Below are 56,757 nucleotides of genomic sequence, written 5' to 3'. Positions count from 1 at the left end.
TTGAGCCGGTAGCAGTGCCCCTGCTGCTCCGTCGCCGGGGTCGTGAAGACCTCGGCGAGCCGCATGCCCAGCCGCTCCGTGACCGCGATGGACCGCGCGTTGCGGGCGTTGACCATCGCCACCACCTCCGCCACGCCCGCCGAGCGCACCCGCTCCAGGGTCTGCCGGGCCGCCGCCGTGACGTACCCCTTGCCCCAGTGCTCCCGCCCGAGCCGCCAGCCGATCTCGATCTCGCCCTTGGGGCCCCAGTCGCCCGGCCACGGCTGGGCGCCGGTGAAGCCGATGACCTGCCCGGACTCGTCCACCATGGTCCACAGGCAGAAGCCGTGTTCGGCGTCGTGCCGGCGCTGGCGGGCGGTGAGCTCCTCGTAGACGGACAGTTCCGCGGACCTCCCGCCGTGGAACTCCATGACGTCCGGGTGGTCGAAGACCCGGTGCCAGGCGACGGCGTCCTCGTCGGTGGGGACGCGCAGCCGTACGACAGGCAGAGCTCGGTTCACGGGGCAGCCCTTCAGCCGGGTGATCGGTGACGCTGAATAGACTGCCCATGTCCAGTGCCCGTCGGCACGCAGATTTTCGAAACTCTGGGGAGATCCCGCCGTGACCGAGCCCCTCTCCGACAACACCGCCGATGTGATCGTCGTGGGCGCGGGGCCAGCCGGCTCCACCACCGCGTACTACCTGGCCAAGGCCGGACTCGACGTCCTCCTGCTGGAGAAGACCGCGTTCCCGCGGGAGAAGGTCTGCGGCGACGGACTCACCCCGCGCGCGACCAAGCAGCTCGTGGCGATGGGCATCGACATCTCCGAGGAGGCCGGCTGGCTGCGCAACAAGGGCCTGCGCATCATCGGCGGCGGCTCGCGGCTCCAGCTGGACTGGCCGGATCTGGCCTCCTTCCCCGACTACGGACTCGTCCGCAAGCGCGACGACTTCGACGAGCAGCTCGCCCGGCAGGCGCAGAAGGCGGGCGCCCGCCTCTACGAGCGCTGCAACGTCGGCGCCCCGGTCGTCGACGACCGCACGGGCCGCATCACCGGCGTGCACGCGAAGCTGGGGGAGGAGAAGCGGGAGGTCACCTTCCACGCGCCGCTGGTCGTGGCCGCCGACGGCAACTCCACGCGGCTGTCCCTGGCGATGGGTCTGCACCGCCGCGAGGACCGCCCGATGGGCGTCGCGGTCCGCACGTACTTCACCTCGCCGCGCCACGACGACGACTACCTGGAGTCCTGGCTGGAGCTGTGGGACCGCCGCGGCGCCCAGGACCGCCTCCTGCCGGGCTACGGCTGGATCTTCGGCATGGGCGACGGCACGTCGAACGTCGGCCTGGGCGTGCTGAACACCTCCGCCTCCTTCAAGGAGCTGGACTGGCGGGAGGTGCTGAAGGCCTGGTGCGCGTCCATGCCGGAGGACTGGGGCTACACCCCGGACAACATGACCGGCCCGATCCGCGGCGCCGCCCTGCCCATGGCCTTCAACCGCCAGCCCCACTACACCAAGGGCCTGCTCCTGGTCGGCGACGCCGGCGGCCTGGTGAACCCCTTCAACGGCGAGGGCATCGCCTACGCCATGGAGTCCGGCCAGATCGCCGCCGACGTCATCGTCCAGGCACACGCGCGGGCCACGCCGGCCCAGCGGGAGATCGCCCTCCAGCGCTACCCGCGCGTCCTGAAGGACACCTACGGCGGCTACTACTCGCTGGGCCGCGCCTTCGTGAAGCTCATCGGCAACCCGAAGGTCATGCAGATCGCGACCCAGCGCGGCCTCACCCACCCGATCCTGATGAAGTTCACCCTGAAGATGCTCGCCAACCTGACGGACCCGACGGGCGGCGACGCGATGGACCGCATCATCAACGGACTGAGCAAGGTGGCCCCGAAGGCGTGATCACGCCCCGCTGAAGGCCGCGGCGTTGGCGGCCCGGCGCGCGAACACCTCGTCGCGCCGGTCCGCCGACTGCCGCAGCGCCCGCTTCCGGTCGCGCGCGGAGAGCCGGTCCAGGTAGACGTGCCCGTTCACGTGGTCGGTCTCGTGGGCGAGGCAGCGGGCGAAGTAGCCGGTGCCCTCGACGAGGAGCGGCTCGCCGTTCCTGTCCAGGCCCCGCACGACCGCCCGGTCGGGGCGCGGTACGGCCATGACGGCGCCCGGTACCGACAGGCAGCCCTCGCCCTCGTCGAGCAGCCGCCGCGCGCCCGGGTCGAGCGGTTCCAGCACCGGGTTGACGATGTGCCCGACATGTCGGACACCATCGTCGTCGGGGCAGTCGTACACGAACAGGCGGAGGTCCACCCCGACCTGATTGGCCGCCAGTCCCGCTCCCTCCGCCACGTACATCGTGCGGAACATGTCGTCGATGAGCGCGGCCAGGTCGGGCCCGAACTCGGTGACGTCCCGGCACGGCCTGTGCAGCACCTCTTCGCCGACCTCGGTGACGCGCCGGACCGACCCGCGCCGGGACTCCGGTGCGAGCGGCGGGTAGGAGGCGGTGTGCCGCCCCTGCACGAACACGCTGGGCATGCGTTCTCTCCTTCGGTCTCGTGAACGGCCGGTGGGGGACCGGCCCGTTGCGAGCTTCCCAGGAGCGGCCCGCGTCCGCCGGGAGTGCGCGAAAGACCGCAGCCCCCGAGCGGCTGCGGCCTTTCGTGTGGATGTGTCCGAGGTGTCCGGACGTGAGCGTCAGAGCACGCGCACCGCACCGCTCGGCGGGTCGTACGACAGGGGCTTCATCACGACGCCCGTCGACGAGTTCTGCGCGCCGACGAACATGCCGTCGCCGACGTAGACGCCCACGTGGTACGCGCTGCCCGCGCCACCCCAGTACAGGATGTCGCCCGGCTGCAGGTTGCTCAGCGACACCTGGGTGCCGGCGACCGACTGGTCCTGGGAGACGCGCGGCAGGTCGATGTTGACCTGCTTGAAGGCGGCCTGCACGAGACCGGAGCAGTCCCACGAGTTGGGGCCGGTGCCGCCGGAGACGTAGGCGTCGCCGATCTGGGCCTGGACGAAGGAGACGACGGCGGCGGCCGAACCGGTGGCCGACGAGCTGACGCTGACCGAGGCCTCACCGGACGAGGACGAGGCCGAGGACGACGAGCCGGTGTCCACGGAGGCGCTCAGGGTGGCGCGCTCGGCGGCACGGGAAGCGCGCTCGGCGGCCTCCTTGCGGGCGGCCTCCTCGGCCTTCTTCTTGGCCTCCGCGGCCTTCTTCTTGGCCTCGGCGAGGTCCGCCTTGGCCTCCTTGGCCGCGGCGGCGGCGGCCGCGTCACGCTCGGCGCGCAGCTCGTAGTTGGCTGCGGCCTGCTGCGTGGCGTCCGCGGACTGGGCGACCTGGGCGGCCAGGTCGGCCGTCAGGGTGGGCAGTTCGAGGGTCTGCGTCACCGGCTCGGCCGCGTTCGCCGAACCCGACGCCCCGGCCACTGCCAGGGTGCTGAGGACGCCACCGGCAACTCCGGCCCGCATCGCGAGTGTCGACGCGCTGCGGCGGGGCTTCCGGTGGCTGCGTATGTGAGCGGTGTGGGACATGGGTACAACCGGTATCAGGAGCTCCTCCATACCTTCAAGAAACGTGTGCTGCGCCACAGTTGTTCAATGGGGCCCCCGAATCCCGGGCGTGTCGCCCTTTTTTGACGTCCTGGCGAACATTGCGGCCCCTCCGTAACCCACCTGTGATCACGGACTTTGATCGTTTCGCCCGAATTGCCCCGCGCTTACCACTGGTTGAGGCAGTTGGCCAAGCCCGGTTCTCAGCCGCCTCTCATGAATGTGGCGGAGGTCACGGAACGGTTCCCCCGGTGGCCGCGTCCCCCGCGCGGATCGCCGTCCGCGACGCTCGTGAACGCGTGCACGCGTCCACATCGCGCCCCGCTCTCCCTCCGATGTGTGAACGAGAGCCACTATCAAGAGATCCGGTCCAGCACCAATTTGCATGCACGCGAACCATCTTGATATGGAGACGCCCGTTGCTCGTCCCCTCTGGCCAGCGGCGACGAGCGAAATTGTCACCTCTGGTGATCAGCTGAACGCTTCTTGTGTGAAGATCACCGCTCATCCGACTTCATGATCCTTCGTCAGGTGGTGGAGATCACAAAGCTTGTGCAATACCCCGTGTCGCAGATCACAGAGCGGCGGGCATAAGATGCGAGGCAGTTGGGCTTGTGACCTGCTTCACATGTTCGCGATCTTCGCCGGGACCAGCGGGGCTCGTGGGACTGCCGGGGCGGTTGTGAGTCCAGGCCAACCGCCAGCAGTCAGTGCCGACTGAGAGGAGCGAGGAGCGGTGAACGCGTATGCGCCCATCCTCGTACTGGGAGCCCTCGGGGCAGGCTTCGCGATCTTTTCCGTGGTCATGGCCACGCTGATCGGCCCGAAGCGGTACAACCGGGCCAAGCTCGAGGCCTACGAGTGCGGCATCGAGCCGACCCCCACGCCGGCCGGCGGCGGGCGCTTCCCCATCAAGTACTACCTGACGGCGATGCTCTTCATCGTCTTCGACATCGAGATCGTCTTCCTCTACCCCTGGGCCGTCACCTTCGACGCCCTGGGGATCTTCGGGCTCGTGGAGATGCTGCTCTTCGTGCTCACCGTCTTCGTCGCGTACGCGTACGTATGGCGGCGCGGCGGCCTGGAATGGGACTGAGGGGCCTTTAGTCATGGGACTCGAAGAAAAGCTGCCGAGCGGCTTCCTGCTGACCACCGTCGAGCAGGCCGCGGGCTGGGTGCGCAAGTCGTCCGTCTTCCCCGCCACGTTCGGCCTCGCGTGCTGCGCCATCGAGATGATGACCACCGGCGCCGGCCGTTACGACCTGGCGCGCTTCGGCATGGAGGTCTTCCGCGGGTCGCCGCGGCAGGCGGACCTGATGATCGTCGCGGGCCGGGTCAGCCAGAAGATGGCGCCGGTGCTGCGGCAGGTCTACGACCAGATGCCGAACCCCAAGTGGGTGATCTCCATGGGGGTCTGCGCCTCCTCGGGCGGCATGTTCAACAACTACGCGATCGTCCAGGGCGTCGACCACATCGTCCCGGTCGACATCTACCTCCCCGGCTGCCCGCCGCGGCCCGAGATGCTGATGGACGCCATCCTCAAGCTCCACCACAAGATCCAGAACTCCAAGCTCGGGGTGAACGCCGAGGAGGCGGCCCGCGAGGCGGAGGAGGCGGCGCTCAAGGCCCTGCCCACCATCGAGATGAAGGGGCTGCTGCGGTGAGCGACGCGAACAACACGTCGGGTGACGCGAACGGGGTGAACCCCGAGAAGGACCTCTCCGCGGAGAACCTTCCGGGCCAGCGCGGCCAGGGCGGCGAGGAGATCCGCGTCCAGCGCGGCATGTTCGGCGCCAACAACGGCGGCGACACCTCCGGCTACGGCGGGCTGGTCCGCTCCGTCCGGCTTCCCGGGCCGGCGAGCAGGCCCTACGGCGGCTGGTTCGACGAGGTCGCCGACGAACTCGAGGGCGCGCTGGAGGAACAGGGGCTGCTGCCCGAGAACGCCATCGAGAAGACGGTCGTCGACCGTGACGAACTGACCTTCCACATCGAGCGCGAGCACCTGGTCCGCGTCGCGAGGACCCTGCGCGACGACCCCGCGCTGCGCTTCGAGCTCTGCACCGGCGTCAGCGGCGTGCACTACCCGAACGACAAGGGCCGCGAGCTGCACGCCGTCTACCACCTGCGCTCGATCACCCACAACCGGCTGATCCGGCTCGAGGTCAGCGCCCCCGACAGCGACCCGCACATCCCGTCGCTGTTCACCGTCTACCCGACGAACGACTGGCACGAGCGCGAGACGTACGACTTCTTCGGCATCGTCTTCGACGGTCACCCGGCCCTGACGCGGATCATGATGCCGGACGACTGGCAGGGCCACCCGCAGCGCAAGGACTACCCCCTCGGCGGCATCCCCGTCGAGTACAAGGGCGCCCAGATCCCGGCTCCGGACCAGCGGAGGTCGTACTCATGAGCACGCACACCCCGTCCTCCGCATCGGCACGCGAGACCACCGAGGGCACCGTCTACACGGTCACCGGCGGCGACTGGGACGAGGTCGTCCAGACCGCGGCCCGCGCCGACGACGAGCGCATCGTCGTCAACATGGGACCGCAGCACCCGTCCACCCACGGCGTGCTCCGCCTGATCCTGGAGATCGACGGCGAGACGGTCACCGAGGCCCGCTGCGGCATCGGCTACCTGCACACCGGCATCGAGAAGAACCTCGAGTACCGGACCTGGACGCAGGGCACGACGTTCGTGACGCGCATGGACTACCTGACGCCGTTCTTCAACGAGACGGCGTACTGCCTGGGCGTCGAGAAGCTCCTCGGCATCGAGGACCAGATCCCGGACCGGGCCTCGGTCATCCGGGTCCTGCTGATGGAGCTGAACCGGCTCTCCTCGCACCTGGTGTGCATCGCCACCGGCGGCATGGAGCTCGGCGCCACCACGATCATGATCTACGGCTTCCGCGATCGTGAACTGATTCTCGACCTCTACGAGCTGATCACCGGCCTGCGGATGAACCACGCGTACATCCGCCCCGGAGGACTCGCCCAGGACCTGCCGCCGGGCGCGGTGGACCAGATGCGCGAGTTCGTGAAGAAGATGAAGAAGAACCTCCCGGAGTACGACAAGCTCGCCACCGGGAACCCCATCTTCAAGGCCCGCATGCAGGACGTCGGCTACCTCGACCTGGCCGGTTGCATGGCCCTCGGCGCCACCGGCCCGGTCCTGCGCTCCACCGGCCTGCCCCACGACCTGCGCAAGACCCAGCCGTACTGCGGTTACGAGACGTACGACTTCGACATCCCGACCGCCGACACCTGCGACTCCTACGGCCGTTTCCTGATCCGGCTGGAGGAGATGCGCCAGTCGCTGCGGATCATCGAGCAGTGCCTGGACCGACTCGAGCCCGGCCCCGTCATGGTCGCCGACAAGAAGATCGCCTGGCCCGCCCAGCTCGCGCTCGGACCGGACGGACTGGGCAACTCGCTGGACCACATCAAGAAGATCATGGGCACCTCCATGGAGGCCCTGATCCACCACTTCAAGCTGGTCACCGAGGGCTTCCGCGTGCCGCCGGGCCAGTCCTACACGGCGGTCGAGTCGCCCAAGGGCGAGCTCGGGGTGCACATCGTGTCCGACGGCGGCACCCGCCCCTACCGGGTCCACTTCCGCGACCCGTCCTTCACCAACCTGCAGGCCATGGCGGCGATGTGCGAGGGCGGCCAGGTCGCCGACGTCATCGTCGCGGTGGCGTCCATCGACCCCGTGATGGGAGGCGTCGACCGGTGACCACCTCTTCTTCGGACCGGGGCGTCAGCCTGGGCATGCCGGAACTGCCCGCGCCCGCGTACCCGGACGACGTCCGGGCCCGGCTGGAGGCCGACGCGCGCGAGGTCATCGCCCGCTACCCGGACTCCCGGTCCGCCCTCCTGCCGCTGCTGCACCTCGTGCAGTCGCAGGAAGGGCACGTCACCCGCACCGGCATGCAGTTCTGCGCGGACATGCTGGGCCTGACCACGGCCGAGGTCACGGCGGTCGCGACCTTCTACACCATGTACCGGCGCAGGCCGAGCGGCGACTACCAGGTCGGCGTCTGCACCAACACGCTGTGCGCGGTCATGGGCGGCGACGCGATCTTCGAGTCCCTCCAGGAGCACCTGGGCGTCGGCAACGGCGAGACCACCGACGACGGCAAGGTCACGCTGGAGCACATCGAGTGCAACGCGGCCTGCGACTTCGCCCCGGTCGTGATGGTCAACTGGGAGTTCTTCGACAACCAGACCCCGGCCAGCGTCCGGCGCCTCGTCGACGACCTGCGCGCGGGACGGCCGGTGACGCCCACGCGCGGTGCGCCGCTGTGCACCTTCAAGGAGACCGCCCGGATCCTGGCGGGCTTCCCCGACGAGCGGGACGGCGCCGTCGCGGCCGGCGGCAGCGCGGGGCCCGCCTCCCTGGCCGGGCTGAAGCTGGCGAAGGGCGAGGTGTCCGCCGCACGCGTGGTGCACCCGCGGGACGGCGGGCCGCACGACGCGCCGCAGGACCGGGCCGTGCACGACCCGTCGCCGACGCAGCACCTCAGCTCGCACGACGCGCCGCAGGACACATCGGCATCAGACCCGTCCCATCCGGCCGGGCCCGCAGCCGAGGAGGGGGAGTGATGACCTTGGCAGCCGAGATCAAGGACCACAGCCCGGAGAAGCTGCTCGCACCCGTGCTGTCGGCCTTCTGGGACGAGGACGAGTCCTGGACCCTGGACGTCTACCGCAGGCACGAGGGGTACGAAGGGCTCCGCAAGGCGCTGGCGATGTCGCCGGACGACCTGATCGCGTACGTCAAGGACTCCGGTCTGCGCGGCCGCGGCGGCGCCGGATTCCCGACCGGGATGAAGTGGCAGTTCATCCCCCAGGGAGACGGCAAGCCCCACTACCTCGTCGTCAACGCCGACGAGTCGGAGCCGGGGACCTGCAAGGACATCCCGCTCCTCTTCGCGAACCCGCACAGCCTCATCGAGGGCATCGTCATCGCGTGCTACGCCATCAGGTCGTCGCACGCCTTCATCTACCTGCGCGGCGAGGTCGTCCCCGTACTGCGGCGGCTGCACGAGGCCGTGCGCGAGGCCTACGCGGCGGGCTTCCTCGGCGAGAACATCCTGGGCAGCGGACTCGACCTGGAACTCACCGTGCACGCGGGCGCGGGCGCGTACATCTGCGGTGAGGAGACCGCACTGCTCGACTCGCTCGAAGGCCGCCGTGGCCAACCCCGGCTCCGTCCCCCCTTCCCCGCCGTCGCGGGCCTCTACGCGTGCCCCACTGTGGTGAACAACGTCGAGTCGATCGCGTCGGTTCCCGCCATCCTGCACAAGGGCAAGGACTGGTTCAGGTCCATGGGCAGCGAGAAGTCCCCGGGCTTCACGCTGTACTCGCTCAGCGGCCACGTCGCGAGCCCCGGCCAGTACGAGGCCCCGCTCGGCATCACCCTGCGCCAGCTCCTCGACATGAGCGGCGGGATGCGCCCCGGCCACCGGCTGAAGTTCTGGACGCCGGGCGGCTCCTCGACGCCGATGTTCACCGACGAGCACCTCGACGTGCCCCTCGACTACGAGGGAGTGGGCGCCGCCGGCTCCATGCTCGGCACCAAGGCGCTCCAGTGCTTCGACGAGACGACCTGCGTGGTGCGGGCCGTCACCCGCTGGACCGAGTTCTACGCCCACGAGTCCTGCGGCAAGTGCACGCCCTGCCGCGAAGGCACGTACTGGCTCGTGCAGTTGCTGCGCGACATCGAGGCCGGCAAGGGCTCGATGAGTGACCTCGACAAGCTGAACGACATCGCCGACAACATCAACGGCAAGTCCTTCTGTGCCCTCGGCGACGGTGCCGCCTCGCCGATCTTCTCCTCGTTGAAGTACTTCCGCGAGGAGTACGAGCAGCACATCACGGGCCGCGGCTGCCCCTTCGACCCGGCCAAGTCGACGGCCTGGGCCGACCGCACGGAGGTGAACGCATGACCGTGACCAGCAATGCTCCCTCGGGCGGAGGAGAGGCGGCCCTCCCGCCGGAGGACCTCGTCTCGCTGACGATCGACGGCATCGAGATCAGCGTGCCCAAGGGCACCCTGGTGATCCGGGCCGCCGAGCAGCTCGGCATCGAGATCCCCCGGTTCTGCGACCACCCGCTCCTCGACCCGGCCGGCGCCTGCCGCCAGTGCATCGTCGAGGTCGAGGGCCAGCGCAAGCCCGTGGCGTCCTGCACCATCACCTGCACCGACGGGATGGTGGTGAAGACCCACCTCACCTCGCCCGTCGCCGAGAAGGCCCAGCACGGGGTGATGGAGCTGCTGCTCATCAACCACCCGCTGGACTGCCCGGTCTGCGACAAGGGCGGCGAGTGCCCCCTGCAGAACCAGGCCATGTCGCACGGCCGGTCCGAGTCCCGCTTCGAGGGGAAGAAGCGGACCTACGAGAAGCCCGTGCCGATCTCGACGCAGGTGCTGCTCGACCGCGAGCGGTGCGTGCTGTGCGCCCGCTGCACCCGGTTCTCCAACCAGGTCGCGGGCGACCCGATGATCGAGCTGATCGAGCGGGGCGCGCTCCAGCAGGTCGGCACCGGCGAGGGCGACCCCTTCGAGTCGTACTTCTCCGGCAACACCATCCAGATCTGCCCGGTCGGCGCGCTCACCTCGGCGGCGTACCGGTTCCGCTCCCGCCCCTTCGACCTGATCTCCTCGCCGTCCGTGTGCGAGCACTGCTCCGGCGGCTGCGCGACCCGCACCGACCACCGGCGCGGCAAGGTCATGCGACGCCTCGCGGCCGACGACCCCGAGGTCAACGAGGAGTGGATCTGCGACAAGGGGCGGTTCGCCTTCCGGTACGCGCAGCAGCGCGACCGGCTGGAGACGCCCCTGGTGCGCAACGCGGAGGGCGAACTGGAACCGGCCTCCTGGCCGGAGGCCCTGCAGATCGCCGCCCAGGGACTGCTCGCCTCACGGGGCCGGACCGGCGTCCTGACCGGCGGCCGGCTCACCGTCGAGGACGCCTACGCGTACAGCAAGTTCGCGCGCGTGGCGCTCGACACCAACGACATCGACTTCCGCGCGCGCGTGCACAGCTCCGAGGAGGCCGACTTCCTGGCCGCCCGGATCGCCGGACGCGGCCGTGACCTCGACGGCACCGGCGTCACCTACACCGCGCTGGAGAAGGCGCCCGCCGTGCTGCTGGTCGGGTTCGAGGCCGAGGAGGAGGCCCCCGGCGTCTTCCTGCGGCTGCGCAAGGCCTGGCGCAAGCACGGGCTGAAGGTCTTCTCGCTGGCCACCCACGCCACCCGGGGTCTGGAGAAGGCCGGCGGCACGCTGCTGCCCGCCGCTCCCGGCACCGAGACCGAGTGGCTGGACGCGCTCGCGAGCGGCGTCGGCCTGGAGGACGGCGGCGCCCAGGCCGCCGAGGCCCTGCGCGCCGAGGGCGCCGTGATCGTCGTCGGCGAGCGGCTGGCCTCCGTGGCCGGCGGCCTCACCTCCGCCGTACGGACCGCCGCCGCGACCGGCGCCCGGCTGGCGTGGATCCCGCGCCGGGCCGGGGAGCGGGGCGCGATCGAGGCGGGCGCGCTGCCGTCGCTGCTGCCGGGCGGGCGCCCCGCGACCGACCCGCGCGCGCGTGAGGAGGTCGCCGCGGTCTGGGGCCTGGCCGACCTTCCGCACCGCTACGGCCGCGACACCGGCGAGATCGTCGAGGCCGCCGCGCGCGGTGAGCTCCAGGCGCTGCTGGTGGCGGGCGTGGAGGTCGCCGACCTGCCCGACCCGGCACGCGCGCGTGCGGCACTCGCCGAGGCCGGCTTCGTGGTGTCGCTGGAGCTGCGGCCCAGCGAGGTCACCCGGCACGCCGACGTGGTCCTGCCCGTCGCCGCGGTCGCCGAGAAGGCCGGGACCTTCCTCAACTGGGAGGGCAGGGTGCGCTTCTTCGAGGCCGCCCTCAAGCCCGACCAGATGACCCGCCGCCTCGCGCCCACCGACGGGCGCGTGCTCCAGATGCTCGCCGACGCCATGGACGTCCACCTGGGTCTGCCGGACCTGCGCACCACGCGCGCGGAGATCGACCGGCTCGGCGCCTGGGACGGGCCGCGGGCCGGCGAACCGCTGCACACAGCGAGCGCGCTGCCCCGGCCGGCCGCCGGGGAGGCCGTGCTCGCCGGGCACCGGCTGCTGCTCGACCAGGGCCTCCTCCAGCAGGGCGACGAGGCGCTCGCCGGCACCCGGCACGCCGCACGCGCGCGCGTGTCGGCCGCCACGGCCGCCGAGGCGGGCGTCAAGGACGGCGACCTCCTGGCCGTGACCGGCCCGCACGGAGCCGTCGAACTCCCGCTGGCGGTCACCGAGATGCCCGACCGGGTGGTGTGGCTCCCGCTGAACTCGGCCGGCCACGGCGTCGCCTCCGACGCCGGGGTGCTGCCCGGAACCCTCGTCCGCATCGGCCCGGCCACGCTCGCGGGCGAGGCCCCCAAGGAGGTGGAGGCATGAGCCCGTACCTCGCCGCTGAAGACCTCTCGATGTTCGGCACCGACCCGTGGTGGCTGGTCGTCGTCAAGGCGGTCTTCTGCTTCGCCTTCCTGATGGTGACCGTGCTCTTCTCCATCGTGTGGGAGCGCAAGGTCGTCGCCTGGATGCAGCTGCGCATCGGCCCCAACCGGCACGGCCCCTGGGGCATGCTCCAGTCGCTCGCCGACGGCATCAAGCTGATGCTCAAGGAAGACGTCATCGTCAAGCGCGCCGACAAGGCGGTGTACGTCCTGGCGCCGATCGTCGCGGCCATCCCGGCCTTCATGGCGATCGCGGTGATCCCCTTCGGGCCCGCCGGCAACGAGGTGTCGATCTTCGGTCACCGCACCGCCATGCAGCTCACCGACCTGCCGATCGCGATGCTGTTCATCCTCGCGGTAGCCTCGGTGGGCATCTACGGCATCGTGCTCGCCGGCTGGAGCTCCGGATCGACGTACCCGCTGCTCGGCGGGCTGCGGTCCTGCGCGCAGATGATCTCCTACGAGATCGCCATGGGCGCCGCGTTCGCCTCGGTGTTCCTCTACTCCGGTTCGATGTCCACCTCGGAGATCGTCGCCCAGCAGAACGACCGCTGGTACATCGTGCTGCTGCCGGTCTCCTTCATCCTCTACATCGTCACGATGGTCGGCGAGACCAACCGCGCCCCCTTCGACATGCCGGAGTCCGAGGGCGACCTGGTGGGCGGCTTCAACACCGAGTACTCGTCGATCAAGTTCGCGATGTTCATGCTCGCCGAGTACGTGAACATGGTGACGGTCTCGGCGGTCGCCACCACGCTGTTCCTCGGCGGCTGGCGGGCCCCGTGGCCCATCAGCACCTTCTGGGAGGGCGCCAACCACGGCTGGTGGCCGCTGCTCTGGTTCGTCGTCAAGGTCCAGCTGCTGCTGTTCTTCTTCATCTGGCTGCGCGGCACCCTCCCGCGCGTGCGCTACGACCAGCTGATGAAGCTCGGCTGGAAGGTCCTCATCCCGGTCTCCCTGGTCTGGCTGATGCTCGTCGCCACGGTGCGGGCCCTGAGGAACGAGAACTACGGCTTCACCGACATCGCCCTCTACATCGGCGGTGCCGTCCTGGCCCTGCTGCTGTTGTCCTTCGTCGCCGACATCTACCGCGACAAGGGCAAGGGCGACGGCGCCGAGGAGCCCGCCGGGGAACCGGCCGGCTTCGACCCGATGGCCGGCGGATTCCCCGTACCGCCGATGCCCGGACAGGAGTTGCCCCCGGTGCCGCGGCGCCGCCCGCGCCGGGACCGGGAGCTGATTGTCAGTGGCGGGACCGATACTCAGGGTGACGGACCTCTGGGCGGATCTACGGATGGAAAGGAGGCGTCCGATGGCTGAGGAACCCAAGGAGACCAACCCCGGTTTCCTGAACCCCGTGGCCGGCTTCGGCGTGACCTTCAAGGCCATGTTCAAGAAGCGGCTCACCGAGCAGTACCCGGAGCAGCACAAGACCACCGCTCCGCGCTTCCACGGACGGCACCAGCTCAACCGCCATCCGGACGGCCTGGAGAAGTGCGTCGGCTGCGAACTGTGCGCCTGGGCGTGTCCCGCCGACGCGATCTATGTGGAGGGCGCGGACAACACGGACGAGGAGCGCTACTCGCCGGGCGAGCGGTACGGCCGCGTCTACCAGATCAACTACGCCCGCTGCATCCTGTGCGGCCTGTGCATCGAGGCGTGCCCCACGCGCGCGCTGACGATGACCAACGAGTTCGAGCTGGCCGACTCCAGCCGCGCCAACCTCATCTTCACCAAGGAGCAGCTGCTCGCCGGCCTGGAGGAGGGGATGGTCGACTCGCCCCACGCCATCTACCCGGGGACGGACGAGCAGGACTACTACCGGGGCCTGGTCACCGAGGCCGCGCCCGGCACCGTGCAGCAGGTCGCCCACTCCAAGGGGGAGGTCGTCCAGGAGGGCGACTCGACCTTCGGCGGGACCGAGCCGGCGTCGGAGGAGGTGATCCGCCGATGACCGCGCAGCTCGCCGCCGCAGCGACTCTCTCCGCCGGCACCTCCACCGGAGAGGCCGTCCAGTTCTGGATCCTCGGCACGGTCGCGGTGATCGGCGCCCTGTGCACCGTCTTCATGAAGAAGGCCGTGCACAGCGCGCTCTGCCTCGCCGGGACCATGATCGTGTTGGCGGTGTTCTACCTCGCCAACGGTGCCTACTTCCTCGGCATCGTGCAGATCGTCGTCTACACCGGCGCGGTCATGATGCTGTTCCTGTTCGTGGTGATGCTCGTCGGCGTCACCGCGGCGGACTCCCTGAAGGAGACCATCAAGGGCCAGCGCTGGCTGGCCCTGGCCAGCGGGCTCGGCTTCGGCATCCTGCTGATCGCCGGCATCGGCAACGCGTCCCTCAAGGAGTTCGACGGCCTCGCCCAGGCCAACGCGAACGGCAACGTGGAGGGCATCGCGTCCCTCGTCTTCACCAAGTACGTCTTCGCCTTCGAGATCACCGGCGCGCTGCTCATCACGGCGGCCGTCGGCGCCATGGTGCTCACCCACCGCGAGCGCACCGAGCGGGCCAAGACGCAGCGCGAGCTGTCCGAGGAGCGCGTCCGCGACGGCAAGTACCTGCCGCCGCTGCCCGCGCCCGGCGTCTACGCCCGGCACAACGCGGTCGACATCGCGGGCCTGCTGCCCGACGGCACCCCGTCCGAGCTCACCGTCAGCAAGACGCTGCGCGAGCGGGGCCAGGTACGCGACGTCTCGATGGAGGCGCTGAACGACCTCAAGGCCCTGGAGCAGCGTGCCGAGGAGCGTCTGGAGCGCAAGGCGGTCGGTCCGGCCACCTTCAAGCGGTCCGAGGAGGCGTCGAAGTGAACCCCGTCAACTACCTCTACCTCGCGGCCCTGTTGTTCACGATCGGCGCCACCGGTGTGCTGATCCGGCGCAACGCGATCGTGGTCTTCATGTGCGTCGAGCTGATGCTCAACGCCTGCAACCTCGCGTTCGTCGCCTTCTCCCGGATGCACGGCAATCTCGACGGCCAGATCATCGCCTTCTTCACGATGGTCGTCGCCGCCGCGGAGGTCGTGGTCGGGCTCGCGATCATCGTGTCCCTGTTCCGTTCCCGCCACTCGGCCTCGGTCGACGACGCCAGCCTGATGAAGCTGTAAGGGGCTGAAACGTGGAGAACCTGATTGCGCTGCTGGTGGCGGCGCCTCTGCTCGGAGCGGCGGTCCTGCTCTGCGGTGGCCGTCGGCTGGACGCCGTCGGCCACTGGATCGGCACGCTGCTGGCCGCCGCGTCCTTCGTGATCGGCGTCGTCCTCTTCGCCGACATGCTCGGCAGCGGCGCCGAGGACCGCACCCTGACGCAGCACCTGTTCAGCTGGATCCCGGTGGAGGGATTCCAGGCCGACGTCGCCTTCCGGCTCGACCAGCTGTCGATGACGTTCGTCCTGCTGATCACCGGCGTCGGCTCGCTGATCCACCTGTACTCGGTCGCGTACATGGAGCACGACGAGCGGCGCCGCCGCTTCTTCGGCTATCTGAACCTGTTCCTCGCGGCGATGCTGATCCTCGTCCTCGCCGACAACTACCTGCTGCTGTACGTCGGCTGGGAGGGCGTCGGTCTCGCCTCCTACCTGCTGATCGGCTTCTGGCAGCACAAGCCCAGCGCGGCCACGGCCGCGAAGAAGGCCTTCCTGGTCAACCGCGTCGGCGACATGGGCCTGTCGATCGCGATCATGCTGATGTTCCTCTGGTTCGGCACCTTCGCCTTCGGGCCGGTGCTCGGTTCGCTGGAGGAGCCCGGCCTCGCGGGACAGGCCGGCGAGGGCAAGCTCACCGCGATCGCGCTGATGCTGCTGCTCGCCGCCTGCGGCAAGTCCGCCCAGGTGCCGCTGCAGTCCTGGCTCGGTGACGCGATGGAGGGCCCGACCCCGGTCTCCGCCCTCATCCACGCCGCGACCATGGTGACCGCGGGTGTGTATCTGATCGTCCGCTCGGCAGCCGTCTTCAACGGCGCTCCGGACGCCCAGCTGGTGGTCACGATCGTCGGCGCGGTCACGCTGCTGTTCGGTGCGATCGTCGGTTGCGCGAAGGACGACATCAAGAAGGCGCTGGCCGGCTCGACCATGTCGCAGATCGGCTACATGGTGCTGGCGGCGGGCCTCGGCCCCATCGGCTACGTCTTCGCGATCATGCACCTGGTGACGCACGGCTTCTTCAAGGCCGGGCTGTTCCTCGGCGCCGGCTCCGTCATGCACGGCATGAACGACGAGGTCGACATGCGCCGCTACGGCGGCCTGCGCACGTACATGCCGGTCACCTTCGTCACCTTCGGCCTCGGCTACCTCGCCATCATCGGCTTCCCGGGCCTGTCCGGCTTCTTCTCCAAGGACAAGATCATCGAGGCGGCGTTCGCCAAGGGCGGCACCGAGGGCTGGATCCTCGGCGCCTGCGCCCTGCTGGGCGCGGCCATCACCGCGTACTACATGACGCGCGTGATGCTGATGACGTTCTTCGGCGAGGAGCGCTGGCGCAAGGCCCCGACGCCGTCCCCGGCCGAGCCCGACGTGGAGCCGGCCGCCGAGACGCGCGGCGAGTACGAACCGCCGCACCCGCACGAGTCCCCGAAGACCATGACGATCCCGATGATCGTGCTGGCCGTCGGATCGGTGGCGGGCGGCGCCTTCTTCAGCATCGGCGACCGCTTCCTGCACTGGCTCGAGCCCATCACCGGGCACAGCCACGGTGACGCGCCGATCAGCGCCGGGGTGGTCACCGGGGCCACCGTGGCCTGCATGGTCATCGGCGTGGCGATCGCCTGGGCGCAGTACGGACGGCGTCCGGTCCCGGCCGTCGCCCCGCGAGGGTCGCTGCTCACCCGGGCCGCCCGGCGCGACCTGCTCCAGGACGACTTCAACCACGTCGTCCTGGTCCGCGGCGGCGAGCACCTCACGCGCTCGCTGGTCTACGTCGACCACACCCTGGTCGACGGAGTCGTCAACGGCACGGCGGCCTCGGTCGGCGGCCTGTCCGGGCGGATGCGCAAGCTGCAGAACGGCTTCGCGCGCTCGTACGCGGTCTCGATGTTCGGCGGTGCGGCGGTCCTCGTCGCCGCGACCCTGCTGATGAGGGCGGTCTGATACCGATGTCCTTTCCCCTGCTGACAGCGACGGCGGTGGTCCCGGCCGTCGGGGCGATCGCCACGGCCGCCGTGCCGGCCGCGAAACGCGGCTTCGCCAAGTGGCTGGCGCTGGCCTTCTCGATCGCCACCTTCGTCCTCGCCGAGCTGGTGGTCGTCCGCTTCGACCCCGACGGCGACCGCTACCAGCTCACCGAGTCGCACTCCTGGATCGCGGACTTCGGGGTGCGGTACGAACTGGGCGTGGACGGCATCGCCGTGGCGCTCATCGCGCTGACCGCCCTGCTCGTCCCCTTCATCATCCTCGCGGGCTGGCACGACGCCGACCCGCTGGAGACCGGCAGCAAGCGGTGGCGGCCGACGCAGGGCTTCTTCGCCCTGATCCTGGCCGTCGAGGCGATGGTGATCATCTCCTTCGAGGCCACCGACGTCTTCCTCTTCTACATCTTCTTCGAAGCCATGCTGATCCCGCTGTACTTCCTGATCGGCGGCTTCGGGGACCGGGCCCACGAGCACGGTGAGAAGACGGCCGCCACGCAGCGGTCGTACGCGGCGGTGAAGTTCCTCCTCTACAACCTGGCCGGCGGTCTGGTCATGCTGGCCGCGGTGATCGGGCTGTACGTGGTCGCCGGGAACTTCTCCCTCACCGAGATCGCCGAGGCGCGGGCCAACGGGTCGCTGGACATGGCGACCAACACCGAACGCTGGCTGTTCCTGGGCTTCTTCTTCGCCTTCGCGGTGAAGGCGCCGCTGTGGCCGCTGCACACCTGGCTGCCCAACGCGATGGGGGAGGCCACCGCGCCGGTCGCGGTGCTCATCACGGCCGTCGTCGACAAGGTCGGCACCTTCGCGATGCTCCGCTTCTGCCTGCAGCTGTTCCCGGAGGCGAGCAAGTGGGCGACGCCCGCGATCCTCGTCCTGGCGGTGATCAGCATCATCTACGGGGCGCTGCTCGCGGTCGGCCAGCGCGACATCAAGCGTCTGATCGCCTACGCGTCGATCTCGCACTTCGGCTTCATCATCATGGGCATCTTCGCGATGACCAGCCAGGGCCAGTCCGGCGCGACCCTGTACATGGTCAACCACGGCATCTCGACGGCCGTGCTGATGCTGATCGCCGGCTTCCTGATCTCCCGGCGCGGCTCGCGGCTCATCGCCGACTACGGCGGTGTGCAGAAGGTCGCCCCGGTGCTCGCCGGCACGTTCCTGATCGGTGGCCTGGCCACCCTGTCGCTGCCGGGTCTCGCGCCCTTCGTCAGCGAGTTCCTGGTGCTGGTGGGGACGTTCACGCGCTATCCGGTGATCGGCATCATCGCCACCTTCGGCATCGTCCTCGCCGCGCTCTACACCCTCGTCCTGTACCAGCGGACGATGACCGGGCCGGTGAAGCCCGAGGTGACGGCCATGCCCGACCTGCGGGTGCGTGAGCTGGTGGTCGTGGCACCGCTGGTGGCGCTGCTGATCTTCCTGGGCGTCTACCCGAAGCCCATCACGGACATCGTCAACCCGGCGGTGCAGCAGACCATGTCCGACGTACACAAGAAGGACCCCCAGCCCGAGGTGGAGGCGGCCAAGTGAGCGCATCAGCCGTCCACAGCCTGTGGACAACGGCGGCAACGGCGGCCGACCCGATCGCGAAGATCGACGCACCGAAGATCGAGTACGGGCAGCTCGCGCCCACGCTCATCGTCATCGGCGCGGCGATCGTCGGAATCCTGGTCGAGGCCTTCGTGCCGCGCAGGTCCCGCTACTACGCACAGATCTTCGTGTCCGTCGTCGCGCTCGTCGCCGCCTTCGCCGCGGTCGTCGCGCTCGCGGCGCGCGGATACGGCACGACCAAGGCGGGCATCGCGGCGATGGGCGCCATCGCCGTCGACGGACCGGCCCTCTTCCTGCAGGGCACGATCCTGCTGGCGGCGCTGGTCGGCGTGTTCACCTTCGCCGAGCGGCGGCTCGACCCGGAGACGCACGGCAACCGCGTCGACTCCTTCGCCGCGCAGGCCGCGTCCGTGCCGGGCAGCGAGAGCGAGCAGAAGGCGGTGAAGGCCGGGTTCACCACCACCGAGGTGTTCCCGCTGCTGCTCTTCGCCGTCGCCGGCATGCTGATCTTCCCGGCGGCCAACGACCTGCTGACGCTGTTCGTCGCCCTGGAGGTCTTCTCCCTCCCGCTGTACCTGCTGTGCGCGCTGGCCCGGCGCAAGCGGCTGCTGTCGCAGGAGGCGGCGGTCAAGTACTTCCTGCTCGGCGCGTTCGCCTCCGCGTTCACCCTGTTCGGCATCGCCCTGCTCTACGGCTACTCGGGCTCGATGTCGTACGGCACGATCGCGCAGGTCGTCGACGGCACCGTGCAGAACGTCACCCCGGCGCTCGCCGGGACCATGGGCAACGACGCGCTGCTGCTCGTCGGGTCCGCGCTGATCGTCATGGGCCTGCTGTTCAAGGTGGGCGCGGTGCCGTTCCACATGTGGACGCCGGACGTGTACCAGGGCGCGCCGACGCCGGTGACCGGCTTCATGGCGGCGGCGACCAAGGTCGCGGCCTTCGGCGCCCTGCTGCGCATCCTCTACGTCGTCCTGCCCGGCCTGCGCTGGGACTGGCGGCCGGTGATGTGGGCCGTGGCGATCGTCACCATGCTGGGCGGCGCGATCGTCGCGATCACCCAGACGGACATCAAGCGGCTGCTGGCGTACTCGTCGATCGCGCACGCGGGCTTCATCCTCGCGGGTGTCATCGCGACCACGCCGGACGGCGTCTCGTCCGTCCTCTTCTACCTGGCCGCGTACTCCTTCGTGACGATCGGCGCCTTCGCGGTGGTCACGCTGGTGCGCGACGCGGGCGGTGAGGCGACGCACCTGTCGAAGTGGGCGGGGCTCGGGCGCAGGTCGCCGCTGGTGGCGGCCGTGTTCGCGGTGTTCCTGCTGGCGTTCGCCGGCATCCCGCTGACCTCCGGTTTCTCGGGCAAGTTCGCCGTGTTCAAGGCGGCGGCGGAGGGCGGCGCGGCCCCGCTGGTCGTGATCGGTGTGATCTCGTCGGCGATCGCGGCGTTCTTCTACATCCGCGTGATCGTGCTGATGTTCTTCAGCGAGCCGCGGCCCGAGGGGCCGACCGTCGCGGTGCCGTCCCCGCTGACCATGACGGCGATCGGCGTCGGAGTGGCGGTCACGGTGGTCCTCGGCGTGGCGCCGCAGTACTTCCTGGACCTGGCCGGACAGGCGGGGGTGTTCGTGCGCTGACGCGGCGCCCGCGCCTTTCACGGCAGCGGCCCGGCACCTCTCCGTGGGTGCCGGGCCGCTGGTCCGTCCCGGGCCGGACCGGGGCAGCCTCGGCCTTCGCTCCGGCACCGGAGCCTGTGGACAACTCCGGGGCTGTCGGCGCGGGCCCCTATCGTTGAGGCAGTGGTCGGGACAGGACGGGCGCGGCAGGACGTACGGGGGACGGGACGATGGGCGTGATCGGCGAGATGACAGAGACGGCAGAGGCCGGACGGCTGGACAGCGAGACGCTGGCCACGCTGCACCGGGTCTTCGGGTACGAGGCCTTCCGCGGTGAGCAGGAGGCGGTCGTCGACCACGTGGTGGCGGGCGGCGACGCCGTCGTGCTCATGCCCACCGGCGGCGGCAAGTCGCTGTGCTACCAGATCCCGGCCCTGGTCAGGCCCGGCACGGGCATCGTGGTCTCGCCGCTCATCGCCCTGATGCAGGACCAGGTGGACGCGCTGCGCGCCCTCGGGGTGCAGGCCGGGTTCATGAACTCCACGCAGGACTTCGACGAGCGGCGGGTGGTGGAGGCCGAGTTCCTCGCCGGTGAGCTGGACCTGCTGTACCTGGCGCCCGAGCGGCTGCGGCTGGAGAGCACCCTCGACCTGCTCTCCCGCGGCAAGATCTCCCTCTTCGCGATCGACGAGGCGCACTGCGTCTCCCAGTGGGGCCACGACTTCCGGCCCGACTACCTGGCCCTGTCCCTGCTCGGCGAGCGCTGGCCGGACGTGCCCCGGCTCGCGCTCACGGCGACGGCCACGCACGCCACCCACCGCGAGATCACCGAGCGGCTGAACATGCCGGCGGCGCGGCACTTCGTGGCCAGCTTCGACCGGCCCAACATCCAGTACCGGATCGTGCCGAAGACCGACCCCAGGAAGCAGCTGCTGAACTTCCTGCGCGAGGAGCACGCCGGGGACGCGGGCATCGTCTACTGCCTCTCGCGCAATTCCGTCGACAAGACCGCCGAGTTCCTGTCGCGCAACGGCATCGAGGCCGTGCCGTACCACGCGGGCCTGGACGCGGGCACCCGCGCGGCGCACCAGTCGAGGTTCCTGCGCGAGGAGGGCCTGGTGGTCGTGGCGACCATCGCCTTCGGCATGGGCATCGACAAGCCGGACGTCCGCTTCGTCGCGCACCTCGACCTGCCCAAGTCGGTCGAGGGCTACTACCAGGAGACCGGCCGCGCCGGCCGGGACGGGCTGCCGTCGACGGCCTGGATGGCGTACGGGCTCAACGACGTCGTACAGCAGCGCAAGCTGATCCAGTCCGGTGAGGGCGACGAGGCGTTCCGCCGCCGGGCCCAGTCCCACCTGGACGCGATGCTCGCCCTGTGCGAGACCGTCCGGTGCCGCCGCGGGCAGCTCCTCGCCTACTTCGGACAGGACCCGGACCCGGCCGGCTGCGGCAACTGCGACACCTGCCTCTCCCCGCCCGAGACCTGGGACGGCACGGTGGCGGCGCAGAAGGTCCTGTCGACCGTGGTGCGGCTGAAGCGGGAGCGCGGGCAGAAGTTCGGCGCCGGCCAGATCATCGACATCCTGCTGGGCAAGCGCACGGCCAAGGTGATCCAGTTCGACCACGACCAGCTCTCCGTCTTCGGCATCGGCGAGGAGCTGACCGAGGGCGAGTGGCGGGGCGTCACCCGGCAGCTGCTGGCCCAGGGGCTGCTCGCGGTCGAGGGCGAGTACGGCACGCTGGTGCTGACCGAGGACAGCGGGGCGGTGCTGCGGCGCGAGCGGGAGGTGCCGCTGCGCAAGGAACCCAAGAAGCCGGCCACCGCCAAGTCGGCGGGCGGCGGACGCGGCGACCGCAAGGCCAAGGCCGCCGCGGTCGAACTGCCCCCGGAGCTGCAGCCCGCCTTCGAGGCGCTGCGTGCCTGGCGCGCGGAGCAGGCCCGGGAGCAGGGCGTCCCGGCGTACGTCATCTTCCACGACGCCACCCTGAGGGAGATCGCCACCGTCTGGCCCACCTCGGTCGGGCAGCTCGGGGGCATCAGCGGAGTCGGCGAGAAGAAGCTGGCGACGTACGGGGAGGGTGTGGTCGAGGTGCTGGCGGGTCTGGGCGGACCGGCCGCTGCCACGGCGCCCGCGCCGGCTCCGTCGGCCGGCCCGGGCACAGGTTCCTCCGGCCCGGGCACAGGTTCCTCCTCGGGAACCGGCGCGGACGACTGGCCCGAGCACGAGCACGAGCACGAGCCCGAGCCGGAGCCTGAGGACTGGATATAGGGACTCGCCGGCAGGGCCGCCGCGTCCGCGGCGTCACAACGCCCGGGTCGCGTATGCCCTGACGTCGGCGTCCGTGTCGCTCGTGACGGTCGCGAGCGCCGTCCGGGCGTCCTCGGTGGTGGCCGTGTGCCGGGTCAGGGCCAGGACGGCCGCCTTGCGGACGTCGGCGTTCGGATCGGCGAGGACCTCGGCGAGGACGGGGACCGCGGCGCCGGACGCGGCGGCGGACAGCGCGGTGGCCGCGCCCGCCCGCACCTGCCAGGCCGGGTCGGACAGCGCGGCGACCGCCCGTGCCGCCAGGGGGGCCGGGCAGCCCGTCTCCGCCAGCGCCGCGAAGGCCGCGCCCCGGACCAGGGCGTCGGAGTCCTCGGTGAGCCGGTCGTGAGCGCCGCCCGCGAGGGGGGCCGCCCGCAGTGTGCCCAGCGCCTTGGCGACGGCCACCCGGACCTCGCGGGACGGGTCCCCGGCAGCCGGTGAGAGCGACTCCGCGGCGTCCAGGGAGACCAGCCCGCGCACGGCCTCGATACGCACGGAGGTGTCCGGATCGCCGAGGGCCCCGGCGAACGTGCCGGGGTCGCCCAGCCGCAGGACGCGCAGCAGGTCGAGCGCGGTGGCCCGGACCACGGGGTCGGACCGGTCCAGCGCCCGGACGAGGGGCTCGCCCAGCGCCGGTTCGGGTGCCAGCGTCTCGGCCAGCTCGCGCAGCGAGGCCGCGGCGGCGGCGCGTACCTCGCCGTCCGGGTCGGACAGGGCGGTGGCGAGCGCCGGACCGGTGCCGGCGGGCACGGTCTCGGTCAGCACGGTGACCGCCGTGCGCCGGACGGCGGGGTCGGGGTCGGACAGGTACGGGCGGAGGGCGGCGAGTTCGGGCTCGTTCTCCGCCAGGGCCAGCAGTTCCAGCAGCCGGGGGGAGGACGTCGCGGCCGACTCGGCGGTCCCGTGGCCGCCGGCGCCCGGGGCCACCGTGGGCAGCGTGCCCGTGGCGCGGGGCGCGGCGTCGCGTGCGCCGGCCGTCGCCACCTGCTCCGGGTGCACCTCGCCGAGGTGCCGGGAGAGGCCGCCGACCGGCGTGAACTCGTCGACCGGCACCAGATAGGGAGCCACGGGACGGGCCGTGAACTCCATCGCACCGGAGGGGGACTTGTGCAGATCGAGGTGGTGGAACCAGGAGACGTCGTCGCGCTCGGGGATGTCGACGCGCTCGTGGTAGAGGCCCCAGCGGGACTCCGTGCGGGCCAGGGAGGCCCGGGCGGCCATCTCCGCGCAGTCGCGGATGAAGTCGACCTCGGCGCAGCGCATCAGCTCGTGCGGGGTGCGGGCGCCCATAGCCGCGATGTCCGCGCGCATCCGCTCGAAGGACTCCAGGGCCAGCGACAGCCGCGCCCCGGACTTCGGCGGGGCCACGTAGTCGTTCACGAAGCGGCGCAGTTTGTACTCGACCTGGGGCTGCGGCGGGCCGTCGGGGTTGCGCAGCGGGCGGTAGACCAGTTCGTGCGCGGCGTGCAGCTGGTCGGCCGGCAACTCGCCCTCGTACGGCCGGTACCGGGCGGCGTCGGCGCCCGCCAGGTCGCCGAAGACGAACGCTCCGATCATGTAGTTGTGCGGCACGCAGGCCAGGTCTCCGGCGGCGTAGAGGCGGGGGACGGTGGTGCGGGCGTGGTCGTCGACGCGGACGCCGGAGGCGGAGTGGCCGCCGCACAGGCCGATCTCGGAGATGTGCATCTCGACGTCGTGGGTGCGGTAGTCGTGGCCGCGGCCCGCGTGGAAGGTTCCGCGGGTAGGGCGTTCGGTGGAGTGCAGGATCGACTCCAGGGCGGAGACCGACTCCTCCGGCAGGTGGCTGAGCTTCAGGTACACCGGGCCGCGGTCGCTGGCGACCTCCGCCGCGAACTCGGCCATCATCTGGCCCGACCAGTAGTCGGAGTCGACGAAGCGCTCGCCGTGCCGGTTGACCTGGTAGCCGCCGAAGGGGTTGGCGACGTAGGCGCAGGCCGGACCGTTGTAGTCCTTGATCAGCGGGTTGATCTGGAAGCACTCGATGCCGGTCAGTTCGGCGCCCGCGTGGTAGGCCATGGCGTAGCCGTCGCCCGCGTTGGTGGGGTTCTCGTAGGTGCCGTAGAGGTAGCCGGAGGCGGGCAGGCCGAGCCGGCCGGCGGCGCCGGTCGCCAGGATCACGGCGCCCGCGCGGACGGTCACGAACCGCCCCGTGCGGGTGTTGAAGCCGGCCGCGCCCACCGCCCGGCCCTCCGCCGTCAGGACCCGTACCGGCATCACGCGGTTCTCGATGCGGATCCGCTCCCGCATCTCGCGCCGCCGGAGCTGCCGGTAGAGGACCTTCTTGACGTCCTTGCCCTCCGGCATCGGCAGCACGTAGGAGCCGGACCGGTGCACCTGGCGGACCGCGTAGTCGCCGTGCTCGTCCTTCTCGAACTTGACCCCGTACGACTCCAGCCGCTGGACCATGGCGAAGCCGCGGGTGGCGGTCTGGCGGACGGTGGACTGGTCGACGATGCCGTCGTTGGCGCGGGTGATCTCGGCGACGTAGTCGTCGGGTTCGGCACGGCCGGGGATGACGGCGTTGTTCACGCCGTCCATGCCCATGGCGAGGGCGCCGGAGTGGCGGACGTGGGCCTTCTCCAGCAGCAGTACGTCCGCGCCCTGCTCGGCGGCGGTCAGCGCGGCCATGGTGCCGGCGGTGCCGCCGCCGATGACGAGGACGTCGCAGGTGAGTTCTTCGGCGTCGGTGAGGGCGGGGATCTCCACCAGAGGGCCTTTCAGGTGCCGAGGGATGTCAGGACGTCGCGCCGCAGCGCCACGCGGGCCGGGTCGTCGTGCGCGGTGCGGTCCCGGGGGCGGGGCACGTCGCGTACGGCGGTGAGCCGGCCGGAACCGAGCAGGGCGACCCGGTCGCCGAGGAACAGGGCCTCGTCCACGTCGTGGGTGACGAAGACGACGGTCGCACCCGTGCCGCGCAGCACCTCGACCAGCAGGTCCTGCATGCCGGCGCGGGTCTGGGCGTCGAGGGCGCCGAAGGGCTCGTCCATCAGGACGGCCCGGGGGCGCGCGGCGAGGGCCCTGGCGAGCTGGGCGCGCTGGCGCTGGCCCCCGGAGACGCGGTGCGGCAACTGCCGGGCGTGCGCGGTGAGTCCGACCCGTTCCAGCCAGGTGGCCGCCTGTGCCCGGCGCTCGGCGCGGGGCAGGCCCTGGATGGCGAGGGGGAGTTCGACGTTGGCGCGCAGCGAGCGCCAGGGCAGGAGGGCGTCCTCCTGGAAGACCAGCGCGCGGTCCGCCCCCGGTCCGTCGATCCGCAGGCCGTCCTGTTCGGCGGACCCGGCCAGCGGGGGCAGCAGCCCGGCCAGGGTGCGCAGCAGCGTCGACTTGCCGCAGCCCGACGGGCCGACCACGGTGAGGATCCCGCCCGGGGAGACGTCGACGTCCACACCGGTCAGCGCGGGGGCGTCCGGGCGGCCGAGGACGGCGCCGCGCAGGGCGAGGCGGGTGCCGCGCGAGGGGCTCCGGGGGCCGGCGGCCGCACGGGTCTCAGTCTCGGACGAGGTGCTCATCGCGTGCCTCCTCGGGCTCGGTGCCCTTGCGTACGGCGGGCACGGCGGGTGCGTCGGCGCGGGCGGAGGGTGCGGCCGTGCCGGCCCGCGCGGACCGGGAGCGGGCGGCGCCGGGCACGTACGACGCGCGCGGCAGCCAGCGGGTCAGGCGGCGGCCCAGCAGCTCCACGGCCGTGGAGGTCAGCCAGCCCAGGACCCCGATGGTGACCATGCCGACGAACACGCCCGGATAGTCGACGACGGTGTAGTCCTGCCAGGTGCGGTACCCGACGCCGTACTGGCCGGAGATCATCTCGGCGGAGATCACGCAGATCCACGACACGCCGATCCCGACCGACAGCCCGCCGAAGACGCCGGGCAGCGCGCCCGGCAGGACGACCGAGGCGAGCACCCGCCACCGGCCGCCGCCCATTGTGCGCACCGCCTCCTCCCACACGGGGGTCAGCGCGCGGACCGCGTGCCGGGTGGAGACCAGGACGGGGAAGAAGGCGGCGGTGCAGGTGATGAAGACGATGCCCTGCTCGTTGGAGGGGAAGAGGAGGATCGCGACGGGGACCAGGGCGATGGCCGGGATGGGGCGGATCACTTCCAGCACCGGGCCGAGGAGGTCCTCGGCGAGCCGCGAGCGGGCCACGAGCACGCCGGTGGCCACGCCCAGGACGGCGGCGAGCAGGAAGCCGGTGAGGATGCGGGTGAGGCTGTCGGTGAGGTCCGTCCAGTAGTCGGGGCCGGCCAGCCGGTCGGCGAAGGTGCGGGCCACGTCGGTGACGGTGGGGAACTGCGAGAAGCGCAGCCAGAGGTCGATGTCCCGGCTGGTCAGCAGCTGCCAGAGACCGAGGGCGGCGGCGAGCGAGGCGACGCGCAGCGCGTACCGGGTCACGACGCGCGCTCCAGTGCCTCGGCGTACGAGACGACGCGTGCTCCGCCGTGTCCGGCACGGTACGCCTCGGCGGTCGCCGGTGTGACGAACGGCAGCAGTTCGTCGCCGTCGGCCACCCACACCGACCGGTCGGCGAACCACAGGGTGCCGGTGGTGGTGTCGGGGACGTAGGCGGCCCGGACGTCGTCGCGGTGGGCGGCGACGTGCCGCAGCAGGGCGGTGGGGGAGGTGAAGGGGAGCGTCTTGCGCGCGCCCTTCGGCCAGACCTCGCCGGCCGGCTTCGGGGGTGCGGAGGCGAGCCGTTCGGCGTACGCGGTGGGGCCGAGTGCCTTCTTCACGTACCGGTCGTCGACGAAGGCGTCCACGTCCACGTCGCCGGTCAGCTTCGCGTCCTCGAGGACCGACACGTCCTCCTTCAGGGCGGCGACGAGCTGGGGCTTGATCGCCGGATCGAAGGTGGCGATGCCCTGGGCGCCGTTGTAGAGGTAGACGGCCTCGGCGGGGAGGCCGGTGGCCTTCGCGACCGTCTCGGCGGCGTCCACCGGGTGCGCGTCCAGGTAGTCGGTCGCCTGGGTCTGGGCCTTCAGGAAGGCGTCCAGCACGGCCGGGCGCTTCTTCGCGAAGTCCTCGCGGGCGGTGACCCCGTGGAAGGTGGGCAGGTTCAGCTGCGCACCGTCGTACAGGGCCTTCGCCTTGCCCTGCTGGGCGAGCAGGCCCGGCCAGGCGACGAACTGCGACAGGGCGTCCGCGCTGCCCGAGGACAGGGCGGACGCGCCCACGGCCGGTTGCTGGTTGAGCTTTTCGATGTCCTCGTCCGGGTCGAGGCCGGCCCGCTGGAGCGCCCGTACGAGGGTGCCGTCGGCGGCCGAGCCGACGCTGGTCGAGACCCTCTTGCCCTTGAGGTCCTTGAGCGAGGTGAGCGACGAGTCGGGTGCGGTGACGATGGTGTTGAGGCCGCCGCGGAGGTTGTAGCCGGTGACCGAGACCAGGCGGGTCGGCTTGCCGAGCTGCTTGCCGCGGGCCGCGTTGATGAGCAGCGGGAAGTCGCCCATCGAGCCGATGTCGATCTTCCCGGCGGTCATCTGCGCGGTGATGGGCGCGCCGGTCGCGTAGTCCTGCCAGTTCACCTTGTAGGTGACGCCGTCTCCGAGGGCGTTGAGCTGCTTCTCGAAGTAGCCGAGGGAGCGCAGGAGGGTGCCGGCCGTGACCGTGTTGATCGTCCGGGACTGGTAGCCGACGGTCACGGTGACCGTCGAGCCGTCGGCGGACGCGTCGCCGCCGCAGGCGGTGAGGGGGAGGAGCAGTGTGGCGACGGCCGTGGTGGCCAGGACGGCGGAACGTTCGGGTTTCATGGGAGTCGGCCTCTCACCGGAGCAGGTAGGGCATGTTGACCGTGACGGCCCCGGTGGGGCAGCGGGCGGCGCACGGGCCGCAGTACCAGCACTCGTCGACGTGCATGTACGCCTTGCCGTTGCTCTCGTCGATGGCGAGGGAGTCCAGCGGGCACATGTCCACGCAGAGGGTGCAGCCGTCGATGCACTTCGACTCGTCGATGGTCACGGGCACGTCGGCCCGCTGGGGCGCCAAGGGCATGGCTGTCTCCAGGGATGTGCGCGAAGGAGGGTGGTTACCGGGACCGGTGCAGGAGGCCGCTCATCGCGATGCGGTCACCGCGGAAGCGGATGAACTCCAGGTCGACGGGGCGGCCGTCCGCGAGGTGGGTGAGGCGTTCCAGCATGAGGACCGCCGTGCCGCGCGGTGCCTCGAGCACGGCGGAGCAGTGCGCGTCCGCGGTGACCGCCTCCAGGGTGATCTCGGCGTGGCCGAGGGGCCGGCCGGTGACGGACTCCAGGAGGCGGAAGACGTCGGTGTTCTCCAGATCGGTGCCGAGCAGGGCGGTGCCGATGTCGAGGGGCAGGTAGGTGAGGTCGAGGGAGAGCGGGATGCCGTTCAGGCGGCGCAGGCGCTCGATGTAGAGGACGTCGGTGCCGGGTGGCACGTGGAGGCGTTCGGCGACCGGGGCGGGTGCCCGGACCGGGACCGTCGTGCGGACCTCGTTGGTGACCCGGCCGTGTTCGTGCAGGGTTTCGGCCAGGCCCATCAGACGGTCCAGGCCGTGGGCGTACTTGCGGGCCACGACCACGGTGCCGACGCCGGGCTGGCGGGCGACGAGGCCCTCGGCGCGGAGCAGGTCCAGTGCCTCGCGGACGGTGTTGCGGGAGGCGCCGTACTCGGTGGCGAGGGCGTCCTCGTGGGGGAGCGTGGCGTCGGGGAAGGCCTCCGTGAGGATCTGGCGGCGGAGCAGGTCGGCGAGTTGGCGGGCCCGGTCGGCGCGCAGCCGGCGCCGCGCGCGGTGGGCGGCGACGGTGGTCGCGCCCTGGCCGGCGTGGTCTCGGATGCGGTCGGTGGGGGGCATGGCTGGAACCATACCTATCCGGTGGGGTTTGCGGTGTTGCTGGATTGTTGCGCCACCGGGGGCTCCGCCGGGGGTGGGGATGAGCTGGGGTTTCCTGGTGGCTGGGGGGAGATGCGCCACCGGGGCCGGGGTGTCCGGTGGGGTCGGTTGCGGGGGTCCGGCGTTTGGCGGTGCGGAGCGCCGGCGCCGGGCGGGGGTGGGGTGTGTGGCCCGCGCAGCGGGGTGCCGCCACGCCCGCCCGTGCCGCCCCTGGGAGTACCTCCCAGCCCAGTTGAGGCACTGGGGAGGCACGATGTCCTACGGCTACGGCTACGGCTACGGCTACGGCTACGGCGGCGCGGCGGCTCCCGCGGCACGGCTACTGTCCGCGGCTCCCGCCGCCAGGGCGGCCAGGGCGGCGCGGCACCGTCGTGGCCGCCCGGGGGCGACCGCACGCGCGCGGGCGGCACAGGGCTGTCGAGGCTGCCCGTCGCACCGGTTGAGCAGTGGTTACGTCAGAGCCGTCAGGCCCGGGGCGAAGGTGATCAGGAGGGGGAGGAGGGGGACCAGCGCGGCCGTCGCCGTGGTCAGGGCCCGGTCGCGGGGGGTCAGGCGGGGCGGGGGTTCCAGGAGACGGTCGACCCGTTCGCCGAGGAGGCGGTGGCTGGAGGCGCAGGACAGGACGCCCCGGTGCTGGTTCAGCTCGATCAGGGCCAGGGCCGTGGTCAGGTGGCCGCAGCGCCGGGAGGCGGTGTCGTCGGCGGCGAGTTCGACCAGGCGGTGCGTCTGGTCGCAGAAGTGGGAGAAGAGCGGGACCCGCGGGAAGCCGGTGGCCAGGGCGGTGGACAGGTGCAGCAGCCAGTCGTGGCGGGCCCGGGCGTGACCGCGTTCATGGGTGAGCACGGCGTCGAGCTGATGGTCGGTGAGGCGGTGCAGGGCGCCCGTGGTGACGATCAGCTGGGGCGGGCTGCCGGGCATCCACCAGGCGTCCGGGTACTCGTCCTCCAGGACGAGGAGGGGACCGCGGGCCCGGGGGAGGCCGGCGGGCAGGTCGGGGGCGCGTTCGCGCAGGTGCGCACGGGACCGGGCGCGGCGCCGGCGGGCCTCGACGAGCTCGCGGACGAGCATCGCGGTCGTCCAGGCGGCGCCCCCGGCCAGCAGCAGGGTGAAGGCGGCCGCCCAGGGCGGGCCGGCGGAGAGGTTGTAGGCGGCGGTCACCGCGGGCGGCGCCGGTGCGAACAACTGGGCGCGCACCGTGCCGAAGACGGCGGTGGCGCCGAGGACGAGGGACGTCAGGCAGCACAGCAGGACGGTGGCGACCAGGCACTGCCACACCCACAGCGCGACGACGGGATCCCGCTCGGGCCACGCGGACCGGGTCAGCGCGCGCGGCACCGGCACGGCGGCGGTCACGGCGACGACGAACAGCAGGAGCAGGCAGACGGTCATGCCACGGGCTCCGGATCCTGGTCGGAAAGGCGGCTCTGGCTGTGGTGCTGTGGTGCTGCGCGGCGATGTGCACCGCCCGACGCCAGTATGACGGGGACGGGCGGTGCGAGTCAGGTGCCGACGGGCATCGGATTCCTGTACGGGGGGCCAGGGGCGTGGCCCGCGCCCGGCACGTGCCTACCGTCCGACCACCCGCCCGGTCACCTCCCCGAGTCCCACCCGCAGGCCGCCCGGCCCCGGTGCCCACGCGGACAGGGTCACCACGTCCCCGTCCTCCAGGAACGTCCGCTTGCCGTCGGGGAGTTCCAGCGGATCGCGGCCGTTCCAGGTCAGCTCCAGCAGCGACCCGCGTTCCCGCTCGGTGGGCCCGCTCACCGTGCCCGAGCCGTAGAGGTCGCCGGTGCGCAGGGAGGCGCCGTTGACGGTCATGTGGGCCAGCTGCTGGGCGGCGGTCCAGTACATGGTGGAGAAGGGCGGCTCGGAGATCACGTGCCCGTTGACCGCGACCGAGATCCGCAGGTCGTAGCCGCCCGGTTCCTCCTCGGCGTCGTCCAGGTAGGGCAGCAGCCCGTGGGTGCGCTCGGGCGGGGCCACCCGCGCCTCGTCCAGCGCGTCCAGCGGCGTGATCCAGGCCGACACCGAGGTGGCGAAGGACTTGCCGAGGAACGGGCCGAGGGGGACGTACTCCCAGGCCTGGACGTCCCGCGCGGACCAGTCGTTGAGCAGGCACAGCCCGAAGACGTGCTCGCGGAAGTCGCCGAGCGGCACCGGACGGCCCAGCTCGGACGGTGTGCCCACCACGAAGCCGACCTCGGCCTCGATGTCGAGGCGGACGGACGGGCCGAAGACGGGAGCGGCGTCGGCCGGGGCCTTGCGCTGCCCGTAGGGCCGTACGACGTCCGTGCCCGACACGACGACCGTGCCGGAACGGCCGTGGTAGCCGATCGGCAGGTGCTTCCAGTTCGGGGTGAGGGAGTCCTCGGCGTCGGGGCGGAAGATCTGGCCGACGTTCCGGGCGTGGTTCTCGGAGGCGTAGAAGTCGACGTAGTCCGCCACCTCGAAGGGCAGGTGCAGGGTCACCGACGACAGCGGGTGGAACAGCGGCTCCAGGGCCTCCCGGTGGGACGGGACCGTCACCCAGGCCGTCAGCGCGCGCCGCACGTCCGACCAGGCGGTGCGGCCGGCCGCCAGCAGCGGGTTCAGCGTCGGCCGCGCCAGCAGTGAGGCGTACGGCGATCCGAGCGCGTGGGCCGCCGCGCCCGCGTCCAGGACGTGGTCGCCGAGTCGGACGCCCACCGTCCGCTCCTGCGCGCCCCGGATCGAGAACACGCCGTACGGAAGGTTGTGCGGGCCGAAGGGATCGCCCTCGGGGACATCGAAGGGGGGCATCGGGTGCTGCCTCGCTTTCGTGCTCGCCGTGCGCCACGTGATCCGTGGCCGCGCCACACGTTACGGGTGGCACCCGGGTCTTGGGCAGTGCCCGAAGAGGTGGCGGCGACCGGCGCGGCATGGCGGGGACAGGCGGGCTGACGTGCGGCGAGTGGCCCGGCGCCGGGGCGGACGGTGAGAAGAGTGACCCGTGGGGCGGCCCGCTCCGCCCGCGGGAGCGGGCCGGACGGTGGCGCTGCGCCACCGTCCGTGTGCGGGAAGTTGTCCACAGGCCGGGACGCAATCTTGACGGAGCGGTGCGAACGGGGCGACTCTGGGCGGGTGCCGGAAGGCCTCGGGGAGGGGGCGTTCCGATGGCACATCAGGGGGACGGATGGCCACAGGGGAGGCCGGTCCGGGTCCGGCGCGGTCTGGTTCGCAGCCGAGAGAGCGGCTCGAAGAGACCATGCGCAGCCGACTCGGCCGGGAATGCGTCTACGTACCGTCGTGCCGTTTCGGGCTGTACGCGGCACTGCGTCACTGGTGCCCGCCGGGCGGCCGGGTGCTGATGTCGCCGGTCAACGACGACGTCATCTTCTTCGTCGTCCTCGCCGCCGGGCTGCGGCCGGTGCAGGCGCCGCTGAATCCGCTGGACGCGTCCATCGACGTCGATGCCGTGCCCGAGGAGGTGTGGGGTTCCCTGTCCGCCGTACTGACGACCAATCTGTACGGCAACCCGGACCCGGCACCCCGGCTGCGGGAGCGCTGCGACGCGCTCGGCATCCCGCTGTTCGAGGACGCGGCGCACGCCATCGGCAGCGAGGTGGGCGGGCGGCCCGTCGGCACGTGGGGCGACGCGTCCGTGTTCAGCCTGTCCAAGCACGTCGGCGCCAAGGCCGGCGGGATCCTCTCGGTCGCCGACCCGGGGCTGCGGGAGGCCCTGGCGAAGTCCTGCGACGACCTGCTGCTGCCGCGCCGGACCACGGCCGAGGTCGCCTACGCGGTACGGCCGTACGCGGAGGCGGCCGTGCGCGGTCTGCGGCTGAGACGGGCGGCCTGGGCCACGCTGCGGCTCCTGGGGAAGATGGAGCGCGAGGAGATCCGGATGCCGCTCAGGCCCGGCGAGCTGGCCCGGGCGGTCGCCTCGGCACCGGATCTGGAGGCGCACGACCCGTGGGTCCGCGTCGACATGCACGACTACCGCCTGCGGTCCGGCCGGTTCCGGCTCGGGCGCGTCGGGCGCGGACTCGACCGGCTGGACGACGTGCTCGCGGGCTGCCGGGCGGGCACGGACCTGCTGCTGTCGACCCGCTGGGCGCACCCGGCCGGCGGCCGGCGGCCGGACGGGGCGCAGCCGTTGTTCCGCGTACCGCTGTTCGTGGCGGACCGGGACGCGGCGATCGGGGCGCTGGCCCGCCGGGGCATCGTCGTCGGCTACCTCTACGATCCGCCGCTGGACGACTACGCGGGCGCGGAGTTCACCGACCTCTCCCCCAGCCCCGAGGGGGCGCGCTGGTTCGCGCGGCACGCGCTGCCCGTCGACCCGCTGCGCGCCCGCGCGGTCGTCCGGGTGCTGGAGGAGTGCGGGGCGCGGCCTGCCGAGGCGCCGGAGGGGGCGGGACCGTCCCGTGGCTGAGACGCGGGTGCACGAGGCCGCCGCGGCACCCGCCGGCGGCGACCCGGAACGGCCGGAGGGCGGGCACGGCTCCGACTCGCTGTTCAAGAACGCCTACTTCCTCATGCTCAGCACCGGCGTCTCCGCCGTGCTCGGCCTCGGCTTCTGGCTCGTGGCCGCCCGCTACTACTCGGAGGAGGCCGTCGGCCAGGGCTCGGCCGCCATCGCCGCCATGCGGCTGCTCGCCAGCATCACGGCGACCACGATGATCGGCGCCGTCGTCCGCTTCGTGCCGCGCGCCGGACGGGCGACCGGGCCCCTGGTGCGGCGTGCGTACGTGGCCAGTTCGGTGGTCGTGGTCGTGGCCGCCGTGGTCTTCCTGCTCACCCTCGACCTGTGGGGCGCCTCGTACGCGCCGCTCGGCACCCCCGCGGCGGGTGCCCTGTTCGTCGCCGCGTGCGTGGCCTGGGCGCTGCTCACCCTCCAGGACGGGGTGCTGACCGGACTGCGCAAGGCCGAATGGGTGCCGGCCGGGAACGCGGTGTTCTCGGTCGGCAAGCTGATCCTCCTGGCCGTCTTCGCCTCCGCGCTGCCGGTGCTCGGCATCTTCGTGTCCTGGGCCGTGGCCATCGCCTTCTCCACCCTGCCGCTCGGCTGGCTGATCTTCCGCAGGCTCATCCCGCGCCAGGCCGCCGCCGACCACGACGTGGAGCCGCCGAAGGCCCGAGAGATGGGCCGCTTCCTGGCGGGGGACTCGCTGGGCGCGCTGTTCAGCCTGGCGATGATCAACCTGCTGCCGGTGATGGTCGCGGTCCGCTTCAGCGCCGCGGAGAACGGCTTCTTCTACGTGGCGTACACGGTCGGCGGCACGATGGAGTTCATGGCCATCAACATGGCCTCCTCGCTCACCGCGCACGCCTCGCACGACCCCCGCCACCTCGCCGACGGCGTCCGCGGGGCGCTGCGCCGCATGACGCTGCTGCTGGTGCCGGTCGTGCTGGTCCTGGTCGTCTTCGCCCCGCAGATCCTCGCCCCCTTCGACGCGGACTACGCCGAGCACGGCTCCACGGTGCTGCGGCTGCTCGCCATCGGCGCGCTGCCGAGGATCGTCGTCGAGCTGTACATCGGCGTGCTGCGCGTCCAGGGACGCACCGGCGTGCTCGCCGCCGTGCAGGGCACCATGTGCACCCTCGTCCTGGGCAGCGCGGCCGCGCTGTTCACCCCGGCCGGGATCGCGGGCGCCGGCTGGGCGGTGCTGCTGAGCATGACGCTGGTCGCCGTGGGCTGCGCGCCCGGTCTGCGGTCCGCCCTGCGCGGCGGCGCCGGCACCGGCGGCAGGAGACCGCGCGGCGGCCGGGACTCCGACGGCCCCGACTACGGCACCAGCTGGGCCCGTCTGAACGCGGCCGCCGGGTACGGCACCACGTGGGCGCGCCGGGCCGCCTACGAGCAGAAGGACGCCGACGGCGACACGGCCACCCTGTTCATCGGCCGTCCCGGCTACGAACGCGAGGCGCTGCAGGCGGACACGCTGGCCCTGATCGTGCGGCCTCACGACTCCGGCCCCGGGGCCGGGACCGGCGGCCACGACGGACCGGCGCAGCCCGCGGAGGCCGGGCCGGCCGAGCGCGCGGAGCGGTGGCTGAGGGGCGCCCTGTGGTCCCTGCTCGCCGTCGCCACGGTGGTCTTCTGGGCGGCGCTGCGCGATCTGCCCCGGCTCGGCGGCGCGTCCGCGGCCGGCGGGACCGGGCTGACCGGGCGCCGCCTGCTGGAGGGCCTGCCGTCCCCGGCGCTCGTAGCGGGAGGCGTGCTGCTGGTGGTGTTCGTGGCGTCGGTGACGCTGTGCGCCGCGCGCGAGGTGTGGCTGCCCGGGGCCGCGCTGGGATCGGCGCTGATCGCACTGCACGCGGCGCCCGCGGCCCTCGGCTGGGAACCGGGGCCGGTCGGTGGGGCGTTGTACGACGGACCGGCGGGGTTCCTGGCGGAGGCGCTGGGCCTCGACGGGCCCGGGCCGCTGCTGCGGTGGGGGCCGCCGGCCCTTTGGCTGCTGTGTCTCGTGCCGCTGTGGCTGCTGCTCGCCCGCGTGGGCGGACGGCTGGGCTGGGCGCTGCGCTGGGGCGTGCTGTATCTCGTCGCGGTGGGCGGCTGGGTGTGGCGGGAGACGCTCGCACCGGCCGCGCTGCCGGCGCTCGCCGTGCTCACGGTGCTCGTCCTGCTGGTGCCGCTCGGCCGTGCCGCGGCGGCGAGGAGACTCCCGCGCCCCGGCGGCACGGAAGGCCGTCCGGGGCACTGAGCCGGGCCCCGGCCGGACCGGGCCGGGGCCCGGTCAGCGGGTCGGCACCGGCTGGTGGAAGTACCCGTTCTCCCCGGCCTCCCGGTAACCCTCCAGTCCCGGCCCCTCGTTGACGGTGAGGTCGCACACCGCCTTGTCCGAGGTCGGCCGGTTCCAGTGGACCAGCGCCTTCACCTGCGGCAGCTTCTTCACGTCGGCGGGGATCCGGGTGTACCAGTCGCGCTGGCGCACGGGGTTGGCGGCGTCGGGCGCGGTGGCGAACTCGGCGAGCATCACGGGCTTGTCGTCGGTGATGTGCGCGCGCAGCCACGTGTAGCTGGGCTGCTGGCTGCGCAGGAAGTCCTTCCAGTCCGTGGTGTCGTGGCACTGGTAGTAGTTGTACTGGTCCATGGCGATCCAGTCGACGTACGCGTCCCCGGGGTAGAGCGCCTTCATCTCGTCCGCGCTGCCGAGGTAGCCGGAGACGGTCCACACCCACACGACGTTGTCGGCCCCCAGTTCCCGGAACCGGTCGTGCAGGTGCCGGTACGCCGCGACGAACTCCTCCGGGGTGCCCGCGCCTTCCTTGATGCGGGCGTCGGTCTCCTGGTCGAAGGAGAGGAAGACGCGCTTGCCGTAGGCCTTGATGCGCCGTATCTGCGGATCGAGGATCTCCTCGTCGTACTTCCCGGAGGCGATGTTCTTCCAGCCGAGCTGGGTCTCCGTCCAGTTCTCGTGGTGCGGCTCGGTCCAGACGGTGGACTCCCAGGCCAGCATGAGCAGCCTGTCCCTGCCGAGTTCCTGCTCGTCCGGCGTGAGCAGTTGCCCGTCGAGTTCGGAGCCCGACATGTCGTGGTAGTTGTAGACGAGGTCGAGCTTGCGGCCGATCCGCTTCTCGAAGCCGAGCACGGCGTCCTTGAGCGAGCCGTTCCCGGCGTACGGCACGTAGGCGCCCCACCAGGCCCCGCAGGGCGGGACCAGTGTGTCGGTGGGGGCGCAGGGGCCGGTGGGCAGCTCGCCCGAGGCGGCGTTGCCGGGCACGGCGTCCGCGGCGGCCGGCTCCGGGTCCTCGGAGCGGCTGGCCCAGATGCCGAGTCCGGCGAGCAGTGCGGCCACCACCACCAGGACGACGGCCGTGTAGGTGCGCTTCGCGGCGCCCTCCATGTCGATCACCCCGCGGGTTACGGACGGTGTGTGCGGTCCGCCCGACCGGTGGCGGCCCGTCATGCGCTGCCACCGCCGGCCGGCCTGCGTTTGGCGCGTTCGACCGCGCCGCGCCGGGCGGCGGGCAGCGGCAGCCCGGGCAGGGCCGCGGTGACCGTGGTGAAGACGGCGAGCGAGACGAGGAACGCGGTGGCCGAGAAGCCCTCCACCAGGAACAGCGAGGTGGCGGTCAGGACGCCGAGCGAGAGGCTGACCGGCGCGACGAGCGCGACGGCCTCCAGCCGGGCACCGGCGGCCAGCCCGCCGGGCTGCGGATACAGCGCCGCGCAGCCCGGTCCGAACAGGGTGAAGAGCAGCACCGGTATCCAGCGCAGCGGCGAGGGGCCGGGCAGGGCCGTGGTGGCCAGGGCGAGCCAGCCCGAGGCGGCGACGAAGACCCTGAGGTGTGCCGGGGTGACTCTGAGGCCCTTCGCCGCCTCGGCGCTGCTGTCGATGTCCGCGGAGTCCGGGATGGTGTTCATGGACTGACCTGACTGCCCTTCGTCGTCACTGCGATCACCTTGTGGTCGTTCAGCGGGTGGCCGGCCGGTACTCCAGGACGACGCCGTACGGATGGGCCTCGACGGTCTCGAAGAGCGGCGAGGCGGTCAGCTTCGTCCGCAGCGTCTCGAAGCCGCCGGCCGGCAGCAGGCCCTCTCCGGCGGTGTAGATGTCCTGGGTGCGGGTGAGGACGACGTACGTCCTGGTCCCCGGCGGGATCCCTTCGGCGAGGTAGCCGGCCGGGTCCTTCAGCATCCTCTCGTTCTCGGGCAGCTCCTGCTCGGCGAAGTACCAGTGCTCCAGACGGTCGTAGCGGTGCAGCGCCTGCGGGAAGGAGCCGGTGGTGGCGAGGATCAGCGAGCCGTCGGGCGCGCTGTCGAGGGCGCGGGTGACCAGCGCGGTCTCCTCGGGCGGCGTGTAGTACATCTTCTCCTTGCCGTAGTACGACGGCAGGAAGCCGGCCAGCAGCACCAGCAGTACGGCGGGCAGGGCGACGGCCGCGGCCCTGCCGCGCCAGACCTTCGCCCGGCCGGGGCGGGCTCCCGCGGCGGCCGGGACGAGTGCCGCGGCGGCGAAGAAGGCGGCGCCGGGCAGGCCGAACAGGTAGACGCGGAAGAGCATCTCGCCGCCGTAGTCGTTGACCGCGAACAGCGGTACGGGGGCGACGGAGACCAGCAGCAGCGGCAGCGCGCTGCGGGTCAGCCGGCGCCGCAGCACGACGGCCAGGCCGGCGAGGACGACGATCGCGAGGACCATCAGCACGTTGGCCCTGCCCGCGAGTTCGGGTCCGGGTCCGGTGAGCTGTCCCGCGTAGCCCGCGCGGGAGTTCTGGGTCAGCTCGCCGATCGACTCCTTCAGGGTGGACAGCGTCTCCACGAACAGGGGTCGCCCCATGGTGAGGTCCCAGGTCAGCATCAGCAGCCCGGCGACTGCCAGCAGTCCGGCGTTGCGGTAGCGGCGGGTCAGGTTGAGCGCGAGCAGGCAGACGCAGAGCATCACGGGGGTCAGCTGGTGCGTCGCGTTGACCGCGGCGATCAGCGGGGCGAGGACCACGACGCAGACGGCGCGCTGCCGGTGGTTCGTGGGCGGCGGCACGGCGGCGGCCGCCGGGTCGAGGGCGCTGCGGTCGCGCAGCCGCCCGGCGGATCCGGGGCGCACGAAGTGCCGCAGCACCACGGCGATGACCGTCAGGTGCAGCAGGTAGGCGAGCCCCTGGGGGGCGAAGTAGTCCTGGCCCACCCAGTTGGCGAGCTGGAAGATCCACACGGCGGTCCACACCAGCCGCCAGTCGCGGCAGAAGGTGCGGTAGATCAGGATCAGCACCGGGATCATCAGCAGACCGAAGACGATCGGCGCCCAGTTGAGGTACGCGGCGGCGCTCTCCACGCCCAGGGCGCGGGTGAGGCCGGCGTTGAGGGTGAAGAAGCCGGGCCACTGGTCGTACGCGGACATGTTGCCCGACAGCGCCGCCTCCGGGCGCAGCTCGCCGTTGGCCAGCAGGGTGTTGACGACGGCGTCGTGCTTGGAGGCCCACGGGTAGCGCACCGCGTCGTACAGCACCGCCGGGGGTGCCTTGAGGGCGAACAGCAGCGCGGCGCAGTGCGCGGCCGGCCACCAGGGTGCGGCGGCGGCGCGCCGCAGGCTGAGGACGAAGCCCGCGGTGAGGACGAGCAGGGAGAGGTAGTAGGCCACGGGCAGCCGGTCCAGCAGGCCGTAGTCGCCCATCTCCCGGAAGCCGATGCGGGGCAGTGCGTAGATCCACAGGCAGCCCGCGAGCAGCAGGGTCAGCAGGCCGGTGGCGGGAAGGCGGGCCGGTACCCGGCCGGCGCGCCCCGGCCCGGTGACGGGGTCGGGGGCAGGCAGCGCGCTGCTCTCGGCGGTCGGTACGGGCACATGGTGCTGCACGTTGAGACTCCCCTCCCCAGGTCAACTATAGGAATTTTCTCGGCTTTTCACACCAAAATCGGCGGACTGGGCCCGCTGGGCGACGGCCGCCCGCACGGCAGTGGTTCAGCCTGCGAAGACGGGACCCCGCACGACGGCGCGGGCCCGGCGGTACCACCGCCAGCCGACCGTCCTCGGCCCGTCCCGGTACGGCGCGACCCGGGCACCGCCACCCGCCAGCCAGGCCCGGACGTCGGCGACGGTGTGGCCGCGGCGCACGATGAGGCGGGCGATGCGGTACCGCTCGTCGCGGTCGGAGCTGAGCGCGTGCCGCACCGCGGTGGCCGTCTCGTAGCCGGCGCGGGCCGACATGGCCCTGACCCGCGGGCTGTTGTAGCCGTGCGGGTAGGCGAGGTGGCGGACCGGGTGGCCGAGGGCGTCCTCCAGCACGTCCTTCGACGTGCGCAGTTCGTACGCCAGGTCCTTGCCGGACAGGGTGTCCAGCTGGGCGTGGGTGACGGTGTGGCTGCCGATCTCCATACCGGCACGCTCCAGCTCCGCGGCCCCGCCCAAGGTCATCATCGGGGCGGGCGGCAGCAGGCTGCGGCCGCCCGGGGTGACGGCCCCGGTGGTGAGGTAGGCGGTGGCGGGCAGCGCGCGGTCGGCCAGCGCCTCGGCGGTCGGGCCCGGCAGGTCGGCGAAGCCGTCGTCGAAGGTCAGCAGCACGGGCCGGGGCGGCAGGGGCGCCCGCCCGGCGAAGTGGTCGGCGACCGCGCTGATGGTGACGGGTGTGCGCCCGCTGTCGACGATGGCGTCGAGGTGGGCGGTGAACTCCTTCGGCGTGACGGTGAACTCGGCGATCCAGTCGGGCGGATCCGCCATCACCGCGTGGTAGAGGAAGACGGGAATGCAGTCGTCGCCCGCCCGTCCTCTGCCGTCCGCTGTGTCGTCGCCGCGGTAGCCCCTCGTCCTCATCTCGTCCCCCTGGGAGCGGACCGGAGGGCGTGCCGCGCACGCAGGTAGCCCACCGGCCCGTAGACCATCCCCCGCCGCTGCAACCGCGACAGACGCCGTGGCCACGGGTGGGTCCATTCGTCGTGGCCGCCCGGAGCGCCGCCGCCGTCCGTGTCGCGGACGGCGGTCAGCGAACGCGCGTGGGCCAGCCCGCGCGGCAGCCGGGCCAGGAACGCCGGCAGCAGCGCCGGCCGGTTCACCAGGATCGCCGTGAGGTACGCGGTGAGTCCCGCGCCGTAGCCGTACGCCTGGGTCTCCAGGTCCCGCCAGGTCTCCCGGTGGTGGTGCCACACCAGGGCCGTCGGGGTGTAGTGCAGCCGCCCGCCCTGGGCGAGGACGCGCACGAAGCCGTAGAGGTCGTCGCCGCCCCGCGCGTGTGTGCCCGCGCCGGTCGCCGGGTCGAAACCGCCGGCCGCGCGCAGCGCCGCCGTACGGAAGGCCATGTTGGCGCCGGAGCCGAAGCGCCCCGCGGTGAACGGGAACAGCGGTTCGTCGGCGGGCGGGTGCTCCGGGTCGTACGTGCGCGGGGTGAAGCCCTTCGCGAAGCCGCCGTGGCTCTCCAGCAGCACCTGGGCCGGGGTGCGCAGCCGTGCGGGCAGGATCAGCCCCGTGGCACAGCCCAGGCGAGGGTCGGCGGCGAAGGGCGAGGACAGCTCGGTGAGCCAGCGCGGGTCGGCGACCACGTCGTCGTCGGTGAAGGCGACGACCTCGCCCCGCACGGCGGCCAGGCCCCGGTTGTGGGCGATCGCGAGTCCGGGGACCGGCTCGCACACGTACCGCACGCGCTCGGCGTACTTCCGCTCGACCAGCTCCCGCGTCTCGTGGGTCACCGGGGCGTTGTCGACGACGACGATCTCGGCGTCCGGATGGTCCTGCGCGAGCAGGGAGTCGAGCGCGCGGGCGAGCTGCCCGGCCCGCTCCCGGGTGGCGACGACGACGCTGACGGACGGCGGTCCGGGCAGCGGGGCGGACGCGGGCCCGGGCACCGGCCCGGGTGGCGCCGCGGGGTGCAGTCGCCGGGCGAGCCCGGCCAGCGTCCGCGCCGGGTCCTCCCCCTCCGCCACCCGCCCGAGCAGCGTGCCCACGGGCCGGCCCCTCCTGCGGACCAGGACGAACACCGCGCCGGACGTCACCGGCGGACACCCCGGCCCCGGTCTGAGGCCGGCCTCCTCCCCGTCCCCGAGATCCAGCTCGGCGACCTGCACCGGCTCGGTGCTCAGGAACCTCTCGATCTCCTGCCGTGTCTCCTGCCGCGCACGCCGTGCTCCGGCCATGCGCCCCACCCCCTTGTGGTTGCCCCTCCGTCACGACCGGCGCAGCCGGGCCGCCCCCTTCAGCGTGCGTGCCGCCAGCGACGCCAGCCGCGGCCGGTCGCGCACGAAGCTGTGCGCGCGGCGGGCCGGCTCGCGGCCGAGCCAATGCAGTGCGGCGCCCGCCCCCGGACGCGTCGCCGTTCCCTCGTACACGGGCAGTTCGCCGGTCTTCAGCGAGTCCTTGTACTCCGCCGCGCCCCGCCCCATGTCGAGCAGGCCGATGCCCTCGGCGGCGGCGGCCTCGGCCATCCGCAGATGCAGCACCAGCCCCGGCGAGTACTTCGCGAAGTCCGGGTCGTACGCCGGGAACCAGCAGGCCAGGACCGACGCCGAGCGCAGCCCGAAGTGGGCGGCGACGGGCCGGTCGCCGGCGTAGAGCACGGACAGCGTCCCCTTGCACTGGGGCGCCCGGGTCTCGGCGAGCCGTCCGACGAGCCGGGTGATCCACTCCTGCGCGAAGCGGTCCCGGCGTCCCGTCCTGCGGTACTGCGCAGACTTCCACTCCATGAGCGTGCGCAGCGCGGCCGGTTCACGCTCGTCGAAGACGAAGCGCACGTCCCCGACCTGCCGGCCCAGCCTGCGCTCCTTGGCGAGGGTGGTCTTCAGGAACTTCGGGGACTGGGCGCGCAGCACGCTCTCGTACGCCTCGTACCCCTTCTCCACATCGATGACGTAGGAGGTGTGCTCCTCGGCGGCGTACGGCACGAACAGGCCCTGCTCGGCCTCCAGATTGTCGAAGGCGAGGCTCGACAGGGAGCAGGCCCGCAGCAGTTGACGGGTGTCCGTGGCGAGGCCCGGCCGCAGCACCGCGCCCTGGCAGTCCGAGACCCCGAGCCCGATCGCCCGGCCCTGGCCCAGCGGCCCGCGCTCGTGCGGCAGGAAACCGGCGGCCTCCCCGCCCTCGTACAGCACCGCCACCCGCGCCCCGGCCCGTACCCGGCCCACGACCTCGGTGAACTCCGGCTCCATGAACGGATTGCGGGGCGACCTCGATGCGGCGCGCAGCGCGCGCCAGCGCTCCCGTTCCCCCTCGCTCAGCTCCTCCGGCCTGAGCACACGTACACGTCCGCCGTTCAACCCGACCCCCCGATCAAGTCCCCCCTGGACAAAAGGACGGTACCCCCGGGGCAGCCCGGAGGGTAGAAGGCAGAGCATGTTGTTGCCAACTGGTGCACAGGCCTTTAACTGCCTTTAGACGATGTTGTGTCAGGTTTCGGACACCTGCGAACGTCCTCGTGCGCATCCGGTCGTGCGTGAGTCGGACAGGTGCGGTGTCCGTATTCTCTGATCATGGACCGCACCGCATATGCCCTCGTCGCCACCGACCTCGACGGAACGCTGCTGCGCGGCGACGACACCGTCTCCGACCGGTCGCTGGCCGCGCTGGCGCGGGCGGCCCGGGCCGGGGCGCGGCACCTGGTGGTGACGGGGCGCCCGGCACCGAGGGTCCGCTCCCTGCTCGACGGTCTCGGCTGCACGGGGCTCGCGGTGTGCGGACAGGGCGCGCAGGTGTACGACGCCGGCGCGCACCGGATGCTGTGGTCGGTCACCCTGGACCGGGAACTGGCGGAGACCGCGCTCGGCAAGATCGAGGCGGAGGTGGGGGAGGTGTACGCCGCGGTCGACCAGGACGGTGTCGACGGGCTGACGCTCATCGAGCCGGGCTATCTGATGCCCCACCCGACGCTGCCCGCGGTGCGGGTCGAGCGGCGCGACGAGCTGTGGAGCGCGCCGATCAGCAAGGTGCTGCTGCGCCACCCGGACCTGTCCGACGACGAGCTGGCGGCCACGGCGCGTGCGGTGGTCGGTTCGCTCGCGACGGTCACGATGTCGGGGCCGGGGACGGTGGAGCTCCAGCCGTGCGGTGTCACCAAGGCGACCGGTCTGGCACTCGCCGCCGAACACCTGGGGCTGAGCCGGCGGCGGACGATCGCCTTCGGGGACATGCCCAACGACATCCCCATGTTCCACTGGGCGGCCCGCGGGGTCGCCATGGCGGGCGCCCACCCCGAACTCAAGGCGGTCGCGGACGAGGTCACCACGACGAACGAGGACGACGGCGTGGCCGTCGTCCTCGAGCGGATCTTCGGGGCCTCCTGACACGCTCGGCGCGTGTCAGGAGGCCCCGGTTCTCCGTTGTGCCGCTGTGCGGGGGGTGGCTCAGTACGCGCCGAAGACGTTGTCGATCGAGCCGTACCGGTCGGCCGCGTAGTTGCAGGCGGCGGTGATGTTGGCGACCGGGTCGTACGAGTCCCAGGAGGTGCCGGCGACGTGGTACGCCTGGAAGGTCGGGTCGATCACCTGGAGCAGGCCCTTGGACGGGGTGCCGTTGATGGCGTTGATGTCCCAGTTGTTGATGGCCAGCGGGTTGCCGGACGACTCCCGCATGATGTTGCGGTAGATGCCGTCGTAGGACCCGGGAATCCCGTGCTGGGCCATGATGTCCAGCGACTCGCGGATCCAGCCGTCGAGGTTGTCCGGGTACGCCGTCGTCGCCGTGGTGGCGGCGGTGGTCGTGGCGGCCGGGGTGGCGGCGGACGCGGTGGCGGCGCCGATGAGCGGCAGGGCGAGCACGGCGGCGCCGGTGCCGGCGACGGCGAGCTTGCGGGCGAGGCGGCTGGTTCGAGCGTGACGGTTCTGACCGTTGGCAGGCATGTGTGTGTCCCTCTCCAACGCCTGCGAGGTGAGCTGTCGGGTTCGGGCGGGGAGGTGCCCGGCCACGCCCTGACGGGCACGGCTTCACCCCGAGCCGCTCCGGTGGTTTCCGGCGCGGCGACTTACCTGGGTCCCCCGCTCCTGCCTGCGAGTGTCTCGTGTGGATGACTGTGTGTCGGGCGGTGGCAGGATTCGGCGTCCGCCTGACAGGCCGGGAACGTATGCGAGAGCACATGTCCGGAACAAGTGCAGGAATCACCCGACGCGCCTGTTGACCTTGGTCTGGGTGGTTTGGGGTGCTTGATCCTTTGCGACTGCCAAGACTCAACTCGCCTACGGGGCAAAGGGACGGCGAGGGTCGCGGCGGGGGTGCGGCGAGGGGGCCGGCGGGCGCGGTGGCGTGAGCCAACTCACGGGCCTCAACAAGGGCGGCAAATCGGGCATTAGGGCCAACTGGTGGCCAACCGGCCGCAGGTGGCGGGTTGTTTGGGCGGGGAGCCGGGGCGGGGCTGTCGGCCGGCTGTGCGGGTCCTGTGTCGCGCCCGGCGGTCGACGGCTGTCGCGCCCGGTCGTCGACGGCCCGGCCCGGTGTTCCGTCGTGCCGCGCGGGCACCCGTTCGGAGCGGGGGTGCGGATGCCGAATGGGTGACGTTCTCGGGGTGCGGTCCGTTGGGAGGAGTGGTGGGATCTTCGGTGGCGGCTTCCGGCGTGCCGTGCCCTGTTTCGCGCCTCTCTGGCGATGTCGACCGATATCTGCTCATATCACCTGATCAAAAACATACCGTGCATGATCCGATACCGACCGGCCTGTAACGGTGGGCGCTAGCGGTGATCGAAACGTGACCGGATACGCTGACTTGAGTGGTGGCAGCGACCTATCGACAAACCAGGTAATCGCCAGTAGACACCAGCAGACAGGAGACCCCTCGTGACCGTCGTCGGGCCGTTCGGGCTGAGCGTGCGGGACCAGGCTCTGGAAGCCGATGTCCAGACCGGATTGGCGGCCGTCGAGGAAGGGTTGCTTGAGGCAACCAAAAGTGAGGTGCCGTTCATCACGGAGGCCGCCCAGCACCTGGTGCGGGCCGGCGGCAAGCGGTTCCGGCCGCTGCTGGTGATGCTCGCTTCCCGGTTCGGCGACCCCTACGCGCCCGGCATCGTGCCCTCGGCCGTGGTCGTGGAGCTGACCCACCTCGCCACGCTGTACCACGACGACGTGATGGACGAGGCCGCCGTGCGCCGCGGGGTGCCCAGCGCGAACACCCGCTGGGGCAACTCGGTCGCGGTCCTCACCGGCGACTTCCTGTTCGCCCGCGCCTCCCAGATCCTCGCCGACCTCGGCCCCGAGGCCGTCCGGGTGCAGGCCCTGGCGTTCGAGCGGCTCGTCACCGGCCAGATCCTGGAGACAGCCGGACCGCAGGACGGACGGGACCCGGTCGACCACTACCTCGACGTGCTCGGCGGCAAGACGGGATCGCTGGTCGCGGTCTCCTGCCGGTTCGGCGCGATGATGTCCGGCGCCGACGAGACGGTCGTCGACGTGCTCACCCAGTACGGCGAGCGGCTGGGCGTCGCCTTCCAGCTCGCGGACGACGTCCTGGACATCGCCTCCGACTCCCACGAGTCGGGCAAGACGCCCGGCACGGACCTGCGCGAGGGCATCCCGACCCTCCCGGTGCTGCGGCTGCGCGAACGGGCGGCCCGGCTGGGACTCGCCGAGGACCTCGCCCTGTGCGAGCTGCTGGACTCCGACCTCAGCGACGACGCCCGGCACGCCGAGGCGCTGCGCCTGCTGCGCGCCCACCCCGCGCTCGAACAGGCGCGGCGGGACACCGTCCGGTACGCGAAGGACGCCCGGGCGGCGCTGGCCCCGCTGCGGGAGTGCGACGCGAAGGCCGCGCTGGTCGAGCTGTGCGACGCGGTGGTGCACCGGGCCGGCTGACCCTCCGCCCGGCTCCGCGCCCTCCCGGCGCGCCCCCCTCCCCCTACTGGCCGGGGGAGGTTTCCCGCCTCCGTGTCATCCCGCAGGAGTACCCGGAGTTGAGCCCGCGGTCTGACGCTTCTCCCTGGCCGATTTGGTCAGATGGACACCACGGAAAACACCACTCCTCACCGATTCGGGTGAGAATGGCGGCTCACGGGTGAACACGTGCGAGGTCGCGAGACAGCCGCCGCCGACGACGGAGGTAGGGCACACATGGCACCGATCGGTTCCGACGACAACACGACCACCGGGGAGGGCGAGGAGCTGCGCGCCGGACGGCGCAGGGCCGCGCGGTACGTCGTCCCGGTCGCGGTGATGGGCGTGGCGGCCGCCACGATCGGGCTCGTCCCCGCGCTCGCCGACTCCGGTGACCCGGACCTGCCGGAGGTGACGGCCCAGCAGCTCATCGAGAAGATCGCCCGGTCGGACGTCCAGCAGCTGTCCGGCACCGTCAGGATCAGCACCGACCTGGGACTGCCGGACCTCGGCGGCCTGGAGAGCGGCCTGATGTCCGGGATGTCCGGCGGCCCCGGCGCGGGCGGCGGCGACGAGGGCTCCTCCGCGGACCCCTCCGCCAAGCTCACCGAGCTGGTGACCGGCACCCACACGCTTCGCGTCGCGGCAGACGGCCCCGACCGGCAGAAGCTCTCGCTGCTGGAGAACGCCGCCGAGTACAGCCTGATCCACGACGGCAAGGACGTCTGGGGCTACGACAGCAAGTCCAACGAGGTCTACCACTCCACCGCGGAGGCAGGCGCCGAGCGGCCCGCCGAGAAGGCGCCGGCCACCCCGAAGGACTTCACCGAGCAGGCGCTCAAGGCGGTCGACGACACCACGTCCGTGACCGTCGACGGCACCGCGCACGTCGCCGGCCGGGACGCGTACCGGCTGGTGATCAAGCCCCGGCAGTCCGGTTCCACGGTCGGTGCGATCAGCGTGGCCGTGGACGCGAAGACCGGCATGCCGCTGAAGTTCACGCTGACCCCGTCGAGCGGCGGCGCCGCCGTCGTGGACGCGGGCTTCACCCAGGTCAGCTTCGCGAAGCCGGACGCGTCGACGTTCGACTTCACCCCGCCCAAGGGCGCGAAGGTCACCGAGGGCGACGAGATGCCCAAGGCGCCGGAGCGGAACCGGAAGGCCGGCGGCGACCTCGCCAAGGACCTGGACGGCCTCCGGGTCATCGGCGAGGGCTGGAACGCGATCGCCACCTTCGACACCGGCGGCCAGGGCCTGCCCACGGCCTCCGCGGGCGGTGACCTGGGCGGCTTCCTGGGCTCCCTCGGCGACCAGGTCAAGGGCGACTTCGGGTCGGGCACGGTCTTCAGGACCCGCCTGGTCAACGCCCTGATCACGGACGACGGCAAGGTCTACGCCGGCGCGGTCACCAAGGACGCGCTGGTGAAGGCGGCCGACGCCGCGAAGTAGGACCGGACAAAGGGCCGTGTCCGTACGACGAGGAGAGGGAGCCGATGGGTGAGCCGTCCGCCGCGGAGCCGGAGGGCCCGGGCCCGGGGGGCGCGGGTGACGCCGTCATCGCCACCCGCGCGCTCACCAAGCGCTATCGCGGCGGGCAACCCGCCGTCGACGGTCTGGACCTGACCGTCCCGGCGGGCAGCGTCTTCGGCTTCCTCGGCCCCAACGGCTCCGGCAAGACCACCACCATCCGCATGCTGATGGGCCTGATCGAGCCGACCTCGGGCACGGCACGGGTGCTGGGCCGGCCCGTGCCGCGTGCCGCCCGCGCCGTACTGCCTCAGGTCGGCGCCCTCATCGAGGGCCCCGCCCTGTACGGCTTCCTCTCCGGCCGCGACAACCTCCTGCGCTACGACGCCGCCGACCCGACCGCCGACCCGCGCACCCGGCGCGAGCGCGTCGGGGCGGCGCTGGAGCGGGTGGGCCTCGCGGCGGCCGCGGGCAAGAAGGCGAAGGCGTACTCGCTCGGCATGAAGCAGCGCCTCGGCCTGGCGGCGGCGCTGCTCCAGCCGCGCCGCCTGCTGGTCCTGGACGAGCCCACCAACGGGCTCGACCCCCAGGGCATGCGCGAGATCCGCGCCCTCGTGCGCGAGCTGGCCTCCGACGGCACGACCGTCTTCCTCTCCTCCCACCTGCTGGACGAGATCGAGCAGGTGTGCACGCACGCGGCCGTGATGGCGCGGGGCCGGCTGATCACCCAGGGGGCGGTCGCCGACCTGGCGGCCGGGGCGCGGGGCCGGCTGGTGGTGACCACGCCGGACGCGGGGGAGACGGCACGGGTGCTGAAGGAACGGGGTGCCGGGGACGTGGTCGTCGCCGAGGACCGGGTGACGGCGGAGCCGCCGGGCGGCGACCTCGCCGACCTGAACGCCGCGCTGGTCGCGGCCGGCGTGCGCGTCCGCGGCTTCGGAGTGGAACGGGCCTCGCTGGAGGACGCGTTCGTGGCGCTGACGGGGGAGGGCTTCGATGTCGCGGGCTGAGGCGTCGCCGGCCGGGGCGGCACGGGCCGGGAAAGCGGTGAACGGGGACGCGGACGCGGGCGTCGTGCGCGCGCCGAGCCGCCTGTGGTCCTTCGGGCTGCTCCGCAGCGAGCTGCTGATCACCTTCCGGCGCTGGCGCACCCTCGCCCTGCTGGGCGTGCTGGCCGCGGTGCCGGTCCTGGTGGGGATCGCCGTGAAGATCGAGACGGGTGACGGCTCGTCCTTCGGCGGCGGGGGCCGGGGCGGCGGGGGCGAGGGGCCGGCGTTCATCTCGCAGATCAGCAACAACGGACTGTTCCTGGTCTTCACCGCGCTGGCCGCGACGCTCCCGTTCTTCCTGCCCATGGCCATCGGTGTCATCGCCGGTGACGCCATCGCGGGCGAGGCGAGCGCGGGCACGCTGCGCTACCTCCTGGTCGCCCCCGCCGGGCGCACCCGCCTGCTGCTCACCAAGTACGCGACGGTGCTCGCCTTCTGCCTGGCGGCCACCCTCGTGGTCGCCGTCTCGGCACTGGCGGTCGGGGCGCTGCTGTTCCCGCTCGGGGACCTGACCACCATCTCCGGCACCCACATCACGTACGCCGAGGGCCTGGGGCGGGCCCTGCTGATCGCCCTCGTCGTCGCCGCCTCGCTGGTCGGCGTGGCGGCGCTCGGCCTGTTCGTGTCGACGCTCACGGGCAGCGGCATCGCGGCGATGGCGACCACGGTCGGGCTGCTGATCACGGTCCAGATCCTCGACCAGATCCCCCAGTTGCACGCCCTCCAGCCGTACTTCTTCTCGCACTACTGGCTGTCCTTCGCCGACCTGATGCGCGAGCCCGTCTACTGGGACGACCTGGTGAAGAACCTCGGCCTCCAGGCCCTGTACGCGGCGGTGTTCGGCTCGGCGGCCTGGGCGCGGTTCACCGCGAAGGACATCACCTCGTAGCCGGCGCGGCCGTTCGCTCGTACGGGAAACGGGCGAGCGGCGGCTCCTGCGCGAAGAAGGTCTTGGCGCGGGTCAGCGCGTCGGTGTCGCGCAGGACGTCGCCGGGCTTGCTGCCGTTGCCGAGCAGGACCCCGCCGAAGCGCATGCCCATGTACGCCGCCGAGTTGTTCAGGCTGCCGATCAGCGGGTCGGCGACCTCCTGCTCCTCGTGCGCGAGCGCGGTGACGCCCCACAGGGTGCGGCCGGCCAGGGTCGCCTTGAAGTCGAGGCCGGGGGTGCGCAGCCAGCCGGACCAGTGGTCGAGGTAGCGCTTGACGGGGGCGGACAGCGAGTACCAGTACAGCGGCGAGGCGATCACGAGGTCCGTCGCGGCGAGCGTGGCGTCGAGCAGCAGCGCCTCGGCGCCCTCGGTGGGGCGGGTGTGGTCGCTGTCGTGCCGCAGGTCCTCGAACTCGGGCAACGGGTGCTCGGTCAGGCTGATCCATCGCTGTTCGACGGCCGCGGGCAGCTGTTCGGCGGCGCGGCGGGCCAGCAGTTCGGTGTTGCCGTCGGGACGGCTGCTGCCCAGCAGGAAGAGGAAGCGGCGGCTCATGGGTCCCCCAGAGGTGTGTGGCGTGCGCAAAATACCAGCACTTGCAGTATATGCGTGCGCATGTTTCTGTCCAGCGTGGTGCGCGGAGCGCCGCTCGGGCAGGGTGCCGGCGGCGCCCGGAGCGGCCCACCGCACGTCCGTGACCTCCTGGAACGAGCCTGTGACACCGTGGTGACGTGAGAATCGCGGGCGAGCGGCGAGACTCGACGGTAGGTGAACGACAGGCATGACAGGCTCTGGACGGCAGGGAAGCGAAACCGCCGACGGAAGCCGCCTATGAGTGGGGGGACGATGTCTCGACTCGGCCGCGACAGGCAGCGGGACCAGCGAAGCGCCGAGCGCCCGCCCGCCCCCGCGGACACGCCGATCGACGTCCGCGTACCGGAGGCCGGTGGTGACGCGCGCGGCGCTTCGGTCGACGGCGTCCTGGTCGTCGCCGCCCCCGGCGAGGAGATCCGGCATGCCGTCCTGAACCGCCTCCACCGCTTCGCCCTCACCGCGGGCCGGCCCGTCCTCGCCACGATCCACGACGAGCGCATCGGCTGCGTCGTCCAACTCCGGGTGGACCCGGACGGCTCCAGCCACCTGGCCGGGAAGCCGGTCCCGGCACCCCGCGGGGCGAAGCCCGCGGAGAGCACCTCGCCGGCCTCGGGGATCCCGGCGACCCCGAAAGCCCCGCCCGCCGCGGCAGCCCCGGAGACGCCTGCTGCCCCGAAGACCCCGCTGGACCCGGCAACCCCCGCCGCTTCGGCAGCCCCGCCCGCCGCGGCAGCTTCGGCGGCTTCGGCGCCCCCGGCAGCTTCGGCAGTCCGGTTGGCCCGGGCGGTCGCGGCGGCCACCGCAGACTCCGCAGCCCTCGGGGCCTCCGCAGCCCCGGCAAACCTCGCCGCCCCCGAAGCCTCCGCAGCCCCGACAGCTCCGGCGACCCCGGCAGGTCCGGCAGCCCCGGGAGTCCGGTTGGCTCGGTCGGTCCCGGCGGCCACCACAGCCCCGACAGCCTCTGCAGTCCCCGCAGCCCCGGCGACAGCTCCACTTTCCGCGACAACTCCGGAGGGGACTGCTGCCTCGAAGACCCCGCTGGACTCGGCAACACCCGCCGCTTCGCCCGCCTCGCCAGTCCGGCCGGCTCGGGCGGTCCCGGCTACCACCGCAGGTTCGGCAACCTCGGCAGTCCCCGCAGCCCCGGCGACAGCTCCGGTCGCCTCGGGCACCTCGGCAGTGCAATCGGCCCGGGCGGTCCAGGCGACCCCCGAAGCCCCGGCCACTTCCGCAACCCCGGCCACTCGCGCCGTCCGGCCGGCGTGGGCGGTCCCGGATGACGCCGCCGACTCTCCGGCCCCGGCCGCCCGCGTGGCGGCGGTGCCCGAGTCGTCGCGGGTGGCGTCCGGCGAGTCCGCGCCCACGTTCGTGCTGCGCGCCCTCCCGGAGCCCGCCCGGAGCGCGGCGCCGGGTACGGTGGCGCCCCCGACGGGGGTGTTCGGCCCGCCGCCGCGGATGGACGCGCCGCCCGCGGGCGGCGTCGCGGCGGACGAAGCCGCGCCCGGCGCATCCGCGCCCGGCGTCCCCGCGCCCCCCGTCGCCATGCCCGGCGCCTCCGAGAGCACGGCGCCCAAGCCGGCCTCCGTCCCCGCCTCCGCAGGTCGCCCCAGGCCGATCCCGGCCCTCGTCGTGGACCCCGACCCGGCGCCCAAGCCCACCCCCACCCCCGCCCGCGGCTTCGACGCCGTGGCCGAGACCGTGCTCGGGGACGCGCCGCTCACCGCGCCCGGCGACGCCACCGCGCCCGCCCTCCTCGCCGAACCCACGGCGCGGATCAACGAGGCGGTCAGGGAAGGACGTACGCAGGACGCGGCGCGACTCGCGGAGCGGTCCGTGGCCGAGGCCTCGGACACGCTGGGGCCGGAGCACCCGGAGGTACTCCGGCTCCGTGAACTCACCGCCTACATCGCCTACCTGTCCGGCGACCCCGGCCGCGCCTTCCGGCTCTCGCTGGACCTGGCCAGGATCCACCGCGCGGCCGGCGACCCGGAGGCCGCCTACGGCAACGTCCAGAGCGCGGCCACCGCCTGGCGGGCGGTGCGCGACCCCGAACAGGGGCTGGAGCTGGGGCACGACCTGGTCGGCCTGTGGAGCGAACTCGCCGCCGAGGCGGGACCGGCCGCCGACGACGCCGAGCAGCTCGAGTCGGCCCGCACCCGCATGGGCCGCCTCACCGCCCGCGCCCGCGCCCGGGCCGACTGACCGGGTGGCCGGGCCGGGCCGGGCCGGGCCGGTCCTACTGCGACAGCTGCCAGACCGCGTACGCGACGGCGTCGCTGTTGCGGTTCAAGGCCGTGTCGTTGATGTTGGCGGTCGTGTCGCAGGACGAGTGGTAGCACCGGTCGAACGCCTGGCCCGCGGTGCCGCCCCACTTGGCCGCCTGCGCGGACGTCTTGCGGTAGTCGGCGCCGCTGAAGAGACCGCCGACGGGGACGCCCGCGTTCTTGAAGGGCGCGTGGTCGGAGCGGCCGTCGCCCTCGGTCTCGATCTCGGTGGAGACACCGAGGCCCGCGAAGTAGTCCTTGAAGGTCTTCTCGATCACGGGGTCGTCGTCGTAGACGAAGTAACCGGGGTTGGGCGAGCCGATCATGTCGAAGTTCAGATAGCCGCTGATCTTCGCGCGGCCGGTGGACCCGAGGCTGTTGACGTAGTAGCGGGAGCCGACCAGCCCCAGTTCCTCGGCGCCCCACCAGGCGAAGCGCAGGTGCTTGGTGGGCTGGTACCCGGAGCGGGCCACGGCGAGCGCGGTCTCCAGGACGGCGGCCGAGCCGGAGCCGTTGTCGTTGATGCCGGGGCCGGAGGTGACGCTGTCCAGATGTGACCCTGACATGACAACCTGATTCGTGTCGCCGCCGGGCCAGTCCGCGATCAGGTTGTAGCCGGTGCGGCCGGAGGACGTGAACTGCTGGACCGTGGTGGTGAACCCGGCGGCGTCCAGCTTGGCCTTCACGTAGTTGATGGACGCCTGGTAGCCGGGGCGGCCGTGGGCGCGGTTGCCGCCGTTCGCCGTGGCGATCGACTGGAGCTGCGCCAGGTGGGCCTTGACGTTGGCCACCGGTATGTCGGGTGCGGCGGCCGCGGCGGTGGTCTCGGGGGCGGATGCCGCGCCGGCCACGGAACCGCCGGTCAGCAGGGTGGCGACCGCGACGGCACCGGCCGCCAGGGCACGCCCGGAAACGGAGAGCTTCATGTGGGGGGCTCCGAATTCCTGGGGAGTCCCTGGGGAGGACTCCCGGTGAATGGGGTGCCTGGATGGTGTGGCCCTGGCTGACGTCGCGTCAAGACCGCTATTCGGCCACCGCGTTGCGCATATCGGGCTACGGCTTCCCGGTCGGGGCGTCGAGCCGCGCGGGCGCGGGCGCGGGGTCCGCGGAAGCGGAATCCGGGGACGGCCCTCCGCAGGCCACGATGTCCGAGTCCCGCGCGGCGCCCTCCTTCTCCGCCGGTACGCCGCCACCGGCCCTGTCCAGCTGCGCCCGCAGCGCCCGGGAGGTCCGGTGGGCGGTGCGCAGCGCGTCCCAGGTGAGCAGCGTGAGCGCCAGCCAGACGAGCGCGAAGCCGGCCCAGCGCTCGGGCGGCATGGCCTCGCCGAAGTAGAGGATGCCGAGCAGGAACTGGAAGACCGGGGCCAGGTACTGCAGCAGCCCCAGCGTGGACAGCGGCACGCGGATCGCCGCCGCGCCGAAGCAGACCAGGGGGATCGCGGTGACCACGCCGGTCGCGGCGAGCAGGGCACCGTGCCCCACGCCCTCGGTGGTGAAGGTGGAGTCGCCGTGCGCTCCCCGCCACAGCAGGAAGCCGAGCGCGGGCAGGAACTGGATCGCCGTCTCGGCGGCCAGTGACTCGACGCCCCCGAGGTTGACCTTCTTCTTCACCAGCCCGTAGGTGGCGAAGGAGAAGGCGAGGCAGAGGGAGATCCACGGCGGCCGGCCGTAGCCGACGGTGAGGACGAGCACGGCCGCGAAGCCGGTCGCGACCGCCGCCCACTGCACGGGCCGCAGCCGCTCCTTCAGCAGCAGTACGCCCATCGCTATGGTGACCAGCGGGTTGATGAAGTACCCGAGCGAGGCCTCGACGACGTGGCCACTGTTCACGGCCCAGATGTAGACGCCCCAGTTCACGGTGATGACCGCGGCGGCCACGGTGATCAGGCCCAGTTTGCGTGGCTGCCGCAGCAGCTCACCGGCCCAGGCCCAGCGCCGTACGACGAGCAGGGCGACGGCGACGAAGGCGAGGGACCACACCATCCGGTGGGCGAGGATCTCCCCGGCCCCGGCCGGCTTGAGCAGTGGCCAGAACAGCGGGACGAGCCCCCACATCCCGTACGCCGCGAAGCCGTTCAGCAGGCCTATGCGCTGTTCATTCCTGGACGACCCGGCCACGGGCACCTCCTCCTCGCCTTTCGGCACGCCGGGGACGGAGGCATGCCAGGACGACGGTAGCGCCGCACCCGGCCGCCTGTCATGCCCGTATCGTCATACGGTCATGACAGGCGGCCGGACCGCCGGAGGCGTCGGTGCTCACTGGCGCAGCGCGGCCTCGATCGCCTCGGTGACCGGGGTGGTCGGGCGGCCGATGAGCCGGGACAGGTCGCCGGTGGTCACGACCAGCTCGCCCTTCTCGGTGGACGCCTCCACGCCGCCGAGGATCTCGGCCATGGGCTCGGGCACCCCGGCGCCGACGAGGGCGCGGACGTACTCCTCGACGGACACGGGGCGGTAGGCGATCTCGCGGCCCGCGCGCCGGCTCACCTCGGCGGCGTACTCGGCGAAGCTCCACGACTCGTCGCCGCCCAGCTCGTAGCGCTTGTTCTCGTGGCCCTCGCCGGTCAGTACGGCGACGGCGGCGGCCGCGTAGTCGGCGCGCGAGGCGGAGGAGATGCGGCCCTCGCGGGCGGCCTGGACGACTGCGCCGTGCTCCAGCACCTGGGCGAGGTTCTCCGTGTGGTTCTCGTGGTACCAGCCGTTGCCCAGGATCACCCACGGCAGACCGGAAGCGAGCAGGACCTTCTCGGTGGCGCGGTGGTCGTCGGCGAGGGCGGCGGTCAGGCTGCTGGGGGCGCTGGTGTACGCCAGCAGTGCCACGCCGGCCGCCGCGGCGGCGTCGATGACCGTCCGGTGCTGCCCGGGGCGGTCCTTGGTGACCTCGTTGCCGGAGATCAGCAGCACCTTGTCGCCCGCCGCGAACAGCCCCTCGAAGGTCTCGGGCGCGTTGTAGTCGGCCACGGCGAGCCGCACGCCGCGTTCCGCCAGGTCGGCGGCCCTCGCCTTGTCCCGCACGACGGCGGTGACCTGGTCGGCCGGGACCTTCTCCAGCAACTGCTCCACGACGTGGCGGCCGAGGTGTCCGGTGGCTCCGGTGACGACGATGCTCATGGCTTCGGAACTCCTTGTGGGGGTCGGGGTGCGATGTCATCGACGCTAAAGGAGGCGCTAACCAAAAGAAAGTACCCACTTTGAAGTAAGGTACTGGCATGACCGTAAGCGACCCCCGGGCCGGCGAGGCGATGTGCCCGTACCGGCTCGTCCTCGAGCACATGACCAGCCGTTGGGGCGTCCTCGTCCTGATCGAGCTCCTGGACCGGCCGCACCGGTTCAGTGAGCTGCGCCGGGCGGTCGGCCGGGTCGGCCGGAGCGTCAGCGAGAAGATGCTCACCCAGACCCTCCAGACCCTGGAGCGCGACGGCCTGGTCCACCGCGACGCGAAGCCCGTCATCCCGCCCCGCGTCGACTACTCCCTGACCCCGCTCGGCCGCGAGGCGGCGGAGCGGGTCCGGGGCCTGGCCGAGTGGACGCGCGAGCGGATGACGGACGTCGAGCGGGCCCGCCGGGCGTACGACGAGACCCGGGCGGCACAGCAGGAAACCCGGGCGGCACAGCAAGAGGCCCGGGCGCTTTCGTCCCGGGCCTCGTGATGCGGTACGGCTCTCAGCCGACGACGGTCCAGGTGTCGCCGCCGGCGAGCAGTGCGGCGAGGTCGCCCTTGCCGTTCTGCTCGACGGCGGTGTCGAGCTGGTCCGACATCAGCGTGTC

47 protein-coding genes and 1 riboswitch (1 of these 48 only partly in view) are annotated in these 56,757 nt (G+C 72.2%); of the genes, 25 read left to right on the top strand and 22 right to left on the bottom strand.

Features of this window, described 5'->3' with window-relative positions:
• A protein-coding gene (locus IEZ05_RS31990; protein WP_189233799.1) for a GNAT family N-acetyltransferase crosses the window boundary here: on the bottom strand, positions 1 to 500 show its 5' portion. The gene continues 7 nt to the left of window position 1, outside the view; only the first 500 of its 507 coding nucleotides appear in the window; the start codon lies at positions 498 to 500; the stop codon falls past the left edge of the window.
• A gap of 100 nt (positions 501 to 600) precedes the next feature.
• Here IEZ05_RS31990 and IEZ05_RS31985 point away from each other — a divergent pair, with 100 nt between their 5' ends.
• Positions 601 to 1,884 carry a geranylgeranyl reductase family protein gene (locus tag IEZ05_RS31985; RefSeq protein WP_189233798.1) on the top strand — a complete coding sequence of 428 codons (1,284 nt, stop codon included), beginning with the start codon at positions 601 to 603 and terminating at the stop codon, positions 1,882 to 1,884.
• Here the strand turns inward: IEZ05_RS31985 and def are convergent, their stop codons facing one another.
• Positions 1,885 to 2,514, bottom strand: a complete 630-nt coding sequence (gene def / locus IEZ05_RS31980) for a peptide deformylase (protein ID WP_189233797.1) — start codon at positions 2,512 to 2,514, stop codon at positions 1,885 to 1,887. It lies immediately after the preceding gene.
• A gap of 159 nt (positions 2,515 to 2,673) precedes the next feature.
• Positions 2,674 to 3,519 (bottom strand): C40 family peptidase, encoded by an 846-nt coding sequence (locus IEZ05_RS31975; protein ID WP_189233796.1) that lies wholly within the window; start codon positions 3,517 to 3,519, stop codon positions 2,674 to 2,676.
• Between the two features lie 754 nt (positions 3,520 to 4,273).
• On the opposite strand from IEZ05_RS31975, the gene IEZ05_RS31970 reads away from it, so the two are divergent.
• From IEZ05_RS31970 to recQ, 15 genes are all read left to right on the top strand, one after another.
• Complete coding sequence (locus tag IEZ05_RS31970; protein WP_003992243.1) at positions 4,274 to 4,633, top strand: NADH-quinone oxidoreductase subunit A; 360 nt, start codon at positions 4,274 to 4,276, stop codon at positions 4,631 to 4,633.
• A gap of 13 nt (positions 4,634 to 4,646) precedes the next feature.
• Complete coding sequence (locus IEZ05_RS31965; protein WP_029381065.1) at positions 4,647 to 5,201, top strand: NuoB/complex I 20 kDa subunit family protein; 555 nt, start codon at positions 4,647 to 4,649, stop codon at positions 5,199 to 5,201.
• Positions 5,198 to 5,953 carry an NADH-quinone oxidoreductase subunit C gene (locus tag IEZ05_RS31960; protein WP_189233795.1) on the top strand — a complete coding sequence of 252 codons (756 nt, stop codon included), beginning with the start codon at positions 5,198 to 5,200 and terminating at the stop codon, positions 5,951 to 5,953. The genes IEZ05_RS31965 and IEZ05_RS31960 overlap by 4 nt, the downstream gene beginning before the upstream one ends.
• Positions 5,950 to 7,281: an NADH-quinone oxidoreductase subunit D gene (locus IEZ05_RS31955; RefSeq protein WP_189233794.1), complete on the top strand. Its 1,332-nt coding sequence runs from the start codon at positions 5,950 to 5,952 to the stop codon at positions 7,279 to 7,281. Before IEZ05_RS31960 ends, IEZ05_RS31955 begins: the two co-directional genes overlap by 4 nt.
• The gene (nuoE, locus tag IEZ05_RS31950; protein ID WP_189233793.1) at positions 7,278 to 8,150 is read left to right on the top strand and encodes an NADH-quinone oxidoreductase subunit NuoE; all 873 of its coding nucleotides are present in this window, start codon (positions 7,278 to 7,280) and stop codon (positions 8,148 to 8,150) included. The genes IEZ05_RS31955 and nuoE overlap by 4 nt, the downstream gene beginning before the upstream one ends.
• Positions 8,147 to 9,496, top strand: a complete 1,350-nt coding sequence (nuoF, locus tag IEZ05_RS31945; RefSeq protein ID WP_189233792.1) for an NADH-quinone oxidoreductase subunit NuoF — start codon at positions 8,147 to 8,149, stop codon at positions 9,494 to 9,496. Before nuoE ends, nuoF begins: the two co-directional genes overlap by 4 nt.
• Positions 9,493 to 11,997, top strand: coding sequence for an NADH-quinone oxidoreductase subunit G (locus IEZ05_RS31940; RefSeq protein WP_189233791.1), 2,505 nt, complete (start codon positions 9,493 to 9,495; stop codon positions 11,995 to 11,997). The genes nuoF and IEZ05_RS31940 overlap by 4 nt, the downstream gene beginning before the upstream one ends.
• Complete coding sequence (nuoH, locus tag IEZ05_RS31935; RefSeq protein ID WP_189233790.1) at positions 11,994 to 13,376, top strand: NADH-quinone oxidoreductase subunit NuoH; 1,383 nt, start codon at positions 11,994 to 11,996, stop codon at positions 13,374 to 13,376. The genes IEZ05_RS31940 and nuoH overlap by 4 nt, the downstream gene beginning before the upstream one ends.
• Complete coding sequence (gene nuoI, locus IEZ05_RS31930; RefSeq protein WP_161164992.1) at positions 13,369 to 14,010, top strand: NADH-quinone oxidoreductase subunit NuoI; 642 nt, start codon at positions 13,369 to 13,371, stop codon at positions 14,008 to 14,010. Before nuoH ends, nuoI begins: the two co-directional genes overlap by 8 nt.
• Positions 14,007 to 14,864, top strand: a complete 858-nt coding sequence (locus tag IEZ05_RS31925; protein ID WP_189233789.1) for an NADH-quinone oxidoreductase subunit J — start codon at positions 14,007 to 14,009, stop codon at positions 14,862 to 14,864. Before nuoI ends, IEZ05_RS31925 begins: the two co-directional genes overlap by 4 nt.
• Positions 14,861 to 15,160 (top strand): NADH-quinone oxidoreductase subunit NuoK, encoded by a 300-nt coding sequence (gene nuoK / locus IEZ05_RS31920; protein ID WP_004927567.1) that lies wholly within the window; start codon positions 14,861 to 14,863, stop codon positions 15,158 to 15,160. Before IEZ05_RS31925 ends, nuoK begins: the two co-directional genes overlap by 4 nt.
• Positions 15,161 to 15,171: 11 nt before the next feature.
• Positions 15,172 to 17,136: an NADH-quinone oxidoreductase subunit L gene (gene nuoL / locus IEZ05_RS31915; RefSeq protein ID WP_189233788.1), complete on the top strand. Its 1,965-nt coding sequence runs from the start codon at positions 15,172 to 15,174 to the stop codon at positions 17,134 to 17,136.
• A gap of 5 nt (positions 17,137 to 17,141) precedes the next feature.
• Positions 17,142 to 18,713, top strand: a complete 1,572-nt coding sequence (locus tag IEZ05_RS31910) for an NADH-quinone oxidoreductase subunit M (RefSeq protein ID WP_189233787.1) — start codon at positions 17,142 to 17,144, stop codon at positions 18,711 to 18,713.
• On the top strand, positions 18,710 to 20,368 hold the full coding sequence (gene nuoN / locus IEZ05_RS31905; protein ID WP_189233786.1) for an NADH-quinone oxidoreductase subunit NuoN: 1,659 nt from the start codon (positions 18,710 to 18,712) through the stop codon (positions 20,366 to 20,368). Before IEZ05_RS31910 ends, nuoN begins: the two co-directional genes overlap by 4 nt.
• 227 nt (positions 20,369 to 20,595) lie before the next feature.
• A complete protein-coding gene (recQ, locus tag IEZ05_RS31900) occupies positions 20,596 to 22,620 on the top strand; it encodes a DNA helicase RecQ (protein WP_189233785.1) in 2,025 nt (674 codons plus the stop codon).
• A 33-nt stretch (positions 22,621 to 22,653) separates the two neighbouring features.
• Here recQ and IEZ05_RS31895 read toward each other — a convergent pair whose 3' ends face one another.
• The 8 genes from IEZ05_RS31895 to fahA all read right to left on the bottom strand — a co-directional run bounded on the left by IEZ05_RS31895 (position 22,654) and on the right by fahA (position 32,296).
• Positions 22,654 to 25,383 carry a fumarate reductase/succinate dehydrogenase flavoprotein subunit gene (locus tag IEZ05_RS31895; RefSeq protein WP_189233784.1) on the bottom strand — a complete coding sequence of 910 codons (2,730 nt, stop codon included), beginning with the start codon at positions 25,381 to 25,383 and terminating at the stop codon, positions 22,654 to 22,656.
• A gap of 11 nt (positions 25,384 to 25,394) precedes the next feature.
• Entirely contained in the window at positions 25,395 to 26,183 is a 789-nt protein-coding gene (locus IEZ05_RS31890) for an ABC transporter ATP-binding protein (RefSeq protein WP_189233783.1), read from the bottom strand.
• The gene (locus tag IEZ05_RS31885; protein ID WP_189233782.1) at positions 26,161 to 27,063 is read right to left on the bottom strand and encodes an ABC transporter permease; all 903 of its coding nucleotides are present in this window, start codon (positions 27,061 to 27,063) and stop codon (positions 26,161 to 26,163) included. Before IEZ05_RS31885 ends, IEZ05_RS31890 begins: the two co-directional genes overlap by 23 nt.
• The gene (locus tag IEZ05_RS31880; protein ID WP_189233781.1) at positions 27,060 to 28,415 is read right to left on the bottom strand and encodes an ABC transporter substrate-binding protein; all 1,356 of its coding nucleotides are present in this window, start codon (positions 28,413 to 28,415) and stop codon (positions 27,060 to 27,062) included. The genes IEZ05_RS31885 and IEZ05_RS31880 overlap by 4 nt, the downstream gene beginning before the upstream one ends.
• Before the next feature lie 13 nt (positions 28,416 to 28,428).
• The gene (locus IEZ05_RS31875) at positions 28,429 to 28,656 is read right to left on the bottom strand and encodes a 4Fe-4S dicluster domain-containing protein (RefSeq protein ID WP_010986276.1); all 228 of its coding nucleotides are present in this window, start codon (positions 28,654 to 28,656) and stop codon (positions 28,429 to 28,431) included.
• A gap of 34 nt (positions 28,657 to 28,690) precedes the next feature.
• Complete coding sequence (locus tag IEZ05_RS31870; RefSeq protein WP_189233780.1) at positions 28,691 to 29,479, bottom strand: GntR family transcriptional regulator; 789 nt, start codon at positions 29,477 to 29,479, stop codon at positions 28,691 to 28,693.
• A gap of 489 nt (positions 29,480 to 29,968) precedes the next feature.
• Positions 29,969 to 30,907 carry a M56 family metallopeptidase gene (locus IEZ05_RS31865; RefSeq protein ID WP_189233779.1) on the bottom strand — a complete coding sequence of 313 codons (939 nt, stop codon included), beginning with the start codon at positions 30,905 to 30,907 and terminating at the stop codon, positions 29,969 to 29,971.
• 177 nt (positions 30,908 to 31,084) lie between these two features.
• A complete protein-coding gene (fahA, locus tag IEZ05_RS31860; protein WP_189233778.1) occupies positions 31,085 to 32,296 on the bottom strand; it encodes a fumarylacetoacetase in 1,212 nt (403 codons plus the stop codon).
• 373 nt (positions 32,297 to 32,669) lie between these two features.
• Between fahA and IEZ05_RS31855 the strand changes: the two genes are divergently transcribed.
• Together IEZ05_RS31855 and IEZ05_RS31850 are read left to right on the top strand one after the other, a co-directional pair.
• Positions 32,670 to 33,911 carry a DegT/DnrJ/EryC1/StrS family aminotransferase gene (locus IEZ05_RS31855; protein WP_189233777.1) on the top strand — a complete coding sequence of 414 codons (1,242 nt, stop codon included), beginning with the start codon at positions 32,670 to 32,672 and terminating at the stop codon, positions 33,909 to 33,911.
• A complete protein-coding gene (locus tag IEZ05_RS31850) occupies positions 33,904 to 36,183 on the top strand; it encodes a lipopolysaccharide biosynthesis protein (protein ID WP_189233776.1) in 2,280 nt (759 codons plus the stop codon). The genes IEZ05_RS31855 and IEZ05_RS31850 overlap by 8 nt, the downstream gene beginning before the upstream one ends.
• A 33-nt stretch (positions 36,184 to 36,216) precedes the next feature.
• On the opposite strand, the gene IEZ05_RS31845 is transcribed toward IEZ05_RS31850, so the two are convergent.
• The 6 genes from IEZ05_RS31845 to IEZ05_RS31820 all read right to left on the bottom strand — a co-directional run bounded on the left by IEZ05_RS31845 (position 36,217) and on the right by IEZ05_RS31820 (position 43,133).
• Positions 36,217 to 37,326, bottom strand: coding sequence for a glycoside hydrolase family 26 protein (locus tag IEZ05_RS31845; RefSeq protein WP_189233775.1), 1,110 nt, complete (start codon positions 37,324 to 37,326; stop codon positions 36,217 to 36,219).
• 59 nt (positions 37,327 to 37,385) lie between these two features.
• Positions 37,386 to 37,847 carry a hypothetical protein gene (locus IEZ05_RS31840; RefSeq protein WP_229869956.1) on the bottom strand — a complete coding sequence of 154 codons (462 nt, stop codon included), beginning with the start codon at positions 37,845 to 37,847 and terminating at the stop codon, positions 37,386 to 37,388.
• Positions 37,848 to 37,896: 49 nt separating this feature from the next.
• A complete protein-coding gene (locus IEZ05_RS31835) occupies positions 37,897 to 39,771 on the bottom strand; it encodes a hypothetical protein (protein ID WP_229869955.1) in 1,875 nt (624 codons plus the stop codon).
• A gap of 105 nt (positions 39,772 to 39,876) precedes the next feature.
• Complete coding sequence (locus tag IEZ05_RS31830; protein ID WP_189233856.1) at positions 39,877 to 40,632, bottom strand: polysaccharide deacetylase family protein; 756 nt, start codon at positions 40,630 to 40,632, stop codon at positions 39,877 to 39,879.
• 89 nt (positions 40,633 to 40,721) lie between these two features.
• The gene (locus IEZ05_RS31825) at positions 40,722 to 42,038 is read right to left on the bottom strand and encodes a glycosyltransferase family 2 protein (protein WP_189233774.1); all 1,317 of its coding nucleotides are present in this window, start codon (positions 42,036 to 42,038) and stop codon (positions 40,722 to 40,724) included.
• Between the two features lie 30 nt (positions 42,039 to 42,068).
• Complete coding sequence (locus IEZ05_RS31820; RefSeq protein ID WP_229869954.1) at positions 42,069 to 43,133, bottom strand: GNAT family N-acetyltransferase; 1,065 nt, start codon at positions 43,131 to 43,133, stop codon at positions 42,069 to 42,071.
• Between the two features lie 234 nt (positions 43,134 to 43,367).
• Here IEZ05_RS31820 and IEZ05_RS31815 point away from each other — a divergent pair, with 234 nt between their 5' ends.
• Positions 43,368 to 44,177: an HAD family hydrolase gene (locus IEZ05_RS31815; RefSeq protein ID WP_189233772.1), complete on the top strand. Its 810-nt coding sequence runs from the start codon at positions 43,368 to 43,370 to the stop codon at positions 44,175 to 44,177.
• Positions 44,178 to 44,237: 60 nt separating this feature from the next.
• Here IEZ05_RS31815 and IEZ05_RS31810 read toward each other — a convergent pair whose 3' ends face one another.
• Positions 44,238 to 44,732 carry a transglycosylase SLT domain-containing protein gene (locus IEZ05_RS31810; RefSeq protein ID WP_189233771.1) on the bottom strand — a complete coding sequence of 165 codons (495 nt, stop codon included), beginning with the start codon at positions 44,730 to 44,732 and terminating at the stop codon, positions 44,238 to 44,240.
• A gap of 3 nt (positions 44,733 to 44,735) precedes the next feature.
• A riboswitch (cyclic di-AMP (ydaO/yuaA leader) is annotated at positions 44,736 to 44,892 on the bottom strand.
• Positions 44,893 to 45,660: 768 nt separating this feature from the next.
• Here IEZ05_RS31810 and IEZ05_RS31805 point away from each other — a divergent pair.
• The 4 genes from IEZ05_RS31805 to IEZ05_RS31790 all read left to right on the top strand — a co-directional run bounded on the left by IEZ05_RS31805 (position 45,661) and on the right by IEZ05_RS31790 (position 50,094).
• On the top strand, positions 45,661 to 46,671 hold the full coding sequence (locus IEZ05_RS31805; RefSeq protein WP_189233770.1) for a polyprenyl synthetase family protein: 1,011 nt from the start codon (positions 45,661 to 45,663) through the stop codon (positions 46,669 to 46,671).
• 255 nt (positions 46,672 to 46,926) lie between these two features.
• Positions 46,927 to 48,138 (top strand): LolA family protein, encoded by a 1,212-nt coding sequence (locus IEZ05_RS31800; protein ID WP_189233769.1) that lies wholly within the window; start codon positions 46,927 to 46,929, stop codon positions 48,136 to 48,138.
• A 44-nt stretch (positions 48,139 to 48,182) separates the two neighbouring features.
• Positions 48,183 to 49,166: an ABC transporter ATP-binding protein gene (locus IEZ05_RS31795; protein WP_189233768.1), complete on the top strand. Its 984-nt coding sequence runs from the start codon at positions 48,183 to 48,185 to the stop codon at positions 49,164 to 49,166.
• The gene (locus tag IEZ05_RS31790; protein WP_229869953.1) at positions 49,153 to 50,094 is read left to right on the top strand and encodes an ABC transporter permease; all 942 of its coding nucleotides are present in this window, start codon (positions 49,153 to 49,155) and stop codon (positions 50,092 to 50,094) included. The genes IEZ05_RS31795 and IEZ05_RS31790 overlap by 14 nt, the downstream gene beginning before the upstream one ends.
• On the opposite strand, the gene IEZ05_RS31785 is transcribed toward IEZ05_RS31790, so the two are convergent.
• Positions 50,084 to 50,686: a flavodoxin family protein gene (locus tag IEZ05_RS31785; protein WP_189233767.1), complete on the bottom strand. Its 603-nt coding sequence runs from the start codon at positions 50,684 to 50,686 to the stop codon at positions 50,084 to 50,086. The two genes, IEZ05_RS31790 and IEZ05_RS31785, sit on opposite strands and share 11 nt — an antisense overlap.
• 1,359 nt (positions 50,687 to 52,045) lie before the next feature.
• On the opposite strand from IEZ05_RS31785, the gene IEZ05_RS36995 reads away from it, so the two are divergent.
• A complete protein-coding gene (locus IEZ05_RS36995; protein ID WP_308426973.1) occupies positions 52,046 to 52,927 on the top strand; it encodes a tetratricopeptide repeat protein in 882 nt (293 codons plus the stop codon).
• A gap of 34 nt (positions 52,928 to 52,961) precedes the next feature.
• Here IEZ05_RS36995 and IEZ05_RS31775 read toward each other — a convergent pair whose 3' ends face one another.
• The 3 genes from IEZ05_RS31775 to IEZ05_RS31765 all read right to left on the bottom strand — a co-directional run bounded on the left by IEZ05_RS31775 (position 52,962) and on the right by IEZ05_RS31765 (position 56,100).
• Complete coding sequence (locus IEZ05_RS31775) at positions 52,962 to 53,915, bottom strand: M28 family metallopeptidase (RefSeq protein ID WP_189233765.1); 954 nt, start codon at positions 53,913 to 53,915, stop codon at positions 52,962 to 52,964.
• A gap of 127 nt (positions 53,916 to 54,042) precedes the next feature.
• Positions 54,043 to 55,107 (bottom strand): EamA family transporter RarD, encoded by a 1,065-nt coding sequence (gene rarD / locus IEZ05_RS31770; protein WP_189233764.1) that lies wholly within the window; start codon positions 55,105 to 55,107, stop codon positions 54,043 to 54,045.
• Between the two features lie 138 nt (positions 55,108 to 55,245).
• Positions 55,246 to 56,100, bottom strand: a complete 855-nt coding sequence (locus tag IEZ05_RS31765; protein ID WP_189233763.1) for an NAD(P)H-binding protein — start codon at positions 56,098 to 56,100, stop codon at positions 55,246 to 55,248.
• A 98-nt stretch (positions 56,101 to 56,198) separates the two neighbouring features.
• On the opposite strand from IEZ05_RS31765, the gene IEZ05_RS31760 reads away from it, so the two are divergent.
• Positions 56,199 to 56,639, top strand: coding sequence for a winged helix-turn-helix transcriptional regulator (locus IEZ05_RS31760; RefSeq protein WP_189233762.1), 441 nt, complete (start codon positions 56,199 to 56,201; stop codon positions 56,637 to 56,639).
• The last annotated feature ends 118 nt before the right edge of the window (positions 56,640 to 56,757 follow it).

It is taken from the genome of Streptomyces flaveolus (genome assembly GCF_014648815.1).
GTDB classification, from domain to species: domain Bacteria; phylum Actinomycetota; class Actinomycetes; order Streptomycetales; family Streptomycetaceae; genus Streptomyces; species Streptomyces flaveolus.
The sequence above is the reverse complement of the archived record's forward strand: the minus strand, read 5'-3'. Positions and strand labels throughout refer to the sequence as shown.

Excerpts from the sequence above, each read along its gene's own strand:
- def (WP_189233797.1), bottom strand. The coding sequence starts at position 2,514 with ATGCCCAGCGTGTTCGTGCAGGGGCGGCACACCGCCTCCTACCCGCCG.
- IEZ05_RS31975 (WP_189233796.1), bottom strand. The coding sequence starts at position 3,519 with ATGTCCCACACCGCTCACATACGCAGCCACCGGAAGCCCCGCCGCAGC.
- IEZ05_RS31965 (WP_029381065.1), top strand. The coding sequence starts at position 4,647 with ATGGGACTCGAAGAAAAGCTGCCGAGCGGCTTCCTGCTGACCACCGTC.
- IEZ05_RS31955 (WP_189233794.1), top strand. The coding sequence starts at position 5,950 with ATGAGCACGCACACCCCGTCCTCCGCATCGGCACGCGAGACCACCGAG.
- IEZ05_RS31940 (WP_189233791.1), top strand. The coding sequence starts at position 9,493 with ATGACCGTGACCAGCAATGCTCCCTCGGGCGGAGGAGAGGCGGCCCTC.
- nuoH (WP_189233790.1), top strand. The coding sequence starts at position 11,994 with ATGAGCCCGTACCTCGCCGCTGAAGACCTCTCGATGTTCGGCACCGAC.
- nuoI (WP_161164992.1), top strand. The coding sequence starts at position 13,369 with ATGGCTGAGGAACCCAAGGAGACCAACCCCGGTTTCCTGAACCCCGTG.
- IEZ05_RS31925 (WP_189233789.1), top strand. The coding sequence starts at position 14,007 with ATGACCGCGCAGCTCGCCGCCGCAGCGACTCTCTCCGCCGGCACCTCC.
- IEZ05_RS31910 (WP_189233787.1), top strand. The coding sequence starts at position 17,142 with ATGTCCTTTCCCCTGCTGACAGCGACGGCGGTGGTCCCGGCCGTCGGG.
- recQ (WP_189233785.1), top strand. The coding sequence starts at position 20,596 with ATGACAGAGACGGCAGAGGCCGGACGGCTGGACAGCGAGACGCTGGCC.
- IEZ05_RS31890 (WP_189233783.1), bottom strand. The coding sequence starts at position 26,183 with ATGAGCACCTCGTCCGAGACTGAGACCCGTGCGGCCGCCGGCCCCCGG.
- IEZ05_RS31880 (WP_189233781.1), bottom strand. The coding sequence starts at position 28,415 with ATGAAACCCGAACGTTCCGCCGTCCTGGCCACCACGGCCGTCGCCACA.
- IEZ05_RS31875 (WP_010986276.1), bottom strand. The coding sequence starts at position 28,656 with ATGCCCTTGGCGCCCCAGCGGGCCGACGTGCCCGTGACCATCGACGAG.
- IEZ05_RS31870 (WP_189233780.1), bottom strand. The coding sequence starts at position 29,479 with ATGCCCCCCACCGACCGCATCCGAGACCACGCCGGCCAGGGCGCGACC.
- IEZ05_RS31865 (WP_189233779.1), bottom strand. The coding sequence starts at position 30,907 with ATGACCGTCTGCCTGCTCCTGCTGTTCGTCGTCGCCGTGACCGCCGCC.
- fahA (WP_189233778.1), bottom strand. The coding sequence starts at position 32,296 with ATGCCCCCCTTCGATGTCCCCGAGGGCGATCCCTTCGGCCCGCACAAC.
- IEZ05_RS31855 (WP_189233777.1), top strand. The coding sequence starts at position 32,670 with ATGGCCACAGGGGAGGCCGGTCCGGGTCCGGCGCGGTCTGGTTCGCAG.
- IEZ05_RS31845 (WP_189233775.1), bottom strand. The coding sequence starts at position 37,326 with ATGGAGGGCGCCGCGAAGCGCACCTACACGGCCGTCGTCCTGGTGGTG.
- IEZ05_RS31840 (WP_229869956.1), bottom strand. The coding sequence starts at position 37,847 with ATGAACACCATCCCGGACTCCGCGGACATCGACAGCAGCGCCGAGGCG.
- IEZ05_RS31830 (WP_189233856.1), bottom strand. The coding sequence starts at position 40,632 with ATGGCGGATCCGCCCGACTGGATCGCCGAGTTCACCGTCACGCCGAAG.
- IEZ05_RS31825 (WP_189233774.1), bottom strand. The coding sequence starts at position 42,038 with ATGGCCGGAGCACGGCGTGCGCGGCAGGAGACACGGCAGGAGATCGAG.
- IEZ05_RS31815 (WP_189233772.1), top strand. The coding sequence starts at position 43,368 with ATGGACCGCACCGCATATGCCCTCGTCGCCACCGACCTCGACGGAACG.
- IEZ05_RS31810 (WP_189233771.1), bottom strand. The coding sequence starts at position 44,732 with ATGCCTGCCAACGGTCAGAACCGTCACGCTCGAACCAGCCGCCTCGCC.
- IEZ05_RS31800 (WP_189233769.1), top strand. The coding sequence starts at position 46,927 with ATGGCACCGATCGGTTCCGACGACAACACGACCACCGGGGAGGGCGAG.
- IEZ05_RS31795 (WP_189233768.1), top strand. The coding sequence starts at position 48,183 with ATGGGTGAGCCGTCCGCCGCGGAGCCGGAGGGCCCGGGCCCGGGGGGC.
- IEZ05_RS31790 (WP_229869953.1), top strand. The coding sequence starts at position 49,153 with ATGTCGCGGGCTGAGGCGTCGCCGGCCGGGGCGGCACGGGCCGGGAAA.
- IEZ05_RS31785 (WP_189233767.1), bottom strand. The coding sequence starts at position 50,686 with ATGAGCCGCCGCTTCCTCTTCCTGCTGGGCAGCAGCCGTCCCGACGGC.
- IEZ05_RS31775 (WP_189233765.1), bottom strand. The coding sequence starts at position 53,915 with ATGAAGCTCTCCGTTTCCGGGCGTGCCCTGGCGGCCGGTGCCGTCGCG.
- IEZ05_RS31765 (WP_189233763.1), bottom strand. The coding sequence starts at position 56,100 with ATGAGCATCGTCGTCACCGGAGCCACCGGACACCTCGGCCGCCACGTC.
- IEZ05_RS31760 (WP_189233762.1), top strand. The coding sequence starts at position 56,199 with ATGACCGTAAGCGACCCCCGGGCCGGCGAGGCGATGTGCCCGTACCGG.